The sequence below is a fragment of the Phytopseudomonas straminea genome, from assembly GCF_900112645.1.
Lineage (GTDB): Bacteria > Pseudomonadota > Gammaproteobacteria > Pseudomonadales > Pseudomonadaceae > Aquipseudomonas > Aquipseudomonas straminea.
The window spans coordinates 1-57,227 of the sequence record NZ_FOMO01000013.1 but is presented as its reverse complement, the minus strand read 5'-3'; the positions used below and the strand labels follow the sequence as shown (position 1 = coordinate 57,227).

Here is a 57,227-nt window from a genome sequence, read left to right as displayed (position 1 = left end):
CGGCGGCGCGAGCGGCGAGTACGTCGCTGCGCGAATCGCCGACGAACAGCGATTGCGCGGCCGTCACCCCGGCCAGGCGCATCACCTGCAGCAAGGCAGCCGGATCGGGCTTCTGCTGCGGCAGGGTATCGCCGCCGATGATCCAGCGGAAATAACCACCGAGGCCGACCTGCTCCAGCAGCGGCGCGACGAAACGCTCCGGCTTGTTGGTGACCACCGCCAGTTCGACGGCGGCGGTACTCAGGGCTTCGAGCAGTTCGTGCACACCCGGATACAGGGTGATCAGCTCGTGGCAGTCGGCATAGATATCGAGAAAGCGCGCCAGCGCCTCGTCGCTTTCAGCCTCACCCACCGCAGAATGATCCAGGCCACCGGCCAGGGCGCGGCGCACCAGCACACGGGCGCCATTGCCGACCCACTGGCGCACGCGCTCGACACCGGCAGGCTCGCGGCCCAGTTCGACCAGCATGCGGTCGACGGCCGTGGCCAGGTCCGGTACCGAGTCGACCAGGGTGCCGTCCAGATCGAACATCACCAGGCGCGGCAGCTCACCGGCGCACAGCGCGCGCAGCGGTTTCATCTACGCACCTGGGCCAGTTCGGCGCGCATGGCGTCGATCACCGCCTTGTAGTCCGGCTGGTTGAAGATCGCCGAGCCGGCGACGAAGGTGTCGGCGCCCGCTTCGGCGATCTCGCGGATGTTCTGCACGTTCACGCCGCCGTCGATTTCCAGGCGGATCTCGCGACCGCTGGCGTCGATCAGCGCGCGGGCTTCACGCAGCTTGTCGAGGGTGCCGGGGATGAACTTCTGCCCGCCGAAGCCGGGGTTGACGCTCATCAGCAGGATCATGTCGACCTTGTCCATCACGTACTTGAGCACGTCCAGCGGGGTGGCCGGGTTGAATACCAGGCCGGCCTTGGCGCCACCGGCCTTGATCAACTGCAGGCTGCGGTCGACGTGCTCGCTGGCTTCCGGGTGAAAGGTGATGTACGAGGCGCCGGCCTCGATGAAGTCGCCGATGATGCGATCCACCGGCTTGACCATCAGGTGCGCGTCGATGGGCGCAGTGATGCCGTACTTGCGCAGCGCCGAGCAGACCATCGGGCCGATGGTCAGGTTGGGCACGTAATGGTTGTCCATGACATCGAAATGCACGATGTCCGCCCCGGCGGCGAGTACGTTGTCCACTTCCTCACCCAGGCGGGCGAAGTCGGCGGAAAGGATCGACGGGGCGATGGCGAAGGGTTGCATGGCGCACCTCTGAGTGCTGGGTCACGGTGGCGCGCATTGTACTCGCTGAGCGAATGGCTGCCAGCGTGGCCGATGGTCGTACCGTTCTCTCCGGTGCCAGAAATAAAAGCTTGGCCTACTCCCGAGAAAGGCGGCCAGTATCCTGCGGTTGAGCGCAGCGATACCCAGGTCGACCCCGCGTGTCGCAGCGTTCGACCCGGGCTACCTGTCCTACGTGGAGGGCGCCCTAGCGGCGAGTTTCACAGCCAGTCGCGGCTAAAGCACGTCCCATAGCCTGTACCGGCGCCTCAGATACCCAGGCAGAGGTACTTGATCTCCAGGTACTCGTCCAACCCGTACTTGGAGCCTTCACGCCCCAGGCCGGACGCCTTGATGCCGCCGAACGGCGCCACCTCATTGGAGATCAGCCCGGTGTTGATGCCGATCATGCCGTACTCCAGCGCCTCGCCGACACGGAAGGCGCGGGCCAGGTCGCGGGTGTAGAAATAGCCGGCCAGGCCGAACTCGGTATCGTTGGCCTGGCGCACCACTTCAGCTTCGTCGCTGAAGCGGAACAGCGGCGCCAGCGGGCCGAAGGTCTCCTCGCGGGCCACGCGCATGGCGCTAGTCACGTCGGCCAGCACGGTGGGTGCGAAGAAATTGCCGCCCAGCGCCTGACCGCCCTGCAGCACCCTGGCGCCCTTCTCCAGCGCATCGGCCAGATGGCTCTGCACCTTGGCCACGGCGTTGGCGTCGATCAGCGGGCCAGTGGTCACGCCGGCCTCGGTGCCCGACCCGACCTTGAGTTTTGCCACCGCCGCCGCGAGCTTCTCGGCGAAGTCATCGTACACGCCGTCCTGCACGTAGAGACGGTTGGCGCACACGCAGGTCTGCCCGGCGTTGCGGTACTTGGCGACCATGGCGCCCTCGACCGCAGCGTCCAGGTCGGCATCGTCGAAGACGATGAATGGCGCATTACCGCCCAGTTCCAGAGACAGCTTCTTCAGGGTCGGCGCGCACTGCTCCATCAGCTTGATGCCGACACCGGTGGAGCCGGTGAACGACAGCTTGCGCACGATGGGGTTGGCGCACAGCTCACCGCCCACTTCGCGGGAGCGCTCGGCATCGGCCGGCAGCACGCTGAACAGGCCGGCCGGAATGCCGGCGCGCTCGGCCAGCACGGCCAGCGCCAGGGCGCTGAACGGCGTCTGCGGCGCCGGTTTGAGCACCATGGCGCAGCCGGCAGCGAGGGCCGGCCCGGCCTTGCGGGTGATCATCGCCGCCGGAAAATTCCACGGGGTGATCGCCGCAGCCACACCGATCGGCTCCTTGGTGACGATCAACCGCTTGTCAGCTTGATGGCCCGGAATGGTGTCGCCATAGACGCGTTTGGCTTCCTCGGCGAACCACTCGATGAACGAAGCGGCGTACAGCACTTCACCCCGCGCTTCGGCCAGCGGCTTGCCCTGCTCGGCGGTCATGATCTGCGCCAGGTCGTCCTGATTGGCGAGCATCAGTTCGTACCATGTGCGCAGGCGCGCGGCGCGCTCCTTGGCGGTCAGCGCGTGCCAGGCTGGCTGCGCCGCCTGGGCGGCCTCGATGGCGCGGCGGGTTTCCTCGGCGCCCAGATTGGGTACCAGGCCCAGGGATTGGCCATTGGCCGGGTTGAAGATTTCCGTGGCACGGCCATCGGCGGCATTGCACCACTGGCCGTCGACATAGGCCTGGTGACGCAGCAGATCGGGATCGTTGAGTTGCATGATTGACTCCTCCGGCCAGGGCCTGATGCCCTGGCGGTAATGATGAGAGGGAAAGCGGTCACTCTGCCGGCGGCAGATCCTTGCTGAAGGTCTGGTCGTTCTCGCCGCGGAAGAAACGCGTGCCGTAGATCAGTACGCACAGGCCCAGGCCGATGGCGAACGCCCAGGCGGCGCCCTTGATCGCCAATACCGCGCCTATCACCCCGGCGATACCCAGGTCACGCTGGCTGCGCGCCTCCATGATGCCCAGGCGCACGCTGACGTAACCCTGGATCAGCAGGGTCAGCGCCAGCGCCACGCCGAGAATCGGCTGCACCAGAGTGACCACCGGCAACAGCAGCAGGCCGGTGTTGGTGCCCCAGCGGAACGAGCCGACTCCGCCGTAGATAGACTTCATCGCCTTGGGGCCACCCTTGAAGCGTTCGGTGATCACCACCTGCATGGCCGCCCACTGCGGCCCGCACATGGCCACGTCAGGGCCGAACACGCTCATGAAGGCATTACGCCCGCCGAAGATCAGGTGCGAACGATTGGGGTTGAAGTCGATCTTCTCGTCGGTGCGCACCTTGCCGCCTTCCTCGAGGATCGCCTTGTTGCTGAGCACGTCGCCGAACACCACCAGATAGGCGGCCAACACCGTGGGCAGGGCGGTGAGAAACATCATCAACGGCGGCATGCCGAGGCCGAACACGGTGTATTCCTGCCACAGGGTGACGAAGTCCGGCTTGCTGATGCCCCACTCGATGTTCGGCCACGGCGCCTCGCCAAAGATCGGCGCGACGATCACTGCCAGGAGAATGATCGGGAAGATGCCCAGCTTGGCGAAATTCCACCAGAAGCGGCTGCGCTTCTTCAGCGCCTGGAAGTGCATGGAGAACACCAGGTAGAAGGCCACGCCGATAGCAATGGAAATGGTCCAGGGAAAGGCATCGAAACGACCGCCTTCCTTGAACACGGTGACCACCGCGCTGAGGCCGGCGCCCATGATGATCCCCGCCTTGAGGGCCGAGGGCACCAGCGACACCACCTTGCGCGCCATGCCGGTCATGCCCAGGCCGATGGAAAATACCCCCAGCATCAGCTGGAAGGCGATCAGCGCATGCACCCGCTCAGGGCCCTCCGGGAACTGGGCGCAATAGGCCATGAGCATGGGGATGGCCGGGGTGATCCAGCCTGGCACCACCGGGTCGCCGAGCAGGTGGTGCACCAGGTACAGCAGGCCGTTGAGCATGACCACCGCCAGCGCCACCTCGAAGGGCATGCCGAGGAACTCGGTCATCAGCGGGATCGCCGCCAGATCCACCGCACACATGAGCAGGCCCTGCATGTAGTCGGAGATCTCAAAGCGGTAGTGGATGAAAGGCAGGCGCAGCTTGAATGGCCCCAGGGGCGTGTAAGGCGCTTCCGGGGCTTGTTGATGCAGCTCGGACATCGTGGATTTACCTAGTGTTATTAGTATCGGTCGTAAACCAGCACGCCCCGACGGAACCGGGGCGCTTTCATCAGGTGCAGCGGATGGGTCAGTAGGCGGCGCGGTAGATCTGCTCGATATCACCGGCGGTCAGGCGCCGCGGGTTGTTGCGCATCAGGCGGTCGATCTTGCTGGCCTCCTCGGCCATGGCCGGGATGGCGTCCTCGGGCACGTTGAAGCTGCGCATACCCTTGGGAATGTCGACGCTGGCACACAGCTCGGCCATGGCCTCGACGGCCAGGTCGGCGGCGGCCTTGTCGCTCAGGCCGTGCGTTTGCACGCCCAGAGCGCTGGCAATCTCGGCCATGCGCTCGACGCAGGCCAGTTTGTTCCAGGCCATCACGTAGGGCAGCAGCAAGGCGTTGCTGACCCCATGGGCGATGTTGAAGCGCCCACCTAGCGGGTAAGCGAGCGCATGCACGGCGCCGACACCGGCGTTGCCGAAGGCCATGCCGGCCATCAAGCTGGCGGTGGCCATGTCTTCGCGTGCCTTGATGTCGGCCGGGTTGGCGTAGGCTTTGGGCAGCGCCTTGGCGATCCGCCTGATGGCGCCGATGGCCAGGGCATCGGTGATCGGCGAGGCATGCACCGACAGGTACGATTCCACCGCGTGCACCAGGGCATCGACGCCGCTGGCGGCCGTCACGCTGCGCGGGCAGGTCAGGGTCATCACCGGGCTGACCAGGGCCACATCGGGCAGCAGGTAGTCGCTGACGATGCCTTTTTTAAGCTGCGCCTTCTTGTCCGACAGGATCGATACGTTGGTCACTTCCGAGCCGGTGCCGGCGGTGGTCGGGATGGCGATCAGCGGCGGGCCCTTGCGCTTGACCTGATCGATGCCGAACAGCTCTTCCAGCGCGCCGTCATGACCGACGTAACCGGCCACCGCCTTGGCGATGTCGATGGCGCTGCCACCGCCGACGCCGATCAGGCCGTCATGGCCGCCGTCGCGGTACACCTTGGCGCAGGCCTCGACGATGGCAATTTCGGGCTCCGGCTCCACACCGTCGAAAATGCCGTAAGCACGCTCGCCGAGCTGCTTGAGCACGTGGTCCACGGTGCCCGACTTGATCAGGATGGCGTCGGTGACGATTAGCGGGTTGGCGATGTTCAGGCGGGGCAGTTCGTGCGCCAGTTGCTCGACGGCGCCCTGCCCGGTGAGCAGCTTATTGGCGATCTTGAAGGCGGAAATAGTCATCATCAGGCCCTTTTTGTGCGTTGTCTTGCGGACGGGTTCGGGCCTGTCATAGCGATTCCTGTGCCAGCCTCGCGAAACCCTCGCCGTAGAAGGGTTGCGTCGATATGTCACAGGTTAGCGGCGGTGGCTTTCGATCAGAAAATGGATCAAATCACCGCCATTTGATCCATTTTCCAATCAGCCTTGCTCCCAGCGCTTCATCTTCTGCACCAGCGTCGCCTGGCTCAAGCCAAGCGCCCTGGCGGCTTCACGGGTGGTCTTGTGCTGCACCAGCGCATCGCGGATCAGCCGCCGTTCGAGCTGCTCGACCTGCTTGCGCAGCGGCAGGCTGCCTTCCCTGGGGCTCGCCGGCAGGGCGCGCATTTCCTCGGGCAGGTCGAACAGCTCCACGGCCTCGCCGGTACAGGTCACCACCAGCCGCTCGACCAGGTTGATCAGCTCGCGGATGTTGCCGGGCCAGGCGTAATCGGTGAGCGCATCCAGGGCTTCCAGCCCCCAGGCCAGTTCCCGCCCGTAACGAGCGTTGAATTCGGCCAGGTAGAAATCGAGCAGTGGCTGAATCTCCTCCGGTCGCTCGCGCAGCGCGGGAATATGGATCGGCACGACGTTGAGGCGGTAATAAAGGTCGGCGCGAAAGTGCCCTTCGGCGACCATCTGACGCAGGTCATGGTGAGTGGCGGTGATGATGCGCACGTCCACTTCCTTGAGCTCCAGGCCGCCCACCGGGATGAAGCGGCTCTCCTCGATCACCTTGAGCAGCTTGACCTGCAGGGCCAGCGGCAGGTCGCCGATCTCGTCGAGAAACACCGTGCCCTGATGGGCCAGCTCGAGCAGCCCGCGCTTGCCCTTGCTGCCGGCGCCGGTGAAGGCACCCGCCACGTAGCCGAACAGCTCGGCCTCGATCAGGTTCTCCGGCAACGCACCGCAGTTGAGTGCCAGGAACGGCTGGGCCGCGCGCGGGCTGCGCTTGTGGATGTACTGGGCGATCAGCGTCTTGCCGACGCCGGTTTCGCCTTGCAGCAGCACCTTCACGTCGCTGGCGGCCACCTGCCGGGCCTGGGCGAACAGGCGCCCGGAAGCCGGCAGGTTGGCCACCGGCGAGGCATCGAGCAAATCGTCACGCTGGCCGGCGTGCAGCTTCGCGGTGCTGTTGCGCAACTGCTTGAGCTGCTGCAGTTCATCGCGTTCGTGCTTGATGCGCAGCAGTTCGGTCATGTCGCGCACCGTGCTGACCACATAACGCACGCGGCCGGCCGTATCGAGAATCGGCGTGCCACTGACCAGCAGGCGCTTGCCCTGGCTGACGCTCTGCATCAGCGACAGGGCGCGACCCTCCTTGAGCACCCGCAGGGACACCGACTGGGAGATCACGCCCTGCTCCACCAGCGCCTGCATGTGCTGGCCGACCACATCCTCGCTGCGCAGACCGGTCAACCGCTCGTAGGCACCATTGACCTTGAGGGTGATGCCGTCGGCGTCGGTGATGTAGACGCCGTCGTGCAGCGCGTCGAGCAACTCGCGAAAACTGGGGTCGTCGAAATCCATCGGGCTTTCCAGGTACGGGCGGAAGACCTGGCAGTGTACTCGCAGACGACGACAGGCATGAAAACCCGCCAGGGCGCGAGCGAAAACGGCGGCATAAAAAAACCGCCGCAACCCAAAGGGCTGCGGCGGCTACGGCTACGCCGCGAAAACGCTTATTCGCTGACCTGGGTGCGCATCTTCTCGCTGCGCCCGCGCAGCCATTCCAGGGTCAGCAGCAGCAGAATCGAGAAGCCGATTAGCAGGGTCGCCGCGGCGGCGATGGTCGGGCTGAGGTTCTCGCGGATACCGCTGAACATCTGCCGTGGCAGGGTGACCTGCTCGGGGCCGGCGAGGAACAGGGTGACCACCACCTCATCGAACGACGTGGCGAAGGCGAACAGCGCGCCGGAGATCACGCCCGGTGCGATCAGTGGCAGGGTCACCCGGCGGAACGCAGTGATCGGCGAGGCGCCGAGGCTGGCCGCCGCGCGTACTAGGTTGTAGTTGAAGCCCTGCAGGGTCGCCGACACGGTGATGATCACGAAGGGCACGCCCAGTACCGCGTGCACCACGATCAGCGACAGGTAACCGTTGGCCAGGCCCAGCGGTGCGAAGAACAGATAGCTGGCAACGCCGACGATGACCACCGGCACCACCATGGGCGAGATCAGCAGGCTCATCACCAGCGCCTTGCCGCGAAACTCCGAGCGGGTCAGGCCGATGGCCGCCAGGGTGCCGAGAATCATCGCCAGCACGGTCGCTGCCGGGGCAATGATCATGCTGTTCTTCAGCGCACGCATCCAGCCGGCCGAGCCGAAGAAGTCCTCGTACCAGCGCATCGAGAACCCTTGCATCGGGTAGATCAGAAAGGTGCCGGAGTTGAACGACAGCGGCACGATGACCAGGATCGGCAGCACCAGGAACAACAGCACCAGGCCGCAGAGCAAGCGCAAACCGTAGTACCAGGCGCGCTCAACGGGAGACATATAAGGACTCAGCATTTTCTAATCTCCGCTCGTTAACCCAGACGCAACCGACCCGCACCCACCAACCAGCTGTACACCACGTAGAGCAGCAGCGTGGCGACCAGCAGCAAGCCGCCCAGCGCGGTGGCCATGCCCCAGTTGATGGTGGTGTTGGTGTAGAAGGCGACGAAGTAGCTGACCATCTGGTCGCTCGGGCTGCCGAGCAGCGCAGGCGTGATGTAGTAGCCGATGGACAGGATGAACACCAGCAGGCAACCGGCGCCGACACCGGCCAGGGTCTGCGGGAAGTACACCCGCCAGAAGCTGGCGAACGGGTGACAGCCCAGGGAAATCGCGGCGCGCATGTAGGTCGGCGAAATGCCTTTCATGACGCTGTAGATCGGCAGGATCATGAACGGCAGCATGATGTGCACCATGGAGATGTACACCCCGGCGCGGTTGAACACCAGCTCCAGCGGCTGGTCGATCAGCCCCAGCTTGATCAGCGCCGTGTTGATCAGCCCGCCGGACTGCAGCAGCACGATCCACGCCGCCACGCGCACCAGGATCGACGTCCAGAACGGCAGCAGCACCATGATCATCAGCAGGTTGCCCTGGCGGGTCGGCAGGTTGGCCAAGAGATACGCCAGCGGATAGGCCAGCGCCAGGCAGATGGCGGTGATCACCGCGCCCATCCAGAAGGTGCGGGCGAAGATGTCGAGATAGATGGCCTGGTCCGGGGTGGTCTTGACCACGGCGCCGGAGTCGTCGACGCGATGATCCAGCGCAGCGAGCAGGTAGTAGGACGTCCACGAGCTGCTGTTGCGGCGAATCACCTGCCAGTAGGCAGGGTCGCCCCAGCGCTCGTCGAAGGATTCCAGCGCATCCTTGTAGGAAGCAGGCTCGGCTTCGAACGGCAGCGAGCGGCCGGTCTTGGCCAGCAGGCTGCGATAGCCGGCCAGCTCCATGTTCAGGCGCTTGGACAGATCGCCCAGCTTCTGTTGTTCGCGGGCGTCGGCCAGGTCCAGGGCCAGCGCCTTGTAGACCGGCTCTTCGGGCAGGCCGCGGCCGTCCCAGCTGTCGATGGCTTCGACGGTGCGCGGCAGCGAGCCGACCACGTCCGGGTTATCCACGCTGCGGTTGAGCAGCGCCACGATCGGCACCAGAAAGGTGAAGACGAGAAACAGCACCAACGGCAGGATCAGGGCCTGGGATTTCAGGCGATTCATCCGCTCGGCGCGCGCCAGCCGCTGCTTGAGCGTAGGGCCGGCGACCTCGGCATTGGGCACTGCTAGGGCCATGGGGATAACTCCGGTGAAGCCAATAAGAATTCGGGGGTAAAGCCGGAGCGCCGATACGCCAGCGCTCCGTGAAGCGAAGGGGCAAGGCGCTCACGCCCTGCCCCGCTGCGCGCCGTTACTTGGCGGCCCAGGCGTTGAAACGCTGCTCCAGCACTTCGCCGAAGTCGGCCCAGAAGGTCACGTCCATGGCCACCTGGTTGGCGATGTTCTGCGGAGCGGTCGGCAGGTCGGCGGCGACCTTGGCGTCGAGCAGGTCGACAGCTTTTGGATTCACCGGGCCGTAGGCGATGTTTTCCGAATAGGTCTTCTGGTTTTCCGCCTGCAGGGTGTAGGCGATGAATTTCATAGCCTCGTCCTTGTTCTTCGCGCCCTTCGGGATGGCCCAGGCGTCGAAGTCGTAGATGCCACCGTCCCATACCACTTTCAGGCTGCTGCCTTCTTTCTGGGTGGCGGCGATGCGGCCGTTGTAGGCCGAGCTCATGACCACGTCACCGGAAGCGAGGTACTGCGGCGGCTGGGCGCCGGCTTCCCACCACTGGATGTAAGGCTTGAGCTCGTCGAGTTTCTTGAACGCGCGCTCCTGGCCGTCCTTGCTCGCCAGTACCTTGTAGACGTCTGCAGGCTTGACGCCGTCGGCCATCAGGGCGAATTCGAGGGTGTACTTGGCGCCCTTGCGCAGGCCGCGCTTGCCCGGGAATTTCTTCACGTCCCAGAAATCCGCCCAGCTGGTCGGCGCGGTGCTCAGCTTGTCGGCGTTGTAGGCCATGACGGTCGACCAGACGAAGAAGCCGACGCCGCACATCGACGCCGCGCCCGGCACCAGGGCCTTCTTGTCGCCGACTACCGCGTAGTCGATCTCTTCGAACAGGTCTTCGTCGCAACCACGGGCCAGTTCGGGGGACTCGACCTCGACCAGGTCCCAAGACACGCTGTTGGTGTCGACCATGGCTTTGACCTTGGCCATCTCACCGTTGTACTCGCCGGCGATGATCTTGCCGTTACCGGCCGCTTCCCACGGCTGGTAGTAGGCCTTGACCTGGGCATCCTTGTTGGCGCCACCGAAGTTGATGACGGTGAGGTCTGCAGCGTGAACCTGTGCAGCGCAGACCAGGCCCAGTGTCAGCGCGGAAAGGGAGAATATCTTCGACATTTTTATGTTGGCTCCAAGTGCTGTGGTAAAGCGCAAAACGCCGATCATTCCGCCGAGAGCGGATCGAGGGCGCGAACGTGCTCGACCTGCCAGCCGAGCGGGATCACATCACCGACCGCAAGCCCGGGATCGAGCTCGGCAATCGGCTGTTTGACGAAGAAGTCGGTCTTGCCGCAAACCTCCAGGCGCACGCGTACGTGGTCGCCCAGGTAGATGAATTCCGATACGCGGCCGGAGAAGCGGTTGTCGCAGCCCTCGGCGGCGGTATTGAGGCGAATGCGCTCCGGGCGGATCGACAGGCTCACGGCATCACCCGGTTGGCCGACGTTGACGGCCAGGGCCTGGACCTTCTCGCCCCGGCCCAGCTGTACGGTGCAGGTGTCGCCCGTACGCTCGACCAGTTCGCCGGCGAAGCGGTTGTTCTCGCCGATGAACTGCGCCACGAAGGTGTTGCGCGGCGACTCGTAGAGCTCGCGCGGCGGGGCGATCTGCTGAATCTCGCCCTGGTGGAACACGGCGACGCGGTCGGACATGGTCAGCGCTTCGCTCTGGTCGTGGGTCACATAGACCACGGTCACGCCCAAGCGCTGGTGGATGTGCTTGATCTCCATCTGCATGTGCTCGCGCAGTTGCTTGTCGAGCGCGCCGAGCGGCTCGTCCATCAGCACCAGCTGCGGTTCGAACACCAGGGCGCGAGCCAGGGCTACACGCTGCTGCTGGCCACCGGAGAGCTGCGCCGGGTAACGGCCGGCGAAGGCGTCCAGCTGCACCATGGACAGGGAGCGTTTGACCTTCTCGCCGACGTCGGCCTTGCTCATGCCGCGCACGCTGAGCGGGAAGGCCAGGTTCTCGGCCACCGTCATGTGCGGGAACAGGGCGTAGTTCTGGAACACCATGCCGATGTCGCGCTTGTGCGGTGGCACGTTGTTCAGGCGCTTGCCGGCCAGGGTGATCTCACCGGCGGTGGGCGTCTCGAAGCCGGCCAGCATCATCAGGCTGGTGGTCTTGCCGGAGCCGGACGGCCCGAGCAGGGTCAGGAACTCGCCCTTGCGAATATCCAGATTGAGATCTTTGACGATCAGGTTCTCGCCGTCGTAGCTCTTCTGCACGCCACGAAAGCTGACCAGGATGTCGCTCGAAGAAGTGTCGCCCATCACCGCACCTGCCTGTTGTTCTACCGTGCCCCAAGACTAGAACCGGCGTTAGAACCTGGAAATCGGGCGTGCTGACACTTTGCTATAAGGCAGGCGGAAAGGCGCTTGTAGGGCAATCCCTACAGCGATGTCGCGATTGGGTAAGTATCGGCGCTCCGGTGACGGCAGCATGCAGTGCCGCGCAGCAGAGCATGTCGCGAATGGATATGCGGCGTGCTCAGATCAGCTTGTGCTCGACCGCGTAGCGCACCAGATCGGCCACCGAATGCAGATTGAGCTTCTGCATCAGACGCGCCTTGTGGGTGCTGATGGTCTTGCTGCTGAGTGCCAAATGGGCGGCGATCTCGTTGACGCCCTCGCCCTGCACCAGACGCTCGAACACCGAAAACTCGCGCTCGGAGAGCAGCGCGTGGGGCGGCCGAGAGTCGGTCAGGCCGACCTCGAAGACCATGCGGTCGGCCAGTTCCGGGTCGATGTAGCGCCCGCCGCCGGCAACCTTGCGGATGGCGGTGAGCAGCAACGCAGGGTCACTGTCCTTGGTGGCATAACCGGCCGCGCCGATCTTCAGGGCGCGGGCGGCCATCTGCGCTTCATCATGCATCGACAAGACCAGAATCGCCGGCGGCTGACTCAGCGCACGAATCCGCGGAATCGCCTCCAGGCCATTGACGCCGGGCATGGAGATATCCAGCAGCACCACTTCGCAGGGCGTCTGCCGCAGGGTTTCCAGCAACTGCTCGCCGTTGCTCGCCTCGCCGACTACCTGCAGGTCGCGGGCCATGCCGATCAACTGCTTGATGCCCTCGCGGACGATGGTGTGGTCTTCGGCTACCAGTACTCGGATCACGCGTTTGGCCTCTGTTCGATCATCGGGTCGCACTCGCTCAGCGGCACCCGCACGCGCAACAGAGTACCTTCGCCAGGCCGGCTGTCGAGGTTCAATTGTCCGCCGAGCATCAGCACACGCTCGCGCATGCCGACCAGGCCGAAGGAGTCGGCGCGCACGCTGGCCGGGTCGAAACCCCGGCCATCGTCGCTGATCGACAGGCACAGGCTGTCGCCCTGCAGCTCCAGACGCACCGTCACCGTGTGCGCCTGGGCGTGGCGCATGACGTTGGTCAGCGACTCCTGAAGAATGCGGAACAGCCCGGTGGCCTTGGCGTCGCTCAGCGGCGGCACGTGTTCAGGCACCTCGACCAGGCACGGGATCTGCGTGCGCGCTTCGAAACGCCGCGCCTGCCATTCGATGGCCGAGGCGATACCGGCATCCAGAATCGGCGGGCGCAGCGCGGTGGCCACATCACGCACCAGCTGGAACAGGTTGGCGATCAGCTTCTTCATGTTGTCCAGCCGCTCGCGCAGACCGGGGTCGAGGTCGGCGAAGCCCAGCTCGCACATTGAGGTTTCCAGCTTGAGCACGGTGAGCACCTGACCCAGCTCGTCGTGCACCTCGCGGGCGATGCGCGCCTTCTCTTCCTCGCGCACGCTTTCCAGGTGCGCGGACAGATCGCGCAGGCGCGCCTGGGATTCGGCCAGCGCCAGTTCATTGCGCTTGTTATCGCTGATGTCCCAGACCACCCCGTCCCAGATCACCCGACCATCGGCCAGGCACCGGGCCATGGCCTTGATATCGACCCAGCGCGAATCCCCTGTGTGGGTAAGCATGCGGCCCTGCCAGTGCCAGTCGCTGTCGCTGTCGAAGGCCTCATCCTGCACGCGGTGGTAGTCGGCCTTGTCGTCCGGGTGCACGAGGCTGCGCAGGCCGTGATCGGGCGCCAGCAGGGTCGCCGCACGATAGCCAACCAGGCTCTCGCTGCCTTCGCCGATAAAAGCGAACAGCGCCGGATCACCGGGCCGCGCCCGTTCCAGGCGAAACACCACGCCCGGCACGTTGGCGGCAATGCCCTGCAGACGCGCCTCGCTCTCCTGCAGCGCGGCCAGGGCGCGGCGGCGATCGGTGACATCGGTGATGAACACCACCAGGTACTCGGTATCGCGGTACTGCAAAAAGCTCAGCGACACGTCGACCGGCAGACGGCTGCCATCGGCGCGCAGGCATTCGGTCTCGAAACTCGGAGGACGCTCTTCCCCTTTACGTGCCAGGCGCCACAATTCGAGCCAGCGGTCCATGCTCATGCCCGGCTCGAAATCGCTCAGCGGTCGGTCCACCAGCGCGCCGCTGCGGTAGCCGAGCATTGCCTCCGCAGCCTGGTTGGCGTAGCGCACGTGGCTGTCCCAGTTGACCCAGAGGATGCCGACCGTGCTGTTGTCGATGGAGAACTGCGACAGGCGCAAGGCGTCGCGGGCAATCTCGCGCAGCTCCACCTCATGGCGCGCGGCCAGCAGGCGAAACTCCAGGGTGTCGCGCTGGCGCCGCAGCCACCACGCCAGAAGCAGGGCAAACACCAGCAGCAGGCCAAGCAACAGACTGCTCGCCCGCCAGAAACTCGCCGAGCTTTCCTGCTGCAGGTAGCTGGGCGGCAGCCAGCGATTGTGCAAGTCATCCAGCTCCCGCGCCGAAACGCTGCGTAAGGCGACATCAACGATGCCTGCCAGCTCCGGCCTATCGCGCCGAGTTGCCACGCGCAGCAGCTGCGGAAAGCCGATATCACCGACGATGGCCAAGCCGAGGAACTCAGGCTCGCGGGACAGCCGGCCCAGCTGGGCTTCGTCGAGCACCGCATAGCTGGCCTGCTGATTGACCACCCGCTGCAGCGCCTGGCGTGGCGTGGCGGTGACGTCCAGCTTGAGCCTTGGGTAGTTGCTGCGCAGGTAGTCGAGCACAGCATCGGAGCCTTTCAGGGCGACCGGCGCGCGGCCGTCGAGCTGCTCCAGATCGACCGCGCCGCCGCCATCGCGCTCGCCGATCACCAGGTTCGAAACGCGCAAAAAAGGGTCGGAAAACAGCCAGTGGCGCAGGCCGGCTGGTGTCTGGCTGAGTCCCGAAGCCAGGTCGATCTGATCGCTACGCAGCGCCTGCTCCAGTTCCTCAGGCGTCTGGAAGGTGCGCCAGCGCACCTGCGTGCCCATCTGCGCGGCCAGGGTGTTGACGATCTCCACGTTGGCGCCGGTCAAACGATGCAGGCGGCGGTCGAGCTGAGCATAGGGCGGCTGTAACACCACGCCTGCACGCAGCACCGGGTTGGCGGCGAGCCACTGCTGCTGGGCGGCGTCGAAGATCCTCGCCGGTGCCACTGGCGGCTCATCCGCCCACAGCGTGGCGGGGATGCTCAGGATCAGAAGAAACAGCCAACGCAGGATCATGCACGAACACCAGAAACGAATCGGAAGCCACCATGCTGAACACGGGACGGCACTGGCCGCATTAAGCACCATCAGGATCTGACAAATCCACGACAAGTGATTAGGCTGCCTTGCATCGAATACTTCCAGGCCTTGCCATGACGCGCCTTCGCCACCTACCCCGCTACGCCCTGTTTCTGACCCTGCTGGCCAGCGCCCTGGCAGCGCACGCCGAACAAAGCCCACCTGCCGATGCCGCAGACAAGAACGCGGCCAAGCCCGAGCAGCGCGCGCCGCTGGCCGAGCGCAGCGATCTGGAAGCATCGGCCCTGGAACGCCAGTTGGCAGCCAGCGAACAGCAGCAGCTCGACGCTGCCGGCACCACCTTTCTCGCCCTCTGGCGACCCGCCAACGACCCGGCGCCCATGGGCGCGGTGATTCTCGTGCCAGGCGACGATGAAAGCGCCGACGCGCCGCCGACCGTCGGTCCACTGCGACGCAAAATTCCGGACGCCGGCTGGCACAGCCTGAGCCTGACCCTGCCAGATCCGCAGGGCGCCAATCTGCCGGTGCGTAAACCAGAGGCACCGGCCAGCGGTGACAGCAAAGCTACCGAGCCCGCTGCCGAAAAGGCGCCGGAACCCGCTGCGCCGGAGCCAGCCACACAAGCACCACCGCCTGACGCCGAAGCGGCCCGCACCGCACACGTCGAGCGAGTATTCGCCCGTATCGATGCTGGCATCGCTTTCGCCAGTCAGCAGCAGGCCAAGGTCGTGGTGCTGCTCGGCCACGGCAGCGGCGCCTACTGGGCGGCGCGCTATATCGCCGAGCGCAAACCCGCCAATGTACGCCATCTGGTGCTGGTCGATGTGAGTCAGCCGGAGGGTTTCGACGCGCCGTTCAATGATCTGCTGGGGCAGCTCACTGCCAAGGTCGGCGACTTCTATTACCGCGATACGGCAGCCGCGCGGCAGGCCGCCCTGGGGCGCAAGCAGCTCAGTCAACGGCAAAAACAGCCTGAACTGGTACAGATTGCCCTGGACGCCATGCCAGGCAACCCGGATGTCGCTCAGGAGCAGCTGTTCCGTCGCCTGCGTGGCTGGCTGGACAAGCATGCCGGCGGCGCCAAGTAGCCGCCGAGACGCTTAGCGGAAGCCGCGGCGCTGGCGGATCAGCGCATAGGCGTTGTGCAGTTCGCGGGTCGCTTCCGTGGCCTCGCGCACCTTTTCCGGCGCCGCACCGCTGCCCGCCAGCTTGTCGGGATGGTGACGACTGAGCAGGCGTCGATAAGCCTTCTTGATCTGCTGCACCTCGCTGTCAGCCGACACACCGAGCAGGCGCAGGGCCTGCTGATAGCTGTCCGCAGCCGCGGCCGGCGGACCACGGCGCGGTGAATAGGCGTCGCTGAATGCCTCTTGCGCTTCGACGGCGACCCCCAGCCACTTGCCCCATAGCAGGATCAGCTCGCGTTCGGCCTGGCCCACCTTGCCGTCGGCCCAGGCCATGCGCCAGCAGGCACGCAGCAGTTCCTGTGCCTCGCCACGGCGCCGCAGCAGCGGGCCACGCAGGTTGTCCTGCCCGGTCTTGCCCCGCGAGAAGGCTTCGATGGCCGCCACCCTTCCGACCTCGCTCAACGCCAGGCGCTGCATCTCGGCGCGGGCCTGGCGGATGTGCGTCTGCTGCACCACACCATCGCTCTTGGCCAGACGACCGAGCATGACGAACAGCAGGTTACCGTCAGCGACCGCGGGCTTGCCGACCAGTCGCTCGCCTAGTGTTTTCCAGCCACGCAAGCCCAGGCGGCGATCCAGAACCTGGCCAAGCAAGCCACCAAGCAGCAGACCGGGAATGCTCGCCAGGGCGAAGCCGGCCAGCGCCCCCACCAACGTCAGCGGCCAGTACATATCAGCGCTCGCCCTGCAGCGATTCCACCTCGGCCAGGCGCTCGTGGGTGCCGACATCCACCCAACGGCCAGTGAAGCGTTCGCCGCTCACCTGATGCTCGGCCATCGCCACCCGTAGCAAAGGTGCCAGTTTGAACGCGCCGAGCTGGCAGCCAGCGAACAATGCAGGATCGAGCACGGCGATGCCGCTGTAGGTCAGGCTGGCGTCACCGGCTGCGGCATCCGCCACCCGGCCTTCTTGAAGGCGGAAGTCGCCCTCCGGGTGGTGGGCCGGGTTATCCACAAGCACCAGATGAGCCTTGGCGTCGAACGACCGGCGCAGAGCCGAAAAATCGTAGTCGGTGAAGATATCGCCGTTGACCACCACGAACGGCTCGTCACCGAGCAGTGGCAGCGCCTTGAAGATACCGCCGCCGGTTTCCAGCGGCTCGCCTTCGGCCGAATAGTGAATGCTGACACCGTAGCGCTCACCAGTGCCCAGGTAGTCTTCGATCTGCTGGCCGAGCCAGGCGTGATTGACCACCAGCTCGCTGAAGCCCGCACGCGCCAGGGCGCGCACGTGATACTCGATCAGCGGCACACCAGCGGCCCGAACCAGGGGTTTGGGCGTGTGCAGCGTCAGCGGTCGCAGCCGCTCACCCTTGCCGGCAGCGAGAATCATCGCCTTCATCGGGCAGCCTCCGCAGTGCCTTTGAGCTCGGCGATCAGCTCGCCGAGTTCGGCAAGCTCAGGGCGCCTGGCAAGCACGGCTTCTATATAGGCAAAGAAACGCGGCACGTCGGCCAGGTATCGCGGTTTGCCATCGCGGTGGCAGATGCGCGCGAAGATGCCGACCACCTTGAGGTGGCGCTGTACGCCCATCAGGTCGCTGGCACGCAGGAAGTCCGCCAGATCATCCTGCACGGGAACGCCGGCAGCGCGGGCCTTGTGCCAATAGCCTTCCAACCAACCCTGCACGCGCGCCTGGGGCCAGCTAAGGAAGGCGTCCTTGAATAGACTGGTAATGTCATAGGTGACCGGGCCGTAGACGGCATCCTGGAAATCCAGCACGCCGGGATTGGGCTCGCTGATCATCAGGTTGCGCGGCATGTAGTCGCGATGCACCAGCACCTTGGGCTGGGCCAGGGCACTGTCGATCAACAGGCTGCAGATGCGTTGCCAGGCGGCCTGCTGCTCGGCATTAAGGGTCAGGCCAAGTTCGCGGGCCACGTACCAATCCGGAAACAATTGCAGCTCGCGGCGCAGCAGGGCGTCGTCGTAATGCGGCAGCCCGGCATCCATGGGCAGCTGCTGATAGGCCAGCAAGGCATCGATGGCAGGCGTGAACAACTGGTCGGCATTGTCGCCGTCGATCACGTCCAGGTAGGTCTGACGGCCCAGATCGCTGAGCAGCAGAAAACCCTGCTCAAGATCCGCCGCATGGATCTGCGGCACGTTCAGATCGGCGCGGGCCAGCAGATTGGCCACCTCGACGAAGGGCCGGCAGTTCTCCTGGGGCGGCGGCGCGTCCATCACGATCAGGCTGCGCTCGCCCGCCTGCCAGCGGAAATAACGACGAAAACTGGCGTCGCTGCTGGCCGGCTGCAGCACCGCCTCCGGTACCTCGCCCCAGGCATTGGTAGCGAACAGGGCCTGCAGTTGTGGCGCTAGCCATTGCTTCAGGCGTTGTAAACGTACATCGTGATCAGGCATTGCAAGGGTCTCCGACGGCGCTAGCCGTTGCGCGGGTCATGCTTTATTATCCAGCATCTTTTTCAGCCCATCGAGAGGCGTGCGGCCCCTGGGCCAAAAGCGCACAGGAAGCCCGGAAAACAAGATGGCAGTAAAATACCCCGCTTTTCGCAAGAAATTCCCGCTTCTGGTAACGGGTGGCCTGTTGGCCCTGCAGCCCTTCGCCAGCCCATTCGCCACCGCTGCCGAACAATTCGACTGCCAGGCATCGCCAACCGGCGGCTGGGCCTGTGCACCGAAAACCAGCAACGCCAACGTGCCAAGTCGTCCGGACCATAGCGCCAACTCAGTGAGTTCCGGCGGCTCCGCTGCACCTGCGGCGGCGGCCAAGAGCAAACCCCAGCCGACGCTGGTGACCGAAGCGGGTGGCCGCGCCCTCGCCTCGCGAAGCGCCGACTATAGCCACTTGGACTGGGTACCGCGCGAGAAGCTGACCAGCGCCCAGCTGGCAGAGATCGGCCCGGCCTGCTCCGGCGCCTACATCGAGCCGGCCCGTCCGGGCATGAACGACAAGACACCGATGAGCGAAGCACCGATGTTCGTATCGGCCAAGGCTTCGCGTTATCAGCAGGAAGAACAGGTCGCGACCCTCGCCGGTGACGTGGTGGTGCGCCAGGCCGGCATGCAGGTCGAGGCCGACGAAGCCAGCCTGCATCAGGCCGAAAACCGTGGCGAGCTGGTCGGCAACGTTCGCCTGCGCGACCAGGGCGTCCTCGTCGTCGGTGATCGTGGCGAGCTGCAACTGGACAACGGCGAAGCGCGCATCGACAACGCTGAGTACGTGATGCACGCTCAACACGTACGCGGCAGCGCGGCTTACGCCAAGCGCGAAGAAACCGCGATCATCCGCCTCAAGGATGGTACCTATACCAGCTGCGAACCAGGCAGCAACGCCTGGTACCTGAAGGGCAACAACATCACCCTCAACCCGGCCACCGGTTTCGGTACCGCGACCAACGTCACCCTGCGGGTCAAGGATGTTCCGGTGTTCTACACACCGTATATCTATTTCCCGATCGACGACCGTCGCCAGTCCGGCTTCCTGCCACCGAGCATCGGCAGCTCTAGTAGCAACGGGCTTACGCTGCAGACCCCCTACTACTTCAATCTGGCGCCGAACTTCGACGCCACCCTATACCCGACCTACATGGCCAAACGCGGCCTGCTGATGGAGGGCGAGTATCGCTACCTGACCCGCAACAGCGAAGGTCAGGTCGGAGGTGCCTATCTGGACGACCAGGAAGACGAGCGCAAGCTGCAGTCGGACTACAAAGATCAACGCTGGATGTACAGCTGGCAGCACAAACAGGGTCTCAATGAACGCCTGCTGGCCGACGTCGACTACACCGACATCAGCGACCCCTACTACTTCCAGGACCTGAACACCGATCTGGGCATCGGCACATCGAGCTACGTCGACCAGCGTGGCACCCTGACCTGGCGAGGGGATAGCTTTAAAGCCCGGCTTAACGCCCATGCCTATGAGCTGGCCACCATTACCGACGTAACGCCCTACAACCGGCTGCCGCAAATAACCCTGGACGGCAAGCTACCGGTGGAGCCTGGTGGTCTGAACTTTACCTATGGAACCGAACTGGTTCGCTTCGAGCGCGACCTGCGCGATGGTTTCTACATCAATCAAAATGGCGACCCTGAACAGCCTTGGAACGATGAAAACATTCAAGGCTTGGCACGCTCCAATGGTACTCGTCTACATGTCGAGCCGGGCGTTAACCTGCCCATAGACTGGAGCTGGGGCTTTATCAAGCCGCAAATCAAGTATCTGCAAACCAGTTATGACTTGGATATTGATCAGCAGGGCAAGAACACGCTGCTGGAAGACGAGCAATACAAGAGCACGCAGAACCGTGGTGTTGGCATGTTCAGCGTTGATAGCGGCCTGTACTTCGACCGCCAGACCTCGCTGTTCGGCCGTGAAGCACGCCAGACCCTCGAACCGCGCCTGTTCTACCTCTATGTTCCGGAAGAGGACCAGACCGATATTCCGGTCTTTGATACCAGCGAAAGCACCTTCAGCTACGCCTCGCTGTGGCGTGAAAACCGCTTCACCGGCAAGGATCGTATTGGCGATGAGAACAAGATTTCCCTCGGTGTAACCAGTCGCTGGATCGAGCCCGATGGTTTTGAACGTCAGCGCTTCAGCATCGGCCAAGCCTTCTATTTCGAAGACCGCAAGGTGCAGATGCCTGGCATCGACTACCGCGACCGCGATGAGGCCACCTCCTCGGTATCGCCCTACGCCCTGGAATACATGTATCGCTACAACCAGGACTGGCGCTTCACCTCAGACTTCAACTGGGATCCGGACAGCCACCGCACTCGCTCCGGTAGTGCAATGTTCCACTATCAGCCGGCCAACGACCCGCGCAAGATCGTCAATGCCGGGTATCGTTATCGAAACGACACCCTCAACTACGACCAAAGCACAGGTCGCTGGAGCTATGGCAGCGATTACGGAACCGAAGGTAGCCCGGGCTTCATCAAGGACTACTACAAGATCAGTCAGCATGACTTCTCGGTTATCTGGCCGGTTGCTCAGCAGTGGAGCCTGATCTCGCGCTGGCAGTATGACTATGGGCGTAACCGTACTCTGGAAGCCTTCGCTGGCTTCGAATACGACAGCTGCTGCTGGAAACTACGCCTCATCAACCGCTACTGGGTCGATTACAACGAGGTCAGCCTCAACCCTTCACGTAATGACGAATCCGACAGCGGCATCTTCTTGCAAATCGTCCTAAAAGGCCTAGGCGGCGTAGTAGGCAATAAAGTTGAGACATTCCTCGACCAAGGCATTCAAGGTTATCGTGAACGTGAAGAACAAGCTCACTGAGTACATGCGCCCACTGCTGTTGGGCGCGATGTTTCTGGGTACTGCGGCGCACGCCGATGTACAGCCTCTCAACCGCGTGGTGGCGATCGTCGATAACGACGTGATCATGCAAAGCCAACTCGATGCCCGGCTGCGCGATGTACAGCGCACCCAGGCCAAGCGTGGCGGCGAAGCGACACCAACTGATGTCCTGACCAAACAGGTGCTCGATCGTCTGATCCTGGAGAATATCCAGCTGCAGATGGGCGAGCGCGCCGGTATCCGCATCAGCGACGAAGAACTCAATCAGGCCATGGCTACCGTTGCACAGCGCAACGGAATGACCATGGACCAGTTCCGTGACGCCCTGGCAAAAGACGGCCTGTCCTTCAACGATGCCCGCGACCAGATAGCCCGCGAGATGATCATCAGCCGCGTACGCCAGCGCAGGGTCGCTGAACGTATTCAGGTGACCGAGCAGGAAGTGAAGAACTTCCTCGCCTCCGACCTGGGCAAGATGCAGCTGTCCGAAGACTTCCACCTAGCCAGTATCGTCATTCCGATTCAGGAAGACGCATCCTCGGACGCCCTGCAAGCCGCCGAGCGTCGTGCCCAGGACATCTACCAGCAGGCCCGCCAGGGCGGCGACTTCGCCAAGCTGGCGGTCGCCAACTCGGCCAGTGAGAACGCGCTGGACGGTGGTGACATGGGCTGGCGCAAGGCCGCCCAGCTACCATCGCCATTCGATAACATGATCAGTGCCATGAGCGTGGGTGATGTAACTGAGCCGATCCGCACCCCAGGTGGTTTCATCATCCTCAAGGTGCTGGAGAAGCGTGGTGGTGAGGCCGCGGCCGTACGTGACGAAGTGAACGTGCGTCACATCCTGATCAAGCCAAGCGAGATCCGCACCGACGCCGAGGCCAAGGTATTGGCCGAGCGCCTGTACCAGCGCATCCAGGCAGGCGAAGACTTTGCCGAACTGGCGAAGAACTTCTCCGAAGACCCGGGCTCTGCGCTCAACGGCGGTAGCCTCAACTGGATCGACCCGAACGCTCTGGTGCCAGAGTTCCGCGAGGTGATGAACAACACCGCCAGTGGCGAAGTATCCAAGCCGTTCAAGAGCCAGTTCGGCTGGCACGTGCTGCAGGTCGTGGGGCGTCGCGCCACCGACAGCAGCGAGCAGATGCGTGAGCAGCAGGCCCTGAACCTGCTACGCAACCGCAAGTACGACGAAGAACTGCAGACCTGGCTGCGCCAGATCCGCGATGAAGCCTATGTGGAGATCAAGCTGTAAATCAGCTTGAATACCCTCGAAGCCCGGCACAGCGCCGGGCTTTTTCATTTCTGCCTGGGCTAAAATCACGCAGCCCGACCTCGAGACCGGATCATGCCCAATAGCCTGCGCTTCGCCCTCACTCCCGGAGAACCTGCCGGCATCGGTCCGGATCTTTGCCTGTTGATCGCCCGCGAGCAGCAGGCCCATGCACTGATCTGCGTCGCCAGTCGCGTATTGCTGCAAGCTCGCGCGGCGGAGCTGGGACTGCAGATCGAGCTTATCGATATTGCACCTGATAATTGCCCTACTCAGCCCGCGCCAGCCGGCAGCCTCTACGTGTGGGATACGCCGCTGGGCGAGCCGGTGGTCACCGGTCAGTTGAGCAAGGCCAACGCCGCCTATGTGCTGCAGACCCTGACGCGCGCCGCCGAAGGATGCCTGAACGGCAGCTTCGCCGGAATGATCACCGCGCCGGTGCACAAAGGCATCATCAACGATGCGGGTATGGCCTTTTCCGGCCATACCGAATTTCTCGCTGACCTGACCGGCACACCCCAGGTAGTGATGATGCTCGCGACCCGCGGCCTGCGGGTAGCACTGGTCACCACCCACCTGCCGCTCAAGGACGTAGCCGATGCCATCACCACTGAGCGTCTGCAGCGCGTGACACGCATCCTGCACGCCGACCTGCGCGACAAGTTCGGCATTGCCAGACCACGCATCCTGATCTGCGGCCTTAACCCACATGCCGGCGAAGGCGGCCACCTGGGACGCGAGGAGATCGAAGTCATCGAGCCTGCGCTCGAGCAACTGCGCGGCGAAGGCATGGAGCTGATCGGCCCGCTGCCGGCCGACACGCTGTTTACCCCCAAGCACCTGGAGCATTGCGACGCAGTGCTCGCCATGTATCACGATCAGGGTTTGCCGGTGCTCAAGTACAAAGGCTTCGGCGCAGCGGTGAACGTGACCCTGGGCCTGCCGATCATCCGCACCTCGGTCGACCACGGCACCGCGCTGGACCTTGCCGGCACCGGGCGCATCGACTGCGGCAGCCTGCAGGTCGCCCTGGAAACCGCCTATGAGATGGCGCACAGCCGCCTGCTCCGCTGAAGGACCGGCCAGGAGTGGTGAGCGCCGCCGCTCGACAGGCGTTCCCTGCTAAACTGCGCGTTTTAGCCTGACCGCTTTACGCGCTTGCTTGATGCTTGCAGCTTGAAGCCTGGAGCTGCTTTTCAGATGTCCGAGCCTTACCAACACCGCGCGCGCAAGCGCTTCGGCCAGAACTTCCTTCATGACGCCGGGGTGATTCACCTTATCCTGCGCGCCATCCATGCCCGCGAAGGCGAGCACCTGCTGGAGATCGGCCCGGGCCAGGGCGCGCTCACCGAAGGCTTGCTTAACAGCGGTGCGCAGCTTGACGTGATCGAACTGGATCTGGACCTGATCCCGATCCTGCAGGCCAAGTTCGCCGACCAGCCGCGCTTTCGACTGAACCAGGGCGATGCCCTGAAATTCGACTTCTCGAGTCTGCAGGCAGCGCCCAACAGCCTGCGGGTGGTCGGCAACCTGCCGTACAACATCTCCACACCGCTGATTTTCCACCTGCTGGACAACGCCCATCTGATCCGCGACATGCACTTCATGCTGCAAAAGGAAGTGGTCGAGCGCCTGGCCGCGGGCCCGGGCGGCGGCGACTGGGGGCGACTGTCGATCATGGTGCAGTACCACTGCCAGGTGGAACACCTGTTCAACGTCGGCCCGGGTGCTTTCAACCCGCCGCCCAAGGTCGACTCGGCCATCGTGCGCCTGGTACCGCACAAGGTGCTGCCGCACCCGGCCAAGGATCATCGCCTGCTCGAGCGCGTGGTGCGCGAGGCCTTCAACCAGCGCCGCAAGACCCTGCGCAACACCCTCAAGGCGCTGCTGCCGGCCGGCGAGATCGAGGCGGCCGGCGTCGATGGCAGCCTGCGCCCCGAGCAGCTGGATCTGGCCGCGTTCGTGCGCCTGGCCGACCAGCTGGCCCTGCAACCCGCGCCTTCGCCCACCTGATTGATCGAGTGCCCATGTCCGACCCTCGTTACCAGATCGACGTCAACATCGTCACCCGCTACCTGCCGGAACAGTCGCAACCCGAGCAGAACCGTTTCGCTTTCGCCTACGACGTGACCATCCACAACGCCGGCGAACTGCCGGCCAAGCTGCTGACACGCCACTGGATCATCACCGACGGCAACGGCCAGGTTCAGGAAGTGCGCGGCGCCGGCGTGATCGGCGAACAGCCGCTGATCGCTCCGGGCGAAAGCCATCGCTACAGCAGCGGCACGCTCATGGCCACCAAGGTCGGCACCATGCAGGGCAGCTACCAGATGCTGGCCGACGACGGCCAGCGTTTCGATGCACCGATCGCGCCCTTCCGCCTCGCCGTTCCAGGCGCCCTGCACTAAGGGTCTACCCCGGTTTCGTTCGTGGCCGCGCCGGAGCCATTTTTTGCGCGAGGCTAGGCATGAGGAGAGAAGTTTGGTTATTCCAAATGAACGACGAATAACGCAGCATCGCGCAAAAAATGGCCCGACCCTTCGGGTTGCGCGAAGAATTGCACCATGCAGCGTTGCGAGGCTTGGCAAGGGAGCGACCATTACCTGCGCCTCGCGCCTTACCTGGTGCAATTTTTCGCAGCAACGCGGCTCACGACGAAACGGGGGTAGACCCTAATGGCGACCTATGCCGTCGGCGACCTGCAGGGCTGCCTGAAACCGCTGCAGTGCCTACTCGAACGCGTGGCCTTCGACCCGGCCCGTGACCGACTGTGGCTGGTCGGCGATCTGGTGAACCGCGGTCCGGCGTCCCTGGAAACCCTGCGTTTTCTCTACGGCATGCGCAAGGCGCTGGTCTGCGTGCTGGGCAATCATGACCTGCACCTGCTCGCCGCCGCGTGCAATATCGAGCGCCTCAAGCGGGGCGACACCCTGCGCGAGATTCTCGAAGCGCCGGACTGCGACGAACTGCTGGACTGGCTGCGCCAGCAGAAGCTGCTGCATTATGACGAGCAGCGCAACACCGCCCTGGTGCACGCCGGCATACCGCCGCAGTGGAACATGGCCAAGGCACTGCGCCGCGCCAACGAAGTCGAGAACGCGCTGCGCGACGATGCTCTGTATCCGATGTTCCTCGACGGCATGTACGGCAACGAGCCGGCGTGCTGGGACAAGGAGCTGCAGGGCATCGCCCGGTTACGGGTGATCACCAACTATTTCACCCGCATGCGCTTCTGCAAGGCCGACGGCACCCTGGACCTGAAGAGCAAGGAAGGCCTCGACACCGCGCCGGCCGGCTACCTGCCCTGGTTCAGCCACAAACAGCGCAAGACCCGTGACCAAAAGATCATCTTCGGCCATTGGGCGGCTCTGGAAGGCCAATGCGATGAGCCCGGCGTGTTCGCCCTGGATTCGGGCTGCGTGTGGGGCGGCAGCATGACCCTGATGAATATCGATAGCGGCGAGTACCATCGCTGCGACTGTAGCGAGGAAGCAGCATGAGCGAGTTCAAACGCATCGCCCCCGAACAGGCCCAGGCACTGCGCGACAAAGGCGCCGTAGTCGTCGACATCCGCGACCCACAAAGTTTCGCGGCTGGTCACATCAGCGACTCCCAGCACCTGGACAACTATTCGCTGGCCGACTTTATCGCCAAAGCCGATCTCGACACGCCGCTGATCGTCACCTGCTACCACGGCAACTCCAGTCAGGGTGCCGCAGCCTATCTGGTTGGCCAGGGTTTCTCGGAGGTCTACAGCCTCGACGGCGGCTTCGAACTGTGGCGCGCCACCTACCCGCAGGACACCGAAACCAGCCAGCCGGAATAAAACCGGCTCGCTACCTCACCTGCGCTCCCAAGACGCTCGCGCATAAATTTTTTTCGCCAGCCAAGCCCCGCCAATGCTGGGTTTGCCTGCCTCTCTGGCACCGCAATGGAGCCTGACCTAGCAATTGCGCCTTGACCTTGCCGATTACCAACTATCCTTGTCTTAGGCCATCCCAATTCAGGTAGCCGGCCAATCGGCCGAACGGGCCATCGGTACTCACCTTCAGCAGCCAGCCAGAGCCACGCGACACAGGGTCAGGCGGGAGAAGGCAGCCGATACGCCTTGCGCGAGAGACGCAAGGCGGCTGTCCTCAACCTGCCATGCGACGGACAGCCGACCATGAGGTTCTGACTGACCAAGGGGTGTTTGGGGGATTCATCTCGGCAGCGCGAGCGCCGAGTCTGCATGCACCCGCTCGACCGATCCCGGCCGGCTCCCAGCATCGAGCGAGGTGAAGTCATGAGCATTTTCAGTCACTTCCAACAACGATTCGAGGCGACGCGCCAGGAGGAGTACTCGCTGCAGGAGTACCTCGAACTGTGCAAGCAGGATCGTAGCGCCTACGCCAGCGCGTCCGAGCGCTTGCTGATGGCCATCGGCGAACCGGAGCTGCTCGATACCTCCCATAACCCGCGGATGTCGCGCATCTTTTCCAACAAGGTGATTCGTCGCTATCCGGCCTTCGCCGACTTCCACGGCATGGAAGAATGCATCGAGCAGATCGTTTCCTACTTTCGTCACGCTGCTCAGGGCCTGGAAGAGAAGAAGCAGATTCTTTACCTGCTCGGCCCAGTCGGCGGCGGCAAGTCCTCGCTGGCCGAGAAGCTCAAGCAGTTGATGGAAAAGGTGCCCTTCTACGCCATCAAGGGGTCACCAGTGTTCGAATCACCACTGGGCCTGTTCAACGCCGCCGAGGACGCCGCGATCCTCGAAGAGGACTACGGCATTTCCCGCCGTTACCTGGGCAGCATCATGTCGCCCTGGGCCAGCAAGCGCCTGGCCGAGTTCGGCGGTGACATCAGCCAGTTTCGCGTGGTCAAGCTCTACCCGTCGATCCTCAACCAGATCGCCATCGCCAAGACCGAGCCGGGCGACGAGAACAACCAGGACATCTCCGCCCTGGTCGGCAAGGTGGATATCCGCAAGCTCGAGGAATTCCCGCAGAACGATGCCGACGCCTACAGCTATTCGGGCGCGCTATGCCGGGCCAACCAGGGCCTGATGGAATTCGTCGAGATGTTCAAGGCGCCGATCAAGGTGCTGCACCCGCTGCTCACCGCCACCCAGGAAGGCAACTACAACAGCACCGAAGGGCTGGGGGCCATTCCCTACAACGGCATCCTGCTGGCGCACTCCAACGAATCGGAGTGGCACACCTTCCGCAACAACAAGAACAACGAGGCGTTCATCGACCGCATCTACATCGTCAAGGTGCCGTACTGCCTGCGCGTCAGTGACGAGATCAAGATCTACGACAAGCTGCTGGTCAGCAGCTCCCTGGCCAACGCCCATTGCGCGCCGGACACCCTGAAAATGCTCGCCCAGTTCTCCACCCTGTCGCGCCTCAAGGAGCCGGAGAACTCCAACATCTACTCGAAGATGCGCGTCTACGACGGCGAAAACCTCAAGGATACCGACCCCAAGGCCAAGTCGATCCAGGAGTACCGCGACGCAGCGGGCGTGGACGAAGGCATGAACGGCCTGTCGACCCGCTTCGCCTTCAAGATTCTCTCCAAGGTCTTCAACTTCGACCCACACGAAGTGGCCGCCAACCCGGTGCACCTGCTCTATGTGCTCGAGCAGCAGATCGAACAGGAACAGTTCCCGGGCGAGGTACGTGAGCGCTACCTGCGCTTCATCAAGGAATACCTGGCGCCGCGCTATATCGAGTTCATCGGCAAGGAAATCCAGACCGCCTACCTGGAGTCCTACAGCGAGTACGGCCAGAACATCTTCGACCGCTACGTGCTGTACGCCGACTTCTGGATTCAGGATCAGGAATACCGTGATCCCGAGACCGGGGAAATCCTCAATCGCGTAGCCCTCAACGAGGAACTGGAGAAGATCGAGAAGCCGGCCGGCATCAGCAATCCGAAGGATTTCCGCAACGAGATCGTCAACTTCGTGCTGCGCGCCCGGGCCAACAATAACGGCAAGAATCCGACCTGGCTCAGTTACGAGAAACTGCGGGTGGTGATCGAGAAGAAGATGTTCTCCAACACCGAGGATCTGCTGCCGGTCATCAGCTTCAACGCCAAGGCCAGCAAGGAGGATCAACAGAAGCACAACGACTTCGTCAAACGCATGGTCGAGCGCGGCTATACCGAGAAGCAGGTGCGCCTGCTGTCCGAGTGGTATCTGCGCGTACGTAAATCGCAGTAAGCGGCCTCTGCTGCGGGCCACGGCAATCTCGCCGTGGCCTGCATCCGTAGTGCCCGGAGGGCTTGTATGAGCTACGTGATCGACCGTCGCCTCAATGGCAAGAACAAGAGCACGGTGAACCGCCAGCGGTTCATTCGTCGCTATCGCGACCACATCAAGAAGGCGGTGGAGGACGCCGTCAGCCGTCGTTCCATCACCGACATGGAGCACGGTGAGCAGATTAGCATTCCCGGCCGCGACATCGACGAGCCGGTGCTGCACCATGGCCGCGGCGGCAAACAGACCGTCGTGCACCCCGGCAACAAGGAGTTCGTCGCCGGCGAACGGATTCCACGCCCGCAGGGCGGTGGCGGCGGCCAGGGTGCCGGCAAGGCCAGCAACTCCGGCGAGGGCATGGACGAGTTCGTGTTCCAGATCACCCAGGAAGAATTCCTGGACTTCATGTTCGAGGATCTGGAGCTGCCCAATCTGGTCAAGCGCCATCTGACCGGCGCGGAAACCTTCAAGACCGTGCGCGCAGGCATCAGCAGCGAAGGCAACCCGTCACGCATCAACATCGTGCGCACCCTGCGTTCGGCCCATGCCCGGCGCATCGCGTTATCGGGCAGCAGCCGGGCCAAGCTGCGCGAGGTGAAGGCCGACCTGGAGCGCCTGCGCCGCGAAGAGCCGGACAACTTCAGCGACATCCAGCTGCTCGAAGCCGAGATCGAGCGCCTCAGCGCGCGTATTCATCGCATCCCGTTTCTCGACACCTTCGACCTCAAGTACAACCTGCTGGTCAAGCACCCCAACCCCAGCTCCAAGGCGGTGATGTTCTGCCTGATGGACGTCTCCGGCTCGATGACCCAGGCCACCAAGGACGTCGCCAAGCGCTTCTTCATCCTCTTGTACCTGTTTCTCAAGCGGAACTACGACAAGATCGACGTGGTGTTCATCCGCCACCACACCAGTGCCAAGGAAGTGGACGAGGAAGAGTTCTTCTATTCCCGGGAAACCGGCGGCACCATCGTTTCCAGCGCGCTGAAGATGATGCAGGAGATCATGGCCGAGCGTTACCCGACCAACGAATGGAACATCTACGGCGCCCAGGCTTCGGACGGCGACAACTGGAACGACGACTCGCCGATCTGTCGGGATATCCTGATCAAGCAGATCATGCCCTTCGTGCAGTATTTCACCTACGTGGAGATCACCCCGCGCGAGCACCAGGCGCTGTGGTTCGAGTACGAGCGGGTGGCCGAAGCCTTCGGCGACACCTTCGCCCAGCAGCAACTGGTATCGGCGGGTGACATCTACCCGGTATTCCGCGAACTGTTTCAGCGGAGGCTCGCCACATGAGCAGCAACAAGAAACGTCAGCCCCTGTCCACGGGCTCGGAATGGACCTTCGAGCTGATTCGCGACTACGACCGGGAAATCAGCCGGCTGGCCGAGCGCTATGCCCTCGACACCTACCCCAACCAGATCGAGGTGATCACCGCCGAGCAGATGATGGATGCTTACGCCTCCGTCGGCATGCCGCTGGGTTATCACCACTGGTCGTACGGCAAGCAGTTCCTCAGCACCGAGAAATCCTACAGCCGCGGGCAGATGGGCCTGGCGTACGAGATCGTGATCAACTCCGACCCGTGCATCGCCTACCTGATGGAGGAAAACACCATCACCATGCAGGCCCTGGTGATCGCCCACGCCTGCTACGGGCACAATAGTTTCTTCAAGGGCAACTACCTGTTCCGCACTTGGACCGACGCCAGTTCGATCATCGACTACCTGGTGTTCGCCAAGCAGTACATCACCCAGTGCGAGGAGCGCCACGGTATCGATGCGGTCGAGGATCTGATCGACTCCTGCCATGCCCTGATGAACTACGGCGTGGACCGCTACAAGCGCCCCTACCCCATCTCCGCCGAGGAAGAGCGCCGTCGCCAGAAGGATCGCGAAGAGCACCTGCAGCGGCAGATCAATGACCTGTGGCGCACCATTCCCAGGAGCGCGAGCAAAACCGACGAGAGCGACAACAAACGCTTTCCCGCCGAGCCCCAGGAAAACATCCTGTATTTCCTGGAGAAACACGCTCCGCTGCTCGAGCCCTGGCAGCGCGAAGTGATCCGCATCGTGCGCAAGATCGCCCAGTATTTCTATCCACAACGCCAGACCCAGGTGATGAACGAAGGCTGGGCGACCTTCTGGCACTACACCTTGATGAACGATCTCTACGACGAAGGCCTGGTCACCGACGGTTTCATGATGGAGTTCCTGCAGTCGCACACCAGCGTGGTGTTCCAGCCGTCGTTCGACAGCCCCTACTACAGTGGAATAAACCCCTACGCCCTGGGCTTCGCCATGTACCGCGACATTCGCCGCATCTGCGAGGAGCCCACCGAAGAGGATCGCCGCTGGTTCCCGGACATCGCCGGCAGCGATTGGCTGAGTACCCTGAAATTCGCCATGACCAGCTTCAAGGACGAAAGCTTCATCCTGCAGTACCTGTCGCCCAAGGTGATTCGCGACCTGAAGCTGTTCAGCATTCTCGACGACGACCAGAAAGACGAACTCAGCGTGCCGGCCATCCACGACGAGCCGGGCTATCGGACCATCCGTGAAACACTCGCTGCTCAGTACAACCTCGGCAATCGTGAGCCCAACGTGCAGATCTGGAGCATTGATCGCCGCGGCGACCGCTCGCTGACCCTGCGCCACTTCCAGCACGACCGCAAGCCGCTGGGCAGTTCCACCGAAGAAGTGCTCAAACACCTGCACCGCCTGTGGGGTTTCGACATTCACCTGCAGACGCTGCAGGGCGATCGGATCGTCAACACCCAACACGTGCCACCGAGAAACGATGCAGCACAGGATGGCGACCACCCACGTCTGGATCTGCATATCCCTGCGCTGTAACCGCGCGACGACAGCTTCCGGCACAGCGGGTATCCTCTGCGCATGACGGAGACTTCTATGCAAATCTACAAAGTCGGTGGTGCCGTGCGCGACCGCCTGCTCGGCCGCCCGGTGACCGAGATCGACTGGGTGGTGGTCGGCGCCACGGCAGACACCCTGCTGGAGCAGGGCTATCGCCCGGTCGGCGCTGATTTTCCGGTATTCCTGCACCCGCAATCGGGCGAGGAGTACGCCCTGGCCCGCACCGAACGCAAGAGCGGGCGCGGCTATGGCGGCTTCACCTTTCACGCCAGCCCCGAGGTGACGCTGGAGGAGGACCTGATCCGCCGCGACCTGACCATCAATGCCATGGCAGAAGATCAGCAGGGCAACCTGATCGACCCCTACGGCGGCCAACGCGACCTCCAGGCCAAGCAACTGCGCCACGTTTCGCCTGCCTTCGCCGAAGACCCGCTGCGCGTGCTGCGCGTCGCCCGCTTCGCGGCCCGCTACGCGCCACTGGGCTTCAGCGTGGCACCCGAGACGCTCGAGCTGATGCGCCAGTTGGCCGAGTCCAGCGAGCTGGATGCCCTGACCCCGGAACGCAGTTGGAAGGAGATTTCCCGGGCACTGATGGAGCCTCGCCCGGACGTTTTCATTCAGGTACTGCGCGAGTGCGGCGCCCTGGCCGCCATGCTGCCGGAGGTCGACCGGCTGTTCGGCGTGCCCCAGCCCACGGCCCATCATCCGGAAATCGATACCGGTGAACATGTGTTGGCGGTACTGCGCCAGTGCGCCAGGCACGAGCAGCCACTGCCCGTGCGCTGGGCCTGCGTGCTGCACGATGTCGGCAAGGGGCTGACCGATCCCGCCGAGTGGCCGCGGCATATCGCCCACGAGCACCGTGGCATCGCACTGATCGAGGCGATCAACAAACGCTGCAAGGTGCCACGGGAATGCCAGGAGCTGGCCGAGCTGGTCGGCGAATTTCACACCCACGCCCACCGCGCTCTGGAGCTGCGTGCTTCGACGTTACTGGAGCTGATGCAGCGCTTCGACGTGTTCCGTCGCCCACAACGCTTCGAGGCCTTCGTGGCGGCCTGTGAAATGGATGCCCGGGGTCGTCATGGCTTGGAGGATCGTGACTATCCCCAAGCGGCCTATCTGCTGGCCGCCATGGCCGCGGTACGCGAGGTGGCCGTGCAACCACTGCTGGAGCGCGGCTACAAGGGCGCAGAGCTGGGTGAGGCGCTCAATCGTGAGCGCCTCACCGCGCTGAAAGCCTTCAAGCAGGCCAGCGAGAAAACCCGTTAAGGCGAAGGTAGAAGCTCGGGCGGCGTCAGCTCCACGCCGCGCCATTGGAACGAGACCGGCCATAGCTGCTGCTCGATTCGCGCGTCTCGCCAAAGGTCGGCAAAGCGCCGGCCTGCGCCCGGATGTTCGGCCTCGGGCACCAGCAAGGCCAGCGGCCGCAGCACGAAGGCATTCTTGAGGATTTCCGCCCGGGGCAGCACCAGGCCATCGAAATTGCCCACCAGCTCGCCATAGGTCAGTACGTCGATATCCAGCGGCAGGCCCTTGCGATCTGGCGCATAACGACCGTTGTCGGCCTCGATGAATTTCAGCCGCCGATCCAGCTCGGTCAGCGGCAGCGCCGTGCGCCCGGCGATCACCAGGTTGAAGAACGGGCCGCTCTTGATGCCCACCGCCAGGCTTTCGAAGACCGGCGAGCAGCGCATGTCGGTGACGATTTCGGCCAGAGCATCGAGCCCGGCGCGCAGGTGCGCCTCGCGCTCGATATTGCTGCCCAGGCCCAACAGGATTGGCGTTAGCGACATCCGCGCTCGATCTCCACACCGACACCACCACGGGCCGCCGGCACAGCGCCCGGCTTGGTCACACGCAAGCGCACCCAGGGAATGCCGAATTCGCTCATCAGCAGCGCCACCAGGCGCTCGGCGAAGGTTTCCACGAGGATGAACTGGGATTCGCTGGCGAAAGCCTGGATGCGCGTCGACAGCGTGGCGTAATCCAGGGCCTTGCTGAGGTCATCGTCCAGGGCAGCCGGACGATTGTCCCAGCCCAGCCACAGATCCAGCTGCAGGCATTGGCGGATGGTGCGCTCCCAGTCGTAGGCACCGATGACGGTGTCGACTTCCAGCCCTGCGATAAACACTGTGTCCAAGCATGCTCTCCACGGCACGACAAGCTCGCCGCACCTCGTTAGAATCGGCCATCCCCCGGCGCGGAATGGATACCATGTTTTGGTTACTGGCGACCCTCGCCTACCTGCTCGGCTCGCTGTCCTTCGCTATCCTGCTCAGCCGCATGACCGGCCTGGCAGACCCGCGCGCCAGCGGTTCGGGCAACCCCGGCGCCACCAACATGCTCAGGGTGGCGGGCAAACGCCTGGCCATTCTCACGCTGATTGGCGATCTGTTCAAAGGTTTGCTGCCGGTACTGATCGCCGCCTACCTCGATTTCACCGTTCAAGAGCAGGCCTGGCTGGGCTTGGCCGCGGTGATCGGTCATCTCTACCCAATCTACTTTCGCTTTCGCGGCGGCAAGGGCGTCGCCACGGCAGCCGGCATGCTGCTGGGCCTCTACCCACCGGCCGCGCTGCTGGCCCTCGGCGCCTGGCTGCTGACCTTCACCCTGACCCGCACCAGCTCCCTGGCGGCTCTCACCGCCGCGCCCCTGACGCTGCCGCTGCTGGCCTGGCAACAACCAGCGGCGCTGCTGCCGATGTGCGTGCTCAGCGGGCTGATCGTCTGGCGCCACCGCGGCAATCTGCGTGATCTGTGGGCGGGCCGCGAGCGGCATTTCTAATCTGGACTCAACCACTACACTAGACAGTAGGGTGAATCGGAGCGCGTAGCTGACGCTTCACCTACGCGGCCCGCCCCATCCACCAGTCCGCGGTCGCAATGGTGGATGGAAAAAGCGTCATCCACCCTACGTACTATCCGTGGGAACGGGTAACGCCCGTGACTTTCCGCGGGCATGGTCCACTCCCACAATGGATCAGTAAGCGGCTGCTTTTGCCTTCTAGTCGCCCTTTCACTCGCACGTCACCAATACCGTCACAACGCCGGCAACTGCTCCATCGGCCAACGGGCCTGCACGGTGATCGCCAATTCCTCATGCTGCCCGGCCAGCAAACGCTGGCAGCCGGCGTAGGCGATCATCGCGCCATTGTCGGTACAGAATGCCGGACGCGCATAAAACACGTTGCCCTTCAGCGCTGCCGTCATGTCTTCGAGCGACGTGCGCAGGGCGCGGTTGGCGCTGACCCCTCCGGCGATCACCAGGCTGTTCAAGCCAGTCTGCTTGAGCGCGCGGCGGCATTTGATGGTCAGCGTCTCGACCACCGCCAGCTGGAAGGCCAGCGCCACGTCGCAGCGAGACTGTTCGCTGTCGTCACCGCTGTCCTGGCACTGCTGCCAGGTATTGAGGGTGAAGGTCTTCAGGCCGCTGAAGCTGAAATCCAGGCCCGGGCGATCGGTCATCGGTCGCGGAAACACGAAACGCCCCGGAATGCCGCGTTCGGCGAGGCGGGCGATTTCCGGGCCACCGGGGTAACGCAGGCCCATCAGCTTGGCGGTCTTGTCGAAGGCTTCGCCGGCCGCGTCGTCCAGGGACTCGCCGAGCAACTGGTACTGGCCGATGCCGTCGACGCGCACCAACTGGGTGTGACCGCCCGACACCAGCAGCGCAACGAACGGAAATGCCGGCGGCGTCGACTCCAGCATCGGTGCCAGCAGATGGCCTTCCATGTGGTGCACGCCAATGGCGGGAATGTCCCAGGCGAACGCCAGGGCCTGGGCGCAGGAGGCGCCGACCAGCAGCGCACCGACCAGGCCGGGCCCGGCGGTATAGGCGATGGCGTCGATATCGGTAGCCACGCAGCCCGCCTCGTTCAGCACCTGGCGGATCAACGGCAGCATGCGCTTGACGTGGTCACGCGAGGCCAGCTCCGGCACCACGCCGCCATAGGCGCGGTGCAGGTCGATCTGACTGAACAGCGCGTCGGCGAGCAGGCCGCGTTCACTGTCGTAAAGCGCGACACCGGTCTCGTCGCACGAAGTTTCCAATCCCAGAACCAGCATGGTTTCGCCTTCTCTGCTGCTTGCCCAGCGTAAAAGGCCGGCATGATAATCGCCGCTCGGCGGCCCAGACCAGTGCTTTTCGATCAGAGGCTTTGCATTCCGCTTGACGAGGCGGTAACATCCGCAACCCTTAAAAACCTGTGATCTTTCCGTGCCGTTGCCAGGAAGACACAAACCTCCGGTAATAAAGAAGGTAGCCCTGGATGCCAGCCGTCAAAGTTAAAGAGAACGAACCCTTCGACGTAGCTCTGCGTCGTTTCAAGCGCTCCTGCGAAAAAGCCGGTGTTCTGGCCGAAGTTCGTAGCCGCGAATTCTACGAAAAGCCGACCGCCGAGCGTAAGCGCAAAGCCGCTGCCGCTGTTAAGCGTCACGCCAAGAAAGTGCAGCGCGAGCAGCGCCGCAGCGTTCGCCTGTACTAATAGCGTACACGCAACGCCCGAATGCCCGGCTCGGCCGGGCATCATCGTCAAGAACTCCGCATCGCCTACTGGCGAAATGGCGGAGTTTTTGCGTTTGTGCCGCTACATCTTCTGGACACCCTGAGCGTCTATGGCCGGCCTGATCCCGCAATCCTTCATCGACGACCTGCTCAACCGCACCGACATCGTCGATGTGGTGAGTTCGCGCATCCAGCTGAAGAAGACCGGCAAGAACTACAGCGCCTGCTGCCCGTTCCACAAGGAAAAGACCCCATCCTTCACGGTCAGCCCGGACAAGCAGTTCTACTACTGCTTCGGCTGCGGCGCGGGCGGCAACGCCCTGGGCTTCGTGATGGATCACGACCAGACGGAGTTTCCCCAGGCGGTCGAGGAACTGGCCAAGCGCGCCGGCATGGAAGTGCCGCGCGAGGACAACGGGCGCGGCGGTAAACCTCGCCAGGCCACCGACTCGCCGCTTTACGCGCTGCTCAAGTCGGCTGCCGACTATTATCGCCAAGCCCTTAAAAGCCATCCGCAGCGCCGTGCCGCGGTCGAGTACCTGAAAGGTCGTGGCCTGTCCGGGGAAATCGCCCGGGATTTCGGCCTCGGCTTCGCCCCACCAGGCTGGGACAACCTGCTCAAGCACCTGGCCGGCGACAGCCTGCAGCACAAGGCGATGATCGATGCCGGCCTGCTGGTGGAGAACCCGGACAGCGGCAAGCGCTACGACCGCTTTCGTGACCGAGTGATCTTCCCCATCCACGACAGCCGGGGCCGGGTGATCGCCTTCGGCGGCCGCGTGCTGGGCGACGACAAGCCCAAGTACCTGAACTCACCCGAGACCCCGGTGTTCCACAAGGGCCAGGAACTCTATGGCCTGTTTGAGGCGCGCAAGCACAACCGCAACCTCGACGAGATCATGGTTGTCGAGGGCTACATGGATGTCATCGCCCTCGCCCAGCAAGGCCTGCGCAACGCGGTGGCGACCCTGGGCACCGCCACCAGCGAAGAACACCTCAAGCGGATCTTCCGCCTGGTGCCCAGCGTGCTGTTCTGTTTCGACGGCGACCAGGCCGGGCGAAATGCGGCCTGGCGCGCCCTGGAAGCTGCCCTGCCCAACCTGCAGGATGGTCGCCGCGCGCGCTTTCTGTTCCTGCCAGACGGTGAAGACCCGGATACCCTGGTGCGTAGCGAAGGCACCGATGCCTTCCAGGCCCGCATTCATCAACACGCCCAGCCGCTGGCCGACTACTTCTTCCAGCAACTGAGCGAAGAGGCCGACCCCCGCTCGCTGGAGGGCAAAGCGCACCTGGTCACCCTGGCTGCGCCGCTGATCGACAAGATTCCCGGCAACACGCTGCGCGCCCTGATGCGCCAGCGCCTGACCCAGATTACCGGCCTGGATCCCAGCACCCTGGGCCAGCCGCAGGCAGCGCCGGCACGTCAGGCGAGCGCACCGGCTCAGCAAGGCCACGACCATCACGCACCGCCTTTCGAAGCCATCCCGGACAGCGCCTACTACGACGCGCCGCCAGGCTTCGAGGAGCATGCTGCGCCGGCGCAGGTGTTCGAGCGCCCGACCCGCAAGCCCGGCAAGGGCGAATGGAAAAAGGATGGCGGCAAATGGAAGAAAGGCCGCGACGACTACCATCCACCGCGCACCGCGGTCAGCGTCGAGTCGCCCCATCTGAGCGCCCTGCGCAGCCTGCTGCATCACCCGGAGCTGGCGCAGAAAGTCGAGGATGTCAGCAACTTCGCCGCCGAAGACGACACCTATGCCCAGCTATTGGTGGCTCTGGTTGGCACTCTGCAGAAGCAGCCGAACCTGCGTTCGCTGCAGCTGATCGCCCGCTGGCACGGCACCGAACAGGGCCGCCTGCTCAAGGTTCTGGCAGAAAAAGAATGGCTGATCGATCAGGACAACCTTGAACGGCAGTTTTTCGACACCATAACTACACTTGCCCGTAGCCAGTCGCTCAGGCGACGCGAAACCGCTCTGCGCAGCATCATGCAGAAAAGCCCGAGCGAACTCACCGACGAGGAAAAGGCTCTATTGCGCGAGCATTACAGCAGCCTGAACTCGCCCAGCAAGACCCCAACTGGCGCCTGAGCGCCGAGCTGAGGTATAATCCTCGGCTTGTTTTCAGCCCGCCAAGACCTTAAGTGGATAGGGTGTTATGTCCGGAAAAGCGCAACAGCAATCTCGTTTGAAAGAATTGATCAGCCGTGGTCGTGAGCAGGGTTACCTGACTTACGCGGAGGTCAATGACCACCTGCCCGAGGATATTTCAGATCCGGAACAGGTGGAAGACATCATCCGCATGATCAACGACATGGGGATCAACGTATTCGAGAGTGCTCCGGATGCGGACGCCCTGTTGTTGGCCGAAGCCGACACCGACGAAGCCGCTGCCGAAGAAGCAGCCGCTGCTCTCGCGGCCGTTGAGACCGATATTGGCCGGACCACCGACCCGGTGCGCATGTACATGCGTGAAATGGGTACCGTGGAACTGCTGACCCGCGAAGGCGAGATCGAAATCGCCAAGCGTATCGAAGAAGGTATTCGTGAAGTCATGGGCGCTGTCGCTCACTTCCCGGGCACCGTCGACAGCATTCTCGCCGAATACACCCGCGTCACCACTGAGGGCGGCCGCTTGGTCGAAGTCCTCAGCGGTTACATCGACCCGGACGACGGCAGCGTGCCGGCTGAAGCCGCCGCGCCCGTTCCCGCCGCCTCGGACGACAAGGCCGAAGACAAGGACGATGACGAGGAAGATGGCGACAGCGACGACGAGGAAGAAGAAGGCGATGGCGGTCCGGATCCTGAAGAGGCCCTGCGCCGTTTCACCGCGGTCTCCGATCAGCTGGAAGTCGCCAAGAAAGCGCTGAAGAAGCATGGCCGTGACAGCAAGCAGGCCATCGAAGAGCTGCGCCTGCTGGCCGAGCTGTTCATGCCGATCAAGCTGGTGCCCAAGCAGTACGATGCACTGGTAGTGCGTGTACGCGAAGCCCTGGACCGCCTGCGCGGCCAGGAACGCGCCATCATGCAACTGTGCGTCCGTGACGCCCGCATGCCGCGTGCCGACTTCCTGCGCCTGTTCCCGGGCAACGAAGTGGACCTGGACTGGGCTGCCAGCCTGGCCAAAGGTAAAGCCAAGTACGCCGAAGCCATCGGCAACCTGCAAGCCGACATTCAGCGCTGCCAGCAGAAGCTGATCGCCCTGCAGGACGAAACCGACCTGACCCTGGCCGAGATCAAGGACATCAACCGTCGCATGTCGATCGGTGAAGCCAAGGCTCGTCGCGCCAAGAAGGAAATGGTCGAGGCCAACCTGCGTCTGGTCATCTCCATCGCCAAGAAGTACACCAACCGCGGTCTGCAGTTCCTCGACCTGATTCAGGAAGGCAACATCGGCCTGATGAAGGCGGTGGACAAGTTCGAATACCGTCGCGGCTACAAGTTCTCGACCTACGCCACCTGGTGGATTCGCCAGGCGATCACCCGCTCGATCGCCGACCAGGCGCGCACCATCCGTATTCCGGTGCACATGATCGAGACGATCAACAAGCTCAACCGCATCTCCCGTCAGATGCTGCAGGAAATGGGTCGCGAGCCCACTCCGGAAGAGCTGGGCGAGCGCATGGAAATGCCTGAGGACAAGATCCGCAAGGTGCTGAAGATCGCCAAAGAGCCGATCTCCATGGAAACCCCGATCGGCGACGACGAGGATTCGCATCTGGGCGACTTCATCGAGGACAGCACCATGCAGTCCCCGATCGACGTAGCCACCGTGGAAAGCCTCAAGGAAGCCACTCGCGAAGTGCTGGCCGGCCTCACCGCCCGTGAAGCCAAGGTTCTGCGCATGCGTTTCGGTATCGACATGAACACTGACCACACCCTCGAGGAAGTGGGCAAGCAGTTCGACGTCACCCGCGAGCGTATCCGCCAGATCGAAGCCAAGGCACTGCGCAAGCTGCGCCACCCGACCCGTAGCGAACACCTGCGCTCGTTCCTCGACGAGTAAGGTTTCACGGGAATGAAAAATGCCGGTCACTGACCGGCATTTTTTTCGCCTGCGCTTCGGGGCTCATGGAGCGTCCTTGCCCTCAACCTGAGCCCAGCGAACGCATCCAGCGGCAAGCCACCGGGCAATCCTCGCAACGGTAGATGAGGCGGGCTGTGCGCCAGCTCAGCCCGCCAGCTCGGCGAAGCCCTGACGAATAGCCTCCTCGGGCAGGTTGTCGCCGATGAATACGATCACGCTCTCGCGCTTCTCGTCAGCGCCCCACTCGCTGTCCCAGTCGAAGCCATACAGCCGCAACACGCCCTGAAACACCATGCGCCGGTCTTCGCCGGCGATGCTCAGCACGCCCTTGTAGCGCAGCAGCGAATTGCCGTGCTGTTCCAACAGGCCTTCCATGAAACCGCTGAGGCGATCGAGATCCAGCGGCTGGTCGCCCGTAAGCACCAAGGTGGCGATGCGGTCGCTGCTCTTGCCAGGCAGCACCGGTCGCAGGCTCGGCGCCACGTCGGCATTGAGGTTGAAGCCGCGCACATCCAGCAGCTCGCTCAAGTCGATGCGGCCATGCTCGACCACGCGGATCGGCGCGCGGCGGTTGATGCGCTGCAGCCGTGCGGTAAGCGCTTCACGGGCAGCATCATCGACCAGATCAGTCTTGCTCAGCAGAATGCGGTCGGCGAACCCAACCTGGGCCTGGGCGATGGTTTCCTGCAGATGGCGCTCGGCATTGACGGCGTCCACCAGGGTAATGATGCCGTCGAGCACGTAGTGCTCGCACAGTTCCTCGGTGGCGAAGAAGGTCTGGGCGACGGGCGCAGGATCGGCCAGGCCGGTGCACTCGATCACCAGGCGGTCGAAATCCAGCTCGCCGCTGTCGCGCTTTTCCAGCAACACGAACAGCGCCTTCTCCAGCTCGACATGGATGGAGCAGCACACGCAGCCGTTGGCCAGGGTCATCACCTGCACCGGCTCGCTGCCGAGCAGTTGGCTGTCGATGGGCGTTTCGCTGTATTCGTTCTCGATCACCGCGATCTTCAGGCCGTGCTCGGCCTTGAGGATATGCCGCAACAGTGTGGTCTTGCCGGCACCGAGAAAGCCGCTGAGCACGGTGACCGGAATGGGGGAAAAGGACATGAATGCATTCCTCTGAAAGACACACGCCACGACGAGGCGTGGCGTGTGGTGCTTGAAGCGGGCCCGAAAGCCCACAAGGTGATGTCAGCAGCAGCGGATCGGCCGCCCCTTGCCACCACCATAACGTGCTTCCTGACGCTCGCGGAAGAAGGCTTCGTAGCTCATCACTGGCTGATCCGGATGCTTCTTGGCCATGTGCTCGACGTAAGTGTCGTAGTCAGGCATGCCCACCAGCATCCGTGCAGCCTGACCGAGGTACTTGCCCATCCGGCTGAGATCATTGAACACGGGCAACCTCCGGCGCGTCTGCTGGCAGCGCTTCATAGGTGGCTTCACGGTCGGTACGCAGTTCCTTGCGCCAGGCGGCGCGGCCGACCTTGATCGCATAGAACAATACGCTCAGCACCACGAACAGGAACAGCACGGTGAGCGTGGCGTTGGTGTAGGCGTTGAAGATCACGTGCTGCATCTGGCCGATGTCCTTGGCCGGGGCGATGACCTGACCGGCGTCCAGCGCGGTCTGGTACTTCTTGGCCAGCGCCAGGAAGCCAACGGCCGGGTTCGGGTCGAGCAGCTTGATCAGGCCGGCGGTGGTGGTGCAGATCAGCAGCCAGGTGGCAGGAACCAGCGTCACCCACACGTAGCGCTCGCGCTTCATCTTGATCAGCACCACGGTGCCGAGCATCAGGGCGATACCGGCCAGCATCTGGTTGGAGATGCCGAACAGCGGCCACAGGGTGTTGATGCCGCCCAGCGGATCGATCACGCCCTGGTACAGCAGCCAGCCCCACAGGGCCACGCAGCCGGCAGTGGCGATCACGTTGGCGGTCCAGGACTCGGTTTTCTTCAGGGCCGGCACGAAGTTGCCGAGCAGGTCCTGCAGCATGAAGCGACCGGCACGGGTACCGGCGTCCACCGCGGTGAGGATGAACAGCGCCTCGAAGAGAATCGCGAAGTGGTACCAGAACGCCATGGTGTTCTCACCTGGCAGCACGCTGTGCAGGATCTGCGCGATCCCCACGGCGAGCGTCGGCGCACCACCGGCACGGGCCAGAATGGTGTTCTCGCCGATATCACGGGCGACCGCCTCGAGCTGCTCGGGCGTGATCATGAAGCCCCAGCTGCTGACGGTTGCGGCGACCGACTGAACGTCCGAGCCGACTAGGGCCGCCGGGCTGTTCATGGCGAAGTAGATGCCCGGCTCGATCACCGAGGCCGCGACCATGGCCATGATGGCCACGAAGGATTCCATCAGCATGCCGCCGTAACCGATGTAGCGGGCATGGGTTTCGTTGGCCAGCAGCTTGGGCGTGGTGCCCGAACTGATCAGCGCGTGGAAGCCGGATACCGCGCCACAGGCGATGGTGATGAACAGGAACGGGAACAGGGTGCCCTTCCAGACCGGACCAGTACCGTCGGTGAACTGGGTCAGCGCCGGCATTTTCAGCTCGGGCATGACCACCAGGATGCCGATGGCCAGGGCGATGATGGTGCCGATCTTGAGGAAGGTCGACAGGTAGTCGCGCGGCGCCAGGATCAGCCACACCGGCAACACCGCGGCGACGAAGCCGTAGCCGATCAGCATCCAGGTGATCTGCACGCCAGTGAAGGTGAAGGCCGGGCCCCACACCGGGTCGGCGGCGATCACGCCACCCAGCCAGATCGAGCCGAGCAGCAGGATCACCCCGATCAGGGAAATCTCGCCGATGCGGCCCGGGCGGATGTAGCGCATGTAGATGCCCATGAACATCGCGATTGGGATGGTCGCCATCACGGTGAACATGCCCCAGGGGCTTTCCGCCAGCGCCTTGACGACGATCAGCGAGAGCACCGCAAGAATGATGATCATGATCAGGAAGGCGCCGAAAAGCGCGATGGTGCCAGGGATCTGGCCCATTTCCTCGCGCACCAGCTCGCCCAGGGAGCGGCCGTTGCGGCGGGTGGAAATGAACAGCACCATGAAGTCCTGCACGGCACCAGCCAGCACCACGCCAGCGATCAGCCAGAGGGTGCCCGGCAGATAGCCCATCTGCGCCGCAAGGACCGGGCCGACCAGCGGGCCGGCGCCAGCGATGGCGGCGAAGTGGTGACCGAACAGGATGTGCTTGTTGGTCGGGACGTAGTCCAGGCCATCGTTGTTGAGCACGGCGGGGGTGGCGCGGGTGGGGTCGAGCTGCATCACCTTGGTGGCGATGAACAGGCTGTAGTAGCGGTACGCGACGAGGTAGATCGCCACGGCAGCGACGACGATCCACAGGGCGTTGATCGATTCGCCGCGGTTCAGCGCCACGGTGCCTAGCGCGAAGGCGCCCAGCAACGCGACCGCAAACCAGGCGATATGACTGGCCATTCTGGTCATTTGGACATCTCCGGTCGCGGGCCTTAACCCACGACACTCATTGTTATTGTTGTGCTCTGTTACAAGAGCCCCGCAACTATCCATATAAGTACGCTTTGCAGTAATTCGCAAAACTACCCACGGCCCTCTACGTAGAACTACGTAGAAGCATGCAGATCCCGTCAACCGGGCCCTGCGCCTTTGTGTATGCTCTGCCCGCCGTCCATCCGCCGCGGGGCTGCCTGCCCCGGCACGCAGCCCGGAGTGCCCATGCAACTCAAGCACAAGATCGTCGCCCTGAGCCTGCTGCCCATGCTCCTGGCCGTGGCAGTGGTGTGCCTGCTGGTGCTGATCCAGAACCAGCGCCTGGGTAATCAGCAGGCCCAGCTGATCGAGCACAGCATCCTCGGCAGCAAGCAGGCCGAGCTGCAGCACTATGTGGAAATGGCCATGAGCACCATTGCACCTCTGTACGACAGCGGCCGCGACGACGAGGAAACCAAGCGCCAGGTGCTGGCCCTGCTGCAACGCATCAATTTCGGCAGCGACGGCTACTTCTTCGTCTACGACCGCAACGGCAAGAACCTCATGCACCCGCGCCAGGCCACGCTGGTGGGCAAGGATTTGTGGAACATGACCGATCCCCATGGCCTGCTGGTGATCCAGGCACTGATCCGCAGCGCCACCGAAGGCGACGGTTTCCAGCGCTACGCCTGGCAGAAACCCTCCACCGGCCAGGTCGCCGAAAAGCTCGCCTACGTGACACAGCTCGACCGCTGGGGCTGGATGCTCGGCACCGGCATCTACCTGGAAGACGTCGACAACGCCATTGCCCAGGTTCGCCACGACGTCGGCAGCGGCATTCGCACCACCATGCTGGCCATCGCCATCGTCGCGCTGATCGCCGTGCTGCTGGTGTTCGCCAGCGGCCTGACCCTCAACGTCAGCGAACACCGCCTGGCCGACCGCAAGCTGCAGCAACTGACCCAGCGCATCATCACCTCCCAGGAAGAGGAGCGCTCGCGCCTGTCCCGTGAGCTGCACGACGGCATCAGCCAGTTACTGGTGTCGATCAAGTTCAAGTTCGAGCTGGCCGCTCACGAACTGGACGCCGGCAAGGCCAGCGCCGCGCAGACCCTACGCCAGGGCATCGAGCGCCTGGCGGGGGCGATTGGCGAGGTGCGGCGCATCTCCCACGACCTGCACCCCTCACTACTCGACACCCTCGGCCTGGCCTCGGCGATCGGCCAGCTGGCCAGCGAGTTCGAGCAACGCAGCGGCCTGCGCGTTGCCTATGAAAACAGCCTGGGCGACACGCGCCTGAGCGACGACATGAACGTGGCGCTATTTCGCATCCTCCAGGAGGCGCTGACCAATATCGAGCGCCATGCCCGGGCCAGCCAGGTGACCATCCAGCTGACCGGCAACCCGCGGCGGGTCAACCTGCGCATCAGCGACGATGGCACCGGCTTCAGCCCACGCCAGGCCGAGCAGAGTGGCGGCATCGGCCTGCGCAACATCCGCGAGCGGGTGGAGCATTTCGGCGGCGACTTCAGCATCGCCTCCACGCCCGCTGGCACCGTTCTGACCATCGCCCTGTTACTCTCCGCCAAAGCGCCACAATCCCGGACTGAGCACGCATGAAGACCATCCGCATCGCCCTCGTCGACGACCACATTCTGGTGCGCGAAGGCATCCGCACCTTGCTGTCGATGGTCGAGCATTTCGAGATCGCCGGTGAAGCCGGCAGCGGCAGCGAGGCGCTGGAGCTGGTGGCCCGTGAGCAGCCGGATATCCTGTTGATGGACATTGGCCTGAAAGACATCAACGGCCTGGAGCTGACCGGCATCATCAAGAAGCGTCACCCGGCCACCAAGGTGCTGATCCTCAGCATGTACGACAACCAGGAATACGTGAGCAGCTCGCTGCGCATGGGCGCCTCGGGCTATGTGCTCAAGGAGGCGCCGTCCCAGGACATTATCTCGGCCATCGACGTGCTGGCGGTCGGCGGGCGCTTCTACAGCGGCGACGTGGCCCACAAGCTGGCCCAGGAAGAAACCGAGGAAGGCGAGCTGACTCCGCGCGAACGCCAGGTGCTGCTGATGATGGCCCAGGGCCTGAACAACAAGGCCATGGCCCGCGAGCTGGCGATCAGCGTGCGCACCGTGGAAACCTACCGGCTGAACATTCGCCGCAAACTGGATATCGAAAAGCCCGCCGACCTGGTCAAACACGCCATGGAGCACGGCTGGTCACCGCAAACCTGACGCCAGCTTTCGCGCAGTCGGCGACGCCGCCGCGCGGCTTGGCTATAGTGGGCTAAACCAATAGAGGACAGCTTCCATGAGTGACAACCACGAACGTCGGCGCTTCCAGCGCATCGCCTTCGACGCGCCCGCCGAGATCGTGCAGGGCGAACAGAGCTGGCAAGTGGAGTTGCATGACATCTCCTTTCGCGGCGTACTGGTACGCCGGCCCTGGAACTGGGAAGGCGAAGCCGGCCAGGATTACCTGCTGCGCATTGCCCTCGATGACAACCTGCAAGTGAGCATGCAGGTCGAGCTGGTACACCGTGAAGAGCGCGTGCTGGGCTTTCTCTGCCACCACATCGACCTGGACTCCATGAGTCACCTGCGCCGCCTGGTGGAACTCAACCTGGGCGACGAAACCCTGCTTGAACGCGAGTTGGCCGCCCTCTGCGAAGACGATAACTGACTCCTCCCATCCAGAGCGACGATTCGCCGAGCCGGTGACCTAGCAAGGCCTGGCTTGGCAAAATCAGCGCGCAGCAAATGCGGGCCAGGCGTATCGTATGCACCGCCCCGCTGCGCGACGATACCGACTGTATGCATCGATCCCTCTGCTGTTTGTGCCTGTCGCTGCTGGCGCTGCTGGCGCTGCTTTGCGCTGCCTGCTCGCCACCGCCTCCGGCACCGCTGGAGCAGCAGGTCTATATCTGGCAGCGGCAATGGCAACCCTCACATCGTCAGGTGCTTACGCAGAGCAAGAGCGACTTCACCGTCTTACGCGTGCTCGCTCTGCAGTTTCATCCCAAGGCAGGCTGGGCCAGGGCCTATCCCGACCTGCAGCAACTGATCGCCGACGGTCGCCCGGTAGTGATGGTGATACGGCTCGACGGACAATTGCCGCAAGCAGATCAGGCGCAGATTCTCGGCCAAACAGCCAGCCTGCTGGCTGAATGGCAAGCCAGCGGGGTCAATCTGCAAGGTGTGGAAATCGATCACGACTGCGCAAGTGCGCGGCTGCCCGCCTACATGGACCTGCTAGCAGCACTGCGCGCCGTGCTGCCCACCAACCTCGCGCTGAGCATCACCGCCCTGCCTACCTGGCTGAATAGCCCGCATCTGGAAGCCCTGCTACATCAAGTCGATAGCTCGGTGCTGCAGGTTCATGCCGTCAACGATCCACGCGATGGCCTGTTCGACCCACAGCAGGCAAAACGCTGGGCCGATGCCTACGGCAAGCGCAGCGAAAAACCCTTCCTGCTCGCGCTCCCCGCCTATGGCGTCGCCGTGATCGAGGCATCACGACAAGTCGAGAGCGAAGCCCCACTGGATGTGAGCGGAAGGCGCCGCGAACTGCTTGCAGACCCGCAGCAGGTCGCCAACCTTCTGACCACCCTAGACGAGTGCCGCCCGGAAAAGCTGCGTGGCATCATCTGGTTCCGCCTGCCGCTGCCAGGTGACCGACGCGCCTGGCCGCTGGCGACGCTGCAAGCGGTTATACATGGGCAGCCGTTGAACGCCTCGATCACCGTGGACGTGAACCAAGCCGGCCCGTTGCGTGAGTTGACGCTGGTGAGCAAAGGTAATCGCGACGTCGACCTTCCAGCGCGCGTCAGCCTGGCTGGCAGCCACTGCGAAGCAGCCGACGCCGTCGCCGGCTATCGCCTGGAACGAGGCGAAAGTGGTCCGGTATTCGTTCGCAAACAACCCGCCCGTCTCGCGGCAGGGCAACGCCAGGCACTGGGCTGGGCACGCTGCAGCCTGTTCGAGCAAGGAGCAATTCATGTTTCACCCTGAGTGGCAACGCCGGCTGCTAGGTATCGGCGTTGGCATGGTGCTACCGCTGTCCCCGGCCATCGCTTGCGGACCCGACTTCCCCTATCTGCTGCTCAATGATCGCCAGAACACTCTGGCGCAGCTGCCCGAAGGCAGCTTCACACAGGAGATTCGCAAACTTGGTGCGACGATTCCCGGCCTGGGCGGGGCCAGTGAAGCGACACTGCCGCAGTACTGGGGCACCAACGACCGCCTGCCGGATCAGCGTGACGAGGTGGAAAAAGCACAGTTGCCGGACGGCGTCTTCGAGCGTATTCAGCGACTGCGCGCACTCACCGACGCGGCCGAGGTAGAACGCCAGGGCGTCGAGCTGCCGGCCGAGCTGCGCCTTTACACCGCTGGCGCTGTGGCCTTCACCCAAGGCGACCACCGGCAGGCCGCCGAGTACTTCCAGCGCGTACTGGCCTTGCCGGCCGAGCAACGCAAGTTGCGCAGCACCTGGGCGGCCTACTCCCTTGGTCGTAGCCTGGCGTTCATGACCGGCGAGGCCTCCGACACCATCGATCCCGAGCTGCCGCAGCGGGCGACCGCGGCTTTCGAGCAGACGCGTAAGCTGGCGATTGAAGGTTTCGACGATCCGCTCGAGCTGGCCATTGCCAGCCTCGGCGAACAGGCACGACTGAGTCTGCAGGCAGGCGCATGGAGCCAGGCCATCGCCCTCTACGCCAGCCAGGCCATCCATGGCTCCAAAACCGGCAGCAGCTCATTGCGCGAGGTCGGCGCAACGCTCGCTGCCATGGATGATCAACACCTGCTGCCGCTGCTGCAACAGCAGGCGGTGCGGCAATTACTCAGCGCCATGCTGCTGGCCGGCATCCAGCATTCGTCACTGCCCGCAGAACGCCTGCTGAAGCTGATTCAGCAGACGGGCATCCAGCAGTTGGACGACGCCGACCGCCTAGCTGCCATCGCTTACCGCGAAGGGGATTACACCACAGCTCAGCGTTTTCTCGAGCGCGCTGCCGATAGCGGCCTGACCTGGTGGCTACGAGCCAAAATGGCGCTGCGCGCTGGCGACAGCAAAGCCGCCAGCCAGGCCTATGCCGAGGCGGCCAAACGCTTTCCGGACGACGAGAACTGGGGTTGGCGCCGTAACGGCAACTGGCTGAACGAAACCCTGAAGCCCAAATGCCGTATCGAAGGCGAGTCGGCGATTCTCGCACTCGAGCGTGGTGACTATCTGCAAGCCTTCGAACAGCTTTATCGCAGTGGTGATCTCTACTGGGAGGACGCCGCTGCCGTGGCAGAGCGCGTACTGACCACCGATGAACTCAAAGGCTACGTCGACAGTCACGTCACCAGCACCCCGGAGCCTGCCGACGGCGAACCTTGGAATTACTGGGACCGCCCGCCGGCCTTGCGCCTGCGCGAGCTGCTGGCGCGCCGCCTGATGCGCGACGGCCGTTATGACGAAGCACGTGGTTACTTCACCCAGGCCGGGCAACAGCAGGCCGCAGCGGACTACCAGCAGGCACGCCAGCGTACACAAAGCGCGTGGACCGATATCGGCCGCGCCGAGGCCTATTTCGAGGCTGCCAGCATCCTTCGCCACCAGGGCATGGAACTGCTGGGCTACGAACTGGGGCCGGATAACTACGTTTATGCAGGCAACTACCCCGAACGCTACAACAGCGCACAGGTGACTCCGGACACAGGCCCGGTTGATACGGGTGGCCTGCTATCGGTAGCCGAGGCGCAGCGCTGGAACGCCACTGCAGCCGAACCCTATCGGCGCTTTCATTACCGGTGGATAGCGGCAGATCTGGCCAGCAGCGCGGCGGATCTGCTGCCGGAACGCAGCCAGGCGTTCGCCAGCACCTTGTGTGCGGCCACCGACTGGATGATCAATGTCGATCCGCAACGTGCACAGAGCTACTACCGGCGTTACGTTGAGCATGGCGCGCTGCGCCTGCCGCCAGCTCCGGCCTTCGTGTTCGGCGTGGGCGCCTGCGAGACGCCTGATTTCCAGGCAGCGCGCAAGCGGCAATGGATCGAGCGCGGGCAAACCGTCACTCAAGCCGTACGCGAATACCGGGGTGCGCTGGCTGCACTCTCGCTAGCAGTTGTCGGCATCGCCATCTACTGGCGACGCCGTGCCAGGAAAGCCACTGCGTGAGGGTCGCTCAGTGGCGGATACCAAAATCGCAGCAGGCCGCATCGGCCTCGCGACGACGGGCGCGACGGGCTTTCACCACACGCGGCAGCAAATCCAGAAGCGGCTGACGCTTGCGCTCGACGCCCAGGCGGTCGACGTGGGAAGCACTGGATTTGGCGATGATGTCGTAGAACAGCAGCATGATGGCGACTCCTCTGTGGGTACGCCTTCATCCTGCGACTGCCGCCCTGCCCCGCCATTGACGCGGATCAATAGCCGCCGGAGGCCCATAGCGGCAGAACGCCGCAGCTACTCGAACAGTGCGTCGAGGGCCTGCTCCAGGCGCGTCACGGCGACCACCTGCAAGCCGGGCGGCGACTCCTTCGGCGCATTGGCCTTGGGCACGATGGCGCGTTTGAAACCGTGCTTGGCGGCTTCTTTCAAACGCTCCTGACCGCTGGGCACCGGGCGAATCTCGCCGGAAAGGCCGACTTCGCCGAACACCAGCAAGTCGTGGGGCAGCGGCCGGTTGCGCAGGCTGGAAATCACCGCCGAGATCAGCGCCAGGTCGGAGGCAGTTTCCAGCACCTTCACGCCGCCGACCACGTTGAGGAACACATCCTGGTCATAGGTGGGAATGCCGCCATGGCGGTGCAGCACTGCGAGCAGCATGGCCAGGCGATTCTGATCAAGCCCAAGCGTCACCCGCCGTGGGTTGGCCATATGGCTGGTGTCGACCAGCGCCTGCACTTCCACCAACATCGGCCGGGTGCCTTCCCAGGTGGCCATGACGATGCTGCCCGGCACCTCTTCCTGGGCGCGGGTGAGGAAGATCGCCGAGGGGTTGCTGACTTCCTTGAGGCCCTTGTCGGTCATGCCGAACACGCCTAGCTCGTTGATCGCGCCGAAGCGATTCTTCACCGCGCGCAACAGGCGCAGGCGGCCATCGGGATCGCCCTCGAAATACAGCACGGTATCGACCATGTGCTCGAGCACCCGCGGGCCGGCCAGGGCGCCCTCTTTCGTCACGTGACCGACCAGGAAGATTGCCGTGCCGCTCTGCTTGGCGAAGCGCACCAGCAGCGCCGCACTCTCGCGCACCTGGGCGACGCCGCCGGGTGCGGACTGCAGTTGCTCGGTGAAGATGGTCTGGATCGAGTCGATCACCATCACCTTGGGCTTTTCATGGCGGGCGGTGGCGATGATGCTTTCGATGCAGGTCTCGGTCATCACCTTGAGCTTGTCTTCCGGCAGGCCCAGACGCCGGGCGCGCATCGCCACCTGCTGCTGGGATTCCTCGCCGGTGACGTACAGCGCCGGAAACCGCTGGGCGACGTTGCACAGGGTCTGCAGCAGGATGGTCGACTTGCCGATGCCGGGGTCGCCGCCGATCAGCACCACCGAGCCGTCCACCAGGCCGCCGCCGAGCACGCGGTCGAGTTCGCCGGACGCGGTGGAAAAGCGCGCAACTTCCTCGACGCTGACTTCGGCCAGGGTCTTCAACTGCGCCTGCTGCCCGGCCCAGCCGGTTCGCCCGCTGGGCGCCGCAGCGCCGCCGGCTTCGATCATGGTTTCGGTGAGGGTGTTCCAGGCGCCGCACTCGCCGCATTGCCCGGCCCACTTGGGAAAGGTCGCGCCGCACTCGGTGCAGCCGTACAAGCGTTTGGCCTTGGCCATGGGAGTCGTCCTGCCTGATCAATCGTGGCCGAAACGATACCGAACAACTGGATAAATTTACAGACCTGCGCATGCAGGCTATCGACGGCGCACCGGCCAGGTCGATAATACGCCGCTCCCCTGCCCCGAGACCCATGATGTCCATCGAACTGATTCCCGCCAGCGCCGAGCTGCTGCCGCTGATCCGCAACCTCTACCAGTTCTATGCCTACGAATCGTCGGGCTGGGAGCAGGAAGACGTCGAGGTCGACGGCCGCTTTTACGTGCACGAGCCGCATCTGCAGCGCTACTGGCAGGACGAAGGCTGGAGCGCCGGGCTGATTCTGGTCGACGGTTTCATTGCCGGTTTTCTGCTGCTGGAGGCCTGTGAGGACCAGCGCCTGGCCGACATGGAATTCGCCGACCTGTTTCTGCTCAAGAAATACCGGCGCCTGGGCATCGGCCGTGCGTTGCTGCAGCAAACGGTCAGCGACGGGCGCCGTTGGCTGGTTTGTTGTTACGAGCAGGATGAGCTGGCGAGCGCTTTCTGCCGACAGATGCTGAGCGAGCTGCCATTCGTGGTGCGTAAGCAGGAAGACGACGGCGCTGAACCGGGGCTGCAACGATTCGTGGTGCAGGCCTGAAGGTTGACGGCTAGCAATAAAGAAACCGGGTTACGCCTGCGGCTAACCCAGGCTACGCAAAAACTCGTAGCCTGGCGTTGAGCGCAGCGATACCCAAGAATCCGTCACGCATCGCTACACCCAATACCGACTGAGGCTCAGCGTTCGGTGAGCTCCTGCACGATCTTGTCCTTGAGCAGCACCCGCTCGCGGCGCAGGCGGCCCAGGGTTTCGTCATCGAAGGACTGATTGCCGGACTCGAGCTCGACGATGCGTTTGTCCAGGTCCTGGTAGCGACCCACCAGGCCATCGAAACCCGGATGGCTCTTGCGACGCTCGGTCAGGGCGTCGCCGAACTCACGAAATTCTTCGCGCAGATTGTGCTCGGCGGTCATGGGTCGCTCCTCTATGGTGGGGTGGTGATCCATTGACCTTAGCGCATGTTCACGATCTGCTGCGCGTCGGCGCTCCTGCGTTAAAAACAAGCTCGGAATGCTCATTTACCACTCGTAAACTCCGCTTCCTCGCTTGTTTTTGCCTTGGATCGCTCTAGCTCGCGAGATCGTGAATAAGCTCTTCGCCCATCACCACCGACACGCCCGCCCGACGAGTTGCATCAACCGTCGCAGTGGTTGCCGCAGTTGCAACATTCACCGCGCGCCTTGCGCTGCTGACGCGCCAGATCCTCGCGCAAACCGGAGCGGCGCAATTTCAGGGCAGCCAGGCTTAGCCCGTCAGGCCGCTCCAGGCCATTTTCAATCCGGACGATACGCCGGTCGACATCGTCGTGCTGCTCCACCAGCGCCGCATAGGCGGGGTTACCGTGCAGCCGCGCGGCGGTGTCGGATTGGGCGGAATAGTCGATATGCATGGCCAGGCTCCTAAAAATGATGTGGCCACTCTAATCAGGTGGAAGACCCTTGCCGTTGATCCTCGTCAACCGCGCAAAGCGCCAGGCCACCGCTGGTCGTCCGTGCGCAAAGCACCAATGCAGAGCGCTGCAGCGAACCGGCTTGTATCAACTTCCGGTAATAAATTCGGACAATGCCGCGACCTGGGGGTCACAAACCTAACGCCAGCCGAACGCCAATCATGGCAGACCGCTAGCGGTGCTTTACACTTCAGCGCACCAAACAGATCCAGGGGGTTACACATGAGCATCATCAACGAATTCAAGGCCTTCGCGGTCAAGGGCAACGTCGTCGACATGGCGGTCGGTATCATCATCGGCGCGGCCTTCGGCAAGATCGTCTCGTCCTTCGTCGGCGACGTGATCATGCCGCCCCTGGGGCTGCTGATCGGTGGAGTGGACTTCTCGGACCTGGCCATCACCCTCAAGGCCGCCGAGGGCGATATCCCGGCCGTGGTGCTGGCTTATGGGCGCTTCATCCAGACGGTGATCGACTTCATCATCATCGCCTTCGCGATCTTCATGGGCGTCAAGGCGATCAACCGCCTCAAGCGCGAAGAAGCCGCCGCGCCTTCGGTGCCGCCAGCGCCGAGCACCCAGGAAGTACTGTTGACGGAAATCCGCGACCTGCTCAAGAACCAGCAGCACAAGGATTGATCGGGCAGCAGAGCAGCAAAGAAAACGGCGCCTCCAGGGCGCCGTTTTCATGTCCAGCTCAGGTCACGCAGCCGACTCGCCGCCCGGCTTGAGCAGTACGCGGGTGATGCGCCGTTCCTTGACCTCGATCACCGTCAGCTCCCAGCCCAGGTACTCGACCTTGTCACCGATCAGCGGCAGGCGGTCGAGCAGGCTCATGGCCAGGCCGGCCAGGGTCTGGTAATCGTCGGTCGGCTTGGCTGCGAAGTTCATCCGCTCGCGCAGCACCGCCAGATTGACCGCACCGTTGACCCGGTAGCCGCCGTCCACTTCCTCGACATCCGGGCCATCCACTTCGCTGGCGTCCGGCAGCTCGCCAGCAATCGCTTCGAGGATGTCGGTCAGGGTCAGCAGGCCTTCGAAGCCGCCGAACTCGTTGACCACGAAGGCCACGTGGGTCGAGCCCTGGCGCATCTGCTCGAGCGAGCTGAGCACGCTGGAGCTGTCCGGCAGGTTGATCGGCGCCCGCACCAGGCTCTCGATATCCGGCTGCTGGCCCTTGAGCAGTTCCTTGAACAGCTCCTTCTTGTGGATGTAGCCCAGGGGCTCGTCGCGCGTTTCGTTGCGGATCACAACCAGACGCGAGTGCGGCGAGTCGAGCAGCGCCTGCTGGATCTTCTCAGGGGCGTCGTCGAGGTTGATGCAGTCGACTTCCATGCGGTCGGTCATGACCTTCTGGATCGACAGCTCGGCCATGTTCAGCACGCCGCTGATCATCACCCGCTCACGACGGTCGAACAGCGCAGTTTCACCCTGCTCGCCCTCGAGCATGTCGGCGATGTCCTCGCCGACCTCATCGGCCTGTACCTTGCCGCCGAGCATGCGCATCACCGCGTGGGCGGTGCGGTCACGCAGGCCGCGCTGGCCCTGCAGGCTGCGCTTGCGGCGCGAGCGGGCGACCTGGTTGAACAGCTCGATGAGGATCGAGAAGCCGATGGCGGCGTACAGGTAACCTTTCGGGATGTGGAAGCCCAGGCCCTCGGCGGTCAGGCTGAAGCCGATCATCATCAAGAAGCCCAAGCACAGCATGATCACCGTCGGGCGGGCGTTGACGAAGGCGGTCAGCGGCTTGCTGGCGACGATCATCAGGCCAATGGAGATGATCACCGCGATCATCATCACTTCCAGGTGCTCGACCATGCCGACGGCAGTGATCACCGCATCCAGCGAGAACACCGCGTCGAGCACGATGATCTGCGCCACCACCGGCCAGAACTTGGCGTAGGTGCGCGAGCCACCGGGCTGGTGCACGCGGCCTTCGAGGCGCTCGTGCAGCTCCATGGTGGCCTTGAATAGCAGGAACACACCACCGAACAGCATGATCAGGTCACGCCCGGAGAACGACTTTCCGAACACCTCGATCAGCGGATCGGTCAGCGTCACCAACCAGGCCATGCTGGCCAGCAGGCCCAGGCGCATGATCAGCGCCAGACTCAGGCCAATCACCCGCGCGCGATCACGCTGCTCGGGCGGCAGCTTGTCAGCAAGGATGGCGATGAACACCAGGTTGTCGATGCCCAGAACGATTTCCAGGACGATCAGGGTCAACAGGCCAAGCCAGGCCGTCGGATCAGCGATCCATTCCATTTAGTGTGTAGCTCTCTCTAGGGGAAAACAGAGACGGCCGAACGCGGCGCGCATGCAGGGCGCAGGCGCGTGAAGTCTCGGCTGTCGGGAAGGATGCGCAGCGCTTTGCTGCACGGTGGGCGCGCGCCGGGCGGCGCTGCCTTTGGGAAGCGCCCTCGTCCGTAATGGCGAGGGCGGTCGACTACTGTCGCTGTCCATGAAGACCGGATAATGGGAAACAGACCCCGCAATCTACTGGAGCGCGAGTCACACCGAAAGCGGCAAGTTTGTAACCGTGCTTTACATGCCTGGCCAGCACGCCAGGCTACGGCCTTACCAGTAGTTTTCCACAGCGACCTGGCCGGGCCGCCGGGTCAGGCTGAGGTTCATGTTGCGCGTCTTCAGGCACTGGCGGATGTCGTCGATCATCTGCGGGTTGCCGCAGATCATCACCCGCGAATGTTCGGGGGTCAGCTCAAGACCGGCGGCACGCTCCAGCTCGCCGTTTTCGATCAGCTGGGTAATGCGCGCGTTCAGGCAACCGGGCGCCTGCTCGCGGGTGACCACCGACACATAGGTGAGCTTGTGGGTGTACTCGGCCAGATGCTCCAGTTCGGCGAAGCCGTGGATCATGTCCTGATAGGCCAGCTCGGCCAGGGTGCGCGCGCTGTACACCAGCACGATGCGCTCGAAGCGCTCCCAGATTTCGAAATCCTGCAGCATCGACAGGAACGGAGCGATGCCGGTGCCGCTGCCCAGCAGCCACAGGTCGCGGCCATCGACGAAGCGATCCAGGGTCAGGTAACCGGTGGCCATCTTCTCCACCAGCAGGGTGTCGCCGACGCGCAGGCGGCTCAGCTCGCTGGTGAACTCACCGCCGGGCACCACGATGGAAAAGAACTCCAGATGCTCGTCGTGGGGCGCCGAAACCAGCGAATACGCACGCCAGACCACCGAGCCATCGGCCTTCTCCACGCCCAGGCGCACGAACTGCCCGGCGCGAAAGCGAAACCCGGCATCGCGGGTGGTGCGCAGGGTGAACAGCGTGGGCGTGAGGGTCTGTACGTCGAGAAGGGTCTGGCGGGTGAATTTGTCTTCGCTACTCATCGGCGGCTCCGTCTGGGCTCATCGGCCTAGTGTCGCGCAAAGCGGCTGCTGGAAACACCGGTAAAGATCAGGGAGAACGGTTGGGCGAGATCGCTGGGTGCACGGTTTCGATGTGATTGGTGGATAAGCTTCGCGTTATCCAACCGATGGGCGATGCACGGTGTCGCTTCGCTCAACACGGGCCACGGCAGAGGGCATTTGCGCGGTTCTCCTGTGGGAGCGCGCCATGCGCGCGAATCACGGGCATGGCCCGCTCCCACACCGATGACTACCTGCACCGATCACGTCCGATCCACCGCCCACAAAAAAACCGACCCGGAGGTCGGCTTTCTCGTCGCAGCGAAGCGGGCGCTTACAGCGCGTCGCGGCTGCTGGCGCCATCCACCAGACGGGCGATCTGCAGCGGGTTGGCGTTCTTCAACGCGTCAGGCAGCAGGGCGTCCGGGCAGTTCTGGTAGCACACCGGGCGCAGGAAGCGGTCGATGGCCAGGGTGCCGACGGAGGTGCCGCGAGCATCGGACGTCGCCGGGTACGGGCCGCCGTGCACCATGGAGTCGCAGACTTCCACGCCGGTCGGGTAACCGTTGAACAGCACACGGCCGACTTTCTG

The 57,227-nt window shown here is 63.6% G+C and carries 50 protein-coding genes and 1 pseudogene (1 of these 51 running past the window's edge); 23 read left to right on the top strand and 28 right to left on the bottom strand.

The window, feature by feature from the left end:
* The 12 genes from BM279_RS21665 to BM279_RS21610 all read right to left on the bottom strand — a co-directional run.
* On the bottom strand, nt 1-580 hold the 5' portion of the coding sequence (locus BM279_RS21665; RefSeq protein WP_093507266.1) for a phosphoglycolate phosphatase. Its footprint begins 101 nt before the window's first position; the window shows 580 of its 681 coding nt (coding positions 1-580); the start codon lies at nt 578-580; the stop codon falls past the left edge of the window.
* Complete coding sequence (rpe, locus tag BM279_RS21660) at nt 577-1,251, bottom strand: ribulose-phosphate 3-epimerase (protein WP_093507264.1); 675 nt, start codon at nt 1,249-1,251, stop codon at nt 577-579. Before rpe ends, BM279_RS21665 begins: the two co-directional genes overlap by 4 nt.
* A gap of 287 nt (nt 1,252-1,538) precedes the next feature.
* Nucleotides 1,539-2,990 (bottom strand): NADP-dependent succinate-semialdehyde dehydrogenase, encoded by a 1,452-nt coding sequence (gabD, locus tag BM279_RS21655; protein WP_093507262.1) that lies wholly within the window; start codon nt 2,988-2,990, stop codon nt 1,539-1,541.
* A gap of 58 nt (nt 2,991-3,048) precedes the next feature.
* A complete protein-coding gene (locus BM279_RS21650; RefSeq protein WP_093507260.1) occupies nt 3,049-4,422 on the bottom strand; it encodes a hypothetical protein in 1,374 nt (457 codons plus the stop codon).
* Nucleotides 4,423-4,510: 88 nt separating this feature from the next.
* A complete protein-coding gene (locus tag BM279_RS21645) occupies nt 4,511-5,659 on the bottom strand; it encodes an iron-containing alcohol dehydrogenase (RefSeq protein ID WP_093507350.1) in 1,149 nt (382 codons plus the stop codon).
* 177 nt (nt 5,660-5,836) lie between these two features.
* Entirely contained in the window at nt 5,837-7,204 is a 1,368-nt protein-coding gene (locus BM279_RS21640) for a sigma-54 interaction domain-containing protein (protein ID WP_093507258.1), read from the bottom strand.
* A 152-nt stretch (nt 7,205-7,356) separates the two neighbouring features.
* Complete coding sequence (locus BM279_RS21635; RefSeq protein WP_075933866.1) at nt 7,357-8,184, bottom strand: ABC transporter permease; 828 nt, start codon at nt 8,182-8,184, stop codon at nt 7,357-7,359.
* A 17-nt stretch (nt 8,185-8,201) separates the two neighbouring features.
* Entirely contained in the window at nt 8,202-9,449 is a 1,248-nt protein-coding gene (locus tag BM279_RS21630; protein WP_093507256.1) for an ABC transporter permease, read from the bottom strand.
* 115 nt (nt 9,450-9,564) lie between these two features.
* A complete protein-coding gene (locus BM279_RS21625) occupies nt 9,565-10,599 on the bottom strand; it encodes an ABC transporter substrate-binding protein (RefSeq protein ID WP_093507254.1) in 1,035 nt (344 codons plus the stop codon).
* A gap of 44 nt (nt 10,600-10,643) precedes the next feature.
* Nucleotides 10,644-11,753: an ABC transporter ATP-binding protein gene (locus BM279_RS21620; RefSeq protein WP_093507252.1), complete on the bottom strand. Its 1,110-nt coding sequence runs from the start codon at nt 11,751-11,753 to the stop codon at nt 10,644-10,646.
* A 217-nt stretch (nt 11,754-11,970) separates the two neighbouring features.
* Nucleotides 11,971-12,600, bottom strand: coding sequence for a response regulator (locus tag BM279_RS21615; RefSeq protein WP_093507250.1), 630 nt, complete (start codon nt 12,598-12,600; stop codon nt 11,971-11,973).
* Nucleotides 12,597-15,017: a PAS domain-containing sensor histidine kinase gene (locus BM279_RS21610; RefSeq protein WP_093507248.1), complete on the bottom strand. Its 2,421-nt coding sequence runs from the start codon at nt 15,015-15,017 to the stop codon at nt 12,597-12,599. Before BM279_RS21610 ends, BM279_RS21615 begins: the two co-directional genes overlap by 4 nt.
* A 137-nt stretch (nt 15,018-15,154) precedes the next feature.
* Here BM279_RS21610 and BM279_RS21605 point away from each other — a divergent pair, with 137 nt between their 5' ends.
* Complete coding sequence (locus BM279_RS21605; RefSeq protein ID WP_093507246.1) at nt 15,155-16,129, top strand: alpha/beta hydrolase family protein; 975 nt, start codon at nt 15,155-15,157, stop codon at nt 16,127-16,129.
* A 12-nt stretch (nt 16,130-16,141) separates the two neighbouring features.
* Here BM279_RS21605 and BM279_RS21600 read toward each other — a convergent pair whose 3' ends face one another.
* Genes BM279_RS21600 through BM279_RS21590 form a run of 3 tightly spaced genes read right to left on the bottom strand, consistent with a single transcriptional unit; the run spans nt 16,142 to nt 18,592 of the window.
* Complete coding sequence (locus tag BM279_RS21600; protein WP_093507244.1) at nt 16,142-16,900, bottom strand: DnaJ domain-containing protein; 759 nt, start codon at nt 16,898-16,900, stop codon at nt 16,142-16,144.
* A gap of 1 nt (nt 16,901) precedes the next feature.
* Nucleotides 16,902-17,570: an N-acetylmuramate alpha-1-phosphate uridylyltransferase MurU gene (gene murU, locus BM279_RS21595; RefSeq protein ID WP_093507242.1), complete on the bottom strand. Its 669-nt coding sequence runs from the start codon at nt 17,568-17,570 to the stop codon at nt 16,902-16,904.
* Entirely contained in the window at nt 17,567-18,592 is a 1,026-nt protein-coding gene (locus BM279_RS21590; protein ID WP_093507240.1) for an aminoglycoside phosphotransferase family protein, read from the bottom strand. The genes murU and BM279_RS21590 overlap by 4 nt, the downstream gene beginning before the upstream one ends.
* A 124-nt stretch (nt 18,593-18,716) precedes the next feature.
* On the opposite strand from BM279_RS21590, the gene BM279_RS21585 reads away from it, so the two are divergent.
* The 11 genes from BM279_RS21585 (at nt 18,717) to BM279_RS21535 (ending at nt 33,174) form a co-directional block, all read left to right on the top strand.
* On the top strand, nt 18,717-21,482 hold the full coding sequence (locus tag BM279_RS21585) for an LPS-assembly protein LptD (RefSeq protein WP_093507238.1): 2,766 nt from the start codon (nt 18,717-18,719) through the stop codon (nt 21,480-21,482).
* 4 nt (nt 21,483-21,486) lie between these two features.
* Complete coding sequence (locus BM279_RS21580; RefSeq protein ID WP_425272707.1) at nt 21,487-22,758, top strand: peptidylprolyl isomerase; 1,272 nt, start codon at nt 21,487-21,489, stop codon at nt 22,756-22,758.
* Between the two features lie 93 nt (nt 22,759-22,851).
* The gene (gene pdxA, locus BM279_RS21575) at nt 22,852-23,850 is read left to right on the top strand and encodes a 4-hydroxythreonine-4-phosphate dehydrogenase PdxA (protein WP_093507234.1); all 999 of its coding nucleotides are present in this window, start codon (nt 22,852-22,854) and stop codon (nt 23,848-23,850) included.
* Between the two features lie 126 nt (nt 23,851-23,976).
* Complete coding sequence (rsmA, locus tag BM279_RS21570) at nt 23,977-24,789, top strand: 16S rRNA (adenine(1518)-N(6)/adenine(1519)-N(6))-dimethyltransferase RsmA (protein ID WP_093507232.1); 813 nt, start codon at nt 23,977-23,979, stop codon at nt 24,787-24,789.
* Between the two features lie 14 nt (nt 24,790-24,803).
* Entirely contained in the window at nt 24,804-25,184 is a 381-nt protein-coding gene (apaG, locus tag BM279_RS21565) for a Co2+/Mg2+ efflux protein ApaG (RefSeq protein ID WP_093507230.1), read from the top strand.
* A gap of 267 nt (nt 25,185-25,451) precedes the next feature.
* Nucleotides 25,452-26,276 (top strand): symmetrical bis(5'-nucleosyl)-tetraphosphatase, encoded by an 825-nt coding sequence (locus BM279_RS21560; RefSeq protein WP_093507228.1) that lies wholly within the window; start codon nt 25,452-25,454, stop codon nt 26,274-26,276.
* Nucleotides 26,273-26,602, top strand: a complete 330-nt coding sequence (gene glpE / locus BM279_RS21555; RefSeq protein WP_093507226.1) for a thiosulfate sulfurtransferase GlpE — start codon at nt 26,273-26,275, stop codon at nt 26,600-26,602. Before BM279_RS21560 ends, glpE begins: the two co-directional genes overlap by 4 nt.
* A gap of 459 nt (nt 26,603-27,061) precedes the next feature.
* Nucleotides 27,062-28,984, top strand: a complete 1,923-nt coding sequence (locus tag BM279_RS21550; RefSeq protein WP_075932237.1) for a PrkA family serine protein kinase — start codon at nt 27,062-27,064, stop codon at nt 28,982-28,984.
* Between the two features lie 66 nt (nt 28,985-29,050).
* On the top strand, nt 29,051-30,322 hold the full coding sequence (locus tag BM279_RS21545) for a YeaH/YhbH family protein (protein ID WP_093507224.1): 1,272 nt from the start codon (nt 29,051-29,053) through the stop codon (nt 30,320-30,322).
* Nucleotides 30,319-31,881 (top strand): SpoVR family protein, encoded by a 1,563-nt coding sequence (locus BM279_RS21540; RefSeq protein WP_093507222.1) that lies wholly within the window; start codon nt 30,319-30,321, stop codon nt 31,879-31,881. The genes BM279_RS21545 and BM279_RS21540 overlap by 4 nt, the downstream gene beginning before the upstream one ends.
* 57 nt (nt 31,882-31,938) lie before the next feature.
* Nucleotides 31,939-33,174 (top strand): multifunctional CCA addition/repair protein, encoded by a 1,236-nt coding sequence (locus tag BM279_RS21535; protein ID WP_093507220.1) that lies wholly within the window; start codon nt 31,939-31,941, stop codon nt 33,172-33,174.
* On the opposite strand, the gene folK is transcribed toward BM279_RS21535, so the two are convergent.
* Nucleotides 33,171-33,698, bottom strand: coding sequence for a 2-amino-4-hydroxy-6-hydroxymethyldihydropteridine diphosphokinase (folK, locus tag BM279_RS21530; protein ID WP_093507218.1), 528 nt, complete (start codon nt 33,696-33,698; stop codon nt 33,171-33,173). The genes BM279_RS21535 and folK overlap by 4 nt on opposite strands.
* Nucleotides 33,689-34,045: a dihydroneopterin aldolase gene (folB, locus tag BM279_RS21525; protein ID WP_093507216.1), complete on the bottom strand. Its 357-nt coding sequence runs from the start codon at nt 34,043-34,045 to the stop codon at nt 33,689-33,691. Before folB ends, folK begins: the two co-directional genes overlap by 10 nt.
* 74 nt (nt 34,046-34,119) lie before the next feature.
* Here folB and plsY point away from each other — a divergent pair, with 74 nt between their 5' ends.
* Nucleotides 34,120-34,689 (top strand): glycerol-3-phosphate 1-O-acyltransferase PlsY, encoded by a 570-nt coding sequence (gene plsY, locus BM279_RS21520; protein ID WP_093507214.1) that lies wholly within the window; start codon nt 34,120-34,122, stop codon nt 34,687-34,689.
* 254 nt (nt 34,690-34,943) lie between these two features.
* Here the strand turns inward: plsY and tsaD are convergent, their stop codons facing one another.
* Nucleotides 34,944-35,969, bottom strand: coding sequence for a tRNA (adenosine(37)-N6)-threonylcarbamoyltransferase complex transferase subunit TsaD (gene tsaD / locus BM279_RS21515; protein ID WP_093507211.1), 1,026 nt, complete (start codon nt 35,967-35,969; stop codon nt 34,944-34,946).
* Between the two features lie 203 nt (nt 35,970-36,172).
* Between tsaD and rpsU the strand changes: the two genes are divergently transcribed.
* The 3 genes from rpsU to rpoD all read left to right on the top strand — a co-directional run bounded on the left by rpsU (nt 36,173) and on the right by rpoD (nt 40,413).
* Nucleotides 36,173-36,388 carry a 30S ribosomal protein S21 gene (gene rpsU, locus BM279_RS21510; protein WP_003290642.1) on the top strand — a complete coding sequence of 72 codons (216 nt, stop codon included), beginning with the start codon at nt 36,173-36,175 and terminating at the stop codon, nt 36,386-36,388.
* A 130-nt stretch (nt 36,389-36,518) separates the two neighbouring features.
* Complete coding sequence (gene dnaG / locus BM279_RS21505) at nt 36,519-38,498, top strand: DNA primase (protein ID WP_093507209.1); 1,980 nt, start codon at nt 36,519-36,521, stop codon at nt 38,496-38,498.
* Nucleotides 38,499-38,565: 67 nt separating this feature from the next.
* Nucleotides 38,566-40,413: an RNA polymerase sigma factor RpoD gene (gene rpoD, locus BM279_RS21500; RefSeq protein ID WP_093507207.1), complete on the top strand. Its 1,848-nt coding sequence runs from the start codon at nt 38,566-38,568 to the stop codon at nt 40,411-40,413.
* Between the two features lie 165 nt (nt 40,414-40,578).
* Here rpoD and yjiA read toward each other — a convergent pair whose 3' ends face one another.
* The 3 genes from yjiA to BM279_RS21485 all read right to left on the bottom strand — a co-directional run bounded on the left by yjiA (nt 40,579) and on the right by BM279_RS21485 (nt 43,903).
* Nucleotides 40,579-41,544 (bottom strand): GTPase, encoded by a 966-nt coding sequence (yjiA, locus tag BM279_RS21495; RefSeq protein ID WP_093507205.1) that lies wholly within the window; start codon nt 41,542-41,544, stop codon nt 40,579-40,581.
* Nucleotides 41,545-41,628: 84 nt separating this feature from the next.
* The gene (locus tag BM279_RS21490; RefSeq protein ID WP_013793040.1) at nt 41,629-41,832 is read right to left on the bottom strand and encodes a YbdD/YjiX family protein; all 204 of its coding nucleotides are present in this window, start codon (nt 41,830-41,832) and stop codon (nt 41,629-41,631) included.
* Nucleotides 41,822-43,903: a carbon starvation CstA family protein gene (locus tag BM279_RS21485; RefSeq protein WP_093507203.1), complete on the bottom strand. Its 2,082-nt coding sequence runs from the start codon at nt 43,901-43,903 to the stop codon at nt 41,822-41,824. Before BM279_RS21485 ends, BM279_RS21490 begins: the two co-directional genes overlap by 11 nt.
* A gap of 249 nt (nt 43,904-44,152) precedes the next feature.
* On the opposite strand from BM279_RS21485, the gene BM279_RS21480 reads away from it, so the two are divergent.
* The 5 genes from BM279_RS21480 (at nt 44,153) to BM279_RS21460 (ending at nt 50,080) form a co-directional block, all read left to right on the top strand.
* A complete protein-coding gene (locus BM279_RS21480; protein ID WP_093507201.1) occupies nt 44,153-45,526 on the top strand; it encodes a cache domain-containing protein in 1,374 nt (457 codons plus the stop codon).
* Nucleotides 45,523-46,149, top strand: a complete 627-nt coding sequence (locus BM279_RS21475; protein WP_093507200.1) for a response regulator — start codon at nt 45,523-45,525, stop codon at nt 46,147-46,149. Before BM279_RS21480 ends, BM279_RS21475 begins: the two co-directional genes overlap by 4 nt.
* A 76-nt stretch (nt 46,150-46,225) precedes the next feature.
* Nucleotides 46,226-46,597 (top strand): PilZ domain-containing protein, encoded by a 372-nt coding sequence (locus BM279_RS21470; RefSeq protein ID WP_093507198.1) that lies wholly within the window; start codon nt 46,226-46,228, stop codon nt 46,595-46,597.
* A gap of 131 nt (nt 46,598-46,728) precedes the next feature.
* On the top strand, nt 46,729-47,925 hold the full coding sequence (locus tag BM279_RS21465; RefSeq protein WP_093507348.1) for a DUF3142 domain-containing protein: 1,197 nt from the start codon (nt 46,729-46,731) through the stop codon (nt 47,923-47,925).
* On the top strand, nt 47,912-50,080 hold the full coding sequence (locus tag BM279_RS21460) for a hypothetical protein (RefSeq protein WP_093507196.1): 2,169 nt from the start codon (nt 47,912-47,914) through the stop codon (nt 50,078-50,080). Before BM279_RS21465 ends, BM279_RS21460 begins: the two co-directional genes overlap by 14 nt.
* 7 nt (nt 50,081-50,087) lie before the next feature.
* Here the strand turns inward: BM279_RS21460 and BM279_RS23450 are convergent, their stop codons facing one another.
* Both BM279_RS23450 and radA read right to left on the bottom strand, forming a co-directional pair.
* Nucleotides 50,088-50,261 carry a hypothetical protein gene (locus BM279_RS23450; protein WP_167363188.1) on the bottom strand — a complete coding sequence of 58 codons (174 nt, stop codon included), beginning with the start codon at nt 50,259-50,261 and terminating at the stop codon, nt 50,088-50,090.
* Nucleotides 50,262-50,368: 107 nt separating this feature from the next.
* The gene (gene radA, locus BM279_RS21455) at nt 50,369-51,736 is read right to left on the bottom strand and encodes a DNA repair protein RadA (RefSeq protein ID WP_027904895.1); all 1,368 of its coding nucleotides are present in this window, start codon (nt 51,734-51,736) and stop codon (nt 50,369-50,371) included.
* A gap of 137 nt (nt 51,737-51,873) precedes the next feature.
* Here radA and BM279_RS21450 point away from each other — a divergent pair, with 137 nt between their 5' ends.
* Nucleotides 51,874-52,359, top strand: a complete 486-nt coding sequence (locus BM279_RS21450) for a GNAT family N-acetyltransferase (RefSeq protein WP_093507194.1) — start codon at nt 51,874-51,876, stop codon at nt 52,357-52,359.
* A 137-nt stretch (nt 52,360-52,496) separates the two neighbouring features.
* Here BM279_RS21450 and BM279_RS21445 read toward each other — a convergent pair whose 3' ends face one another.
* A complete protein-coding gene (locus BM279_RS21445; protein WP_075932254.1) occupies nt 52,497-52,733 on the bottom strand; it encodes an HP1242/YdcH family protein in 237 nt (78 codons plus the stop codon).
* Between the two features lie 221 nt (nt 52,734-52,954).
* Nucleotides 52,955-53,209 (bottom strand): DUF465 domain-containing protein, encoded by a 255-nt coding sequence (locus BM279_RS21440; RefSeq protein ID WP_093507190.1) that lies wholly within the window; start codon nt 53,207-53,209, stop codon nt 52,955-52,957.
* 282 nt (nt 53,210-53,491) lie between these two features.
* Between BM279_RS21440 and mscL the strand changes: the two genes are divergently transcribed.
* Nucleotides 53,492-53,905, top strand: coding sequence for a large-conductance mechanosensitive channel protein MscL (gene mscL / locus BM279_RS21435; RefSeq protein ID WP_013793052.1), 414 nt, complete (start codon nt 53,492-53,494; stop codon nt 53,903-53,905).
* 63 nt (nt 53,906-53,968) lie between these two features.
* On the opposite strand, the gene BM279_RS21430 is transcribed toward mscL, so the two are convergent.
* The 3 genes and pseudogenes from BM279_RS21430 to BM279_RS21420 form a co-directional block, all read right to left on the bottom strand.
* On the bottom strand, nt 53,969-55,531 hold the full coding sequence (locus BM279_RS21430) for a TerC family protein (RefSeq protein ID WP_093507188.1): 1,563 nt from the start codon (nt 55,529-55,531) through the stop codon (nt 53,969-53,971).
* A 312-nt stretch (nt 55,532-55,843) separates the two neighbouring features.
* Nucleotides 55,844-56,617 carry a ferredoxin--NADP reductase gene (locus BM279_RS21425; RefSeq protein ID WP_093507186.1) on the bottom strand — a complete coding sequence of 258 codons (774 nt, stop codon included), beginning with the start codon at nt 56,615-56,617 and terminating at the stop codon, nt 55,844-55,846.
* Between the two features lie 352 nt (nt 56,618-56,969).
* Nucleotides 56,970-57,227 (bottom strand): annotated as a pseudogene (locus tag BM279_RS21420) (aldehyde dehydrogenase (NADP(+))); the annotation flags it as partial.

Bases quoted from the DNA above. Each gene is read 5' to 3' on its own strand.
- rpe (WP_093507264.1), bottom strand. From the start codon at position 1,251: ATGCAACCCTTCGCCATCGCCCCGTCGATCCTTTCCGCCGACTTCGCC.
- gabD (WP_093507262.1), bottom strand. From the start codon at position 2,990: ATGCAACTCAACGATCCCGATCTGCTGCGTCACCAGGCCTATGTCGAC.
- BM279_RS21650 (WP_093507260.1), bottom strand. From the start codon at position 4,422: ATGTCCGAGCTGCATCAACAAGCCCCGGAAGCGCCTTACACGCCCCTG.
- BM279_RS21645 (WP_093507350.1), bottom strand. From the start codon at position 5,659: ATGACTATTTCCGCCTTCAAGATCGCCAATAAGCTGCTCACCGGGCAG.
- BM279_RS21640 (WP_093507258.1), bottom strand. From the start codon at position 7,204: ATGGATTTCGACGACCCCAGTTTTCGCGAGTTGCTCGACGCGCTGCAC.
- BM279_RS21635 (WP_075933866.1), bottom strand. From the start codon at position 8,184: ATGCTGAGTCCTTATATGTCTCCCGTTGAGCGCGCCTGGTACTACGGT.
- BM279_RS21630 (WP_093507256.1), bottom strand. From the start codon at position 9,449: ATGGCCCTAGCAGTGCCCAATGCCGAGGTCGCCGGCCCTACGCTCAAG.
- BM279_RS21625 (WP_093507254.1), bottom strand. From the start codon at position 10,599: ATGTCGAAGATATTCTCCCTTTCCGCGCTGACACTGGGCCTGGTCTGC.
- BM279_RS21620 (WP_093507252.1), bottom strand. From the start codon at position 11,753: ATGGGCGACACTTCTTCGAGCGACATCCTGGTCAGCTTTCGTGGCGTG.
- BM279_RS21610 (WP_093507248.1), bottom strand. From the start codon at position 15,017: ATGATCCTGCGTTGGCTGTTTCTTCTGATCCTGAGCATCCCCGCCACG.
- BM279_RS21605 (WP_093507246.1), top strand. From the start codon at position 15,155: ATGACGCGCCTTCGCCACCTACCCCGCTACGCCCTGTTTCTGACCCTG.
- BM279_RS21600 (WP_093507244.1), bottom strand. From the start codon at position 16,900: ATGTACTGGCCGCTGACGTTGGTGGGGGCGCTGGCCGGCTTCGCCCTG.
- murU (WP_093507242.1), bottom strand. From the start codon at position 17,570: ATGAAGGCGATGATTCTCGCTGCCGGCAAGGGTGAGCGGCTGCGACCG.
- BM279_RS21590 (WP_093507240.1), bottom strand. From the start codon at position 18,592: ATGCCTGATCACGATGTACGTTTACAACGCCTGAAGCAATGGCTAGCG.
- BM279_RS21585 (WP_093507238.1), top strand. From the start codon at position 18,717: ATGGCAGTAAAATACCCCGCTTTTCGCAAGAAATTCCCGCTTCTGGTA.
- BM279_RS21580 (WP_425272707.1), top strand. From the start codon at position 21,487: ATGCGCCCACTGCTGTTGGGCGCGATGTTTCTGGGTACTGCGGCGCAC.
- pdxA (WP_093507234.1), top strand. From the start codon at position 22,852: ATGCCCAATAGCCTGCGCTTCGCCCTCACTCCCGGAGAACCTGCCGGC.
- rsmA (WP_093507232.1), top strand. From the start codon at position 23,977: ATGTCCGAGCCTTACCAACACCGCGCGCGCAAGCGCTTCGGCCAGAAC.
- apaG (WP_093507230.1), top strand. From the start codon at position 24,804: ATGTCCGACCCTCGTTACCAGATCGACGTCAACATCGTCACCCGCTAC.
- BM279_RS21560 (WP_093507228.1), top strand. From the start codon at position 25,452: ATGGCGACCTATGCCGTCGGCGACCTGCAGGGCTGCCTGAAACCGCTG.
- glpE (WP_093507226.1), top strand. From the start codon at position 26,273: ATGAGCGAGTTCAAACGCATCGCCCCCGAACAGGCCCAGGCACTGCGC.
- BM279_RS21550 (WP_075932237.1), top strand. From the start codon at position 27,062: ATGAGCATTTTCAGTCACTTCCAACAACGATTCGAGGCGACGCGCCAG.
- BM279_RS21545 (WP_093507224.1), top strand. From the start codon at position 29,051: ATGAGCTACGTGATCGACCGTCGCCTCAATGGCAAGAACAAGAGCACG.
- BM279_RS21540 (WP_093507222.1), top strand. From the start codon at position 30,319: ATGAGCAGCAACAAGAAACGTCAGCCCCTGTCCACGGGCTCGGAATGG.
- BM279_RS21535 (WP_093507220.1), top strand. From the start codon at position 31,939: ATGCAAATCTACAAAGTCGGTGGTGCCGTGCGCGACCGCCTGCTCGGC.
- folK (WP_093507218.1), bottom strand. From the start codon at position 33,698: ATGTCGCTAACGCCAATCCTGTTGGGCCTGGGCAGCAATATCGAGCGC.
- plsY (WP_093507214.1), top strand. From the start codon at position 34,120: ATGTTTTGGTTACTGGCGACCCTCGCCTACCTGCTCGGCTCGCTGTCC.
- tsaD (WP_093507211.1), bottom strand. From the start codon at position 35,969: ATGCTGGTTCTGGGATTGGAAACTTCGTGCGACGAGACCGGTGTCGCG.
- rpsU (WP_003290642.1), top strand. From the start codon at position 36,173: ATGCCAGCCGTCAAAGTTAAAGAGAACGAACCCTTCGACGTAGCTCTG.
- dnaG (WP_093507209.1), top strand. From the start codon at position 36,519: ATGGCCGGCCTGATCCCGCAATCCTTCATCGACGACCTGCTCAACCGC.
- rpoD (WP_093507207.1), top strand. From the start codon at position 38,566: ATGTCCGGAAAAGCGCAACAGCAATCTCGTTTGAAAGAATTGATCAGC.
- yjiA (WP_093507205.1), bottom strand. From the start codon at position 41,544: ATGTCCTTTTCCCCCATTCCGGTCACCGTGCTCAGCGGCTTTCTCGGT.
- BM279_RS21485 (WP_093507203.1), bottom strand. From the start codon at position 43,903: ATGACCAGAATGGCCAGTCATATCGCCTGGTTTGCGGTCGCGTTGCTG.
- BM279_RS21480 (WP_093507201.1), top strand. From the start codon at position 44,153: ATGCAACTCAAGCACAAGATCGTCGCCCTGAGCCTGCTGCCCATGCTC.
- BM279_RS21475 (WP_093507200.1), top strand. From the start codon at position 45,523: ATGAAGACCATCCGCATCGCCCTCGTCGACGACCACATTCTGGTGCGC.
- BM279_RS21470 (WP_093507198.1), top strand. From the start codon at position 46,226: ATGAGTGACAACCACGAACGTCGGCGCTTCCAGCGCATCGCCTTCGAC.
- BM279_RS21465 (WP_093507348.1), top strand. From the start codon at position 46,729: ATGCATCGATCCCTCTGCTGTTTGTGCCTGTCGCTGCTGGCGCTGCTG.
- BM279_RS21460 (WP_093507196.1), top strand. From the start codon at position 47,912: ATGTTTCACCCTGAGTGGCAACGCCGGCTGCTAGGTATCGGCGTTGGC.
- BM279_RS23450 (WP_167363188.1), bottom strand. From the start codon at position 50,261: ATGCTGCTGTTCTACGACATCATCGCCAAATCCAGTGCTTCCCACGTC.
- radA (WP_027904895.1), bottom strand. From the start codon at position 51,736: ATGGCCAAGGCCAAACGCTTGTACGGCTGCACCGAGTGCGGCGCGACC.
- BM279_RS21450 (WP_093507194.1), top strand. From the start codon at position 51,874: ATGTCCATCGAACTGATTCCCGCCAGCGCCGAGCTGCTGCCGCTGATC.
- BM279_RS21445 (WP_075932254.1), bottom strand. From the start codon at position 52,733: ATGACCGCCGAGCACAATCTGCGCGAAGAATTTCGTGAGTTCGGCGAC.
- BM279_RS21440 (WP_093507190.1), bottom strand. From the start codon at position 53,209: ATGCATATCGACTATTCCGCCCAATCCGACACCGCCGCGCGGCTGCAC.
- mscL (WP_013793052.1), top strand. From the start codon at position 53,492: ATGAGCATCATCAACGAATTCAAGGCCTTCGCGGTCAAGGGCAACGTC.
- BM279_RS21430 (WP_093507188.1), bottom strand. From the start codon at position 55,531: ATGGAATGGATCGCTGATCCGACGGCCTGGCTTGGCCTGTTGACCCTG.
- BM279_RS21425 (WP_093507186.1), bottom strand. From the start codon at position 56,617: ATGAGTAGCGAAGACAAATTCACCCGCCAGACCCTTCTCGACGTACAG.